Source organism: Rossellomorea marisflavi (assembly GCF_009806575.1).
Classification (GTDB): Bacteria; Bacillota; Bacilli; order Bacillales; family Bacillaceae_B; genus Rossellomorea; species Rossellomorea marisflavi_A.
Window position 1 is genome coordinate 1,487,672 of the sequence record NZ_CP047095.1, and the last position, 55,970, is coordinate 1,543,641.

The 55,970-nt window shown below is 48.4% G+C and carries 59 protein-coding genes, 1 pseudogene and 1 riboswitch (2 of these 61 running past the window's edge); of the genes and pseudogenes, 42 read left to right on the forward strand and 18 right to left on the reverse strand.

Annotation, left to right across the window (positions count from 1 at the left end; all coding sequences use genetic code 11):
* The 5 genes from D5E69_RS07855 to D5E69_RS07875 all read left to right on the forward strand — a co-directional run.
* A protein-coding gene (locus D5E69_RS07855) for a bifunctional GNAT family N-acetyltransferase/carbon-nitrogen hydrolase family protein (RefSeq protein WP_048004458.1) crosses the window boundary here: on the forward strand, positions 1–221 show its end. Its footprint begins 1,321 nt before the window's first position; only the last 221 of its 1,542 coding nucleotides appear in the window; its start codon lies off the left edge, out of view; the stop codon is at positions 219–221.
* Between the two features lie 245 nt (positions 222–466).
* Positions 467–2,218: a phospho-sugar mutase gene (locus D5E69_RS07860; protein WP_159129522.1), complete on the forward strand. Its 1,752-nt coding sequence runs from the start codon at positions 467–469 to the stop codon at positions 2,216–2,218.
* A gap of 119 nt (positions 2,219–2,337) precedes the next feature.
* Positions 2,338–3,447, forward strand: coding sequence for a GAF domain-containing sensor histidine kinase (locus tag D5E69_RS07865; protein WP_048004456.1), 1,110 nt, complete (start codon positions 2,338–2,340; stop codon positions 3,445–3,447).
* A 13-nt stretch (positions 3,448–3,460) separates the two neighbouring features.
* Positions 3,461–4,102: a response regulator gene (locus tag D5E69_RS07870; protein WP_159129523.1), complete on the forward strand. Its 642-nt coding sequence runs from the start codon at positions 3,461–3,463 to the stop codon at positions 4,100–4,102.
* Between the two features lie 2 nt (positions 4,103–4,104).
* Positions 4,105–4,647, forward strand: a complete 543-nt coding sequence (locus D5E69_RS07875; protein ID WP_048012908.1) for an NADPH-dependent FMN reductase — start codon at positions 4,105–4,107, stop codon at positions 4,645–4,647.
* Positions 4,648–4,699: 52 nt separating this feature from the next.
* Here the strand turns inward: D5E69_RS07875 and D5E69_RS07880 are convergent, their stop codons facing one another.
* Positions 4,700–4,954: a YhdB family protein gene (locus D5E69_RS07880; protein ID WP_048004453.1), complete on the reverse strand. Its 255-nt coding sequence runs from the start codon at positions 4,952–4,954 to the stop codon at positions 4,700–4,702.
* Between the two features lie 166 nt (positions 4,955–5,120).
* Between D5E69_RS07880 and D5E69_RS07885 the strand changes: the two genes are divergently transcribed.
* The 5 genes from D5E69_RS07885 to D5E69_RS07905 all read left to right on the forward strand — a co-directional run bounded on the left by D5E69_RS07885 (position 5,121) and on the right by D5E69_RS07905 (position 9,085).
* Positions 5,121–5,420, forward strand: a complete 300-nt coding sequence (locus D5E69_RS07885) for a DUF3889 domain-containing protein (RefSeq protein ID WP_048004452.1) — start codon at positions 5,121–5,123, stop codon at positions 5,418–5,420.
* A 183-nt stretch (positions 5,421–5,603) separates the two neighbouring features.
* Positions 5,604–6,782: an MFS transporter gene (locus D5E69_RS07890; protein WP_048004451.1), complete on the forward strand. Its 1,179-nt coding sequence runs from the start codon at positions 5,604–5,606 to the stop codon at positions 6,780–6,782.
* A 128-nt stretch (positions 6,783–6,910) separates the two neighbouring features.
* Positions 6,911–8,323, forward strand: coding sequence for a SpoVR family protein (locus D5E69_RS07895; protein ID WP_048012910.1), 1,413 nt, complete (start codon positions 6,911–6,913; stop codon positions 8,321–8,323).
* Positions 8,324–8,428: 105 nt separating this feature from the next.
* Positions 8,429–8,773 carry a hypothetical protein gene (locus D5E69_RS07900; RefSeq protein WP_048004449.1) on the forward strand — a complete coding sequence of 115 codons (345 nt, stop codon included), beginning with the start codon at positions 8,429–8,431 and terminating at the stop codon, positions 8,771–8,773.
* A gap of 129 nt (positions 8,774–8,902) precedes the next feature.
* Positions 8,903–9,085: a Fur-regulated basic protein FbpA gene (locus D5E69_RS07905; protein WP_048004448.1), complete on the forward strand. Its 183-nt coding sequence runs from the start codon at positions 8,903–8,905 to the stop codon at positions 9,083–9,085.
* Positions 9,086–9,424: 339 nt separating this feature from the next.
* Here the strand turns inward: D5E69_RS07905 and D5E69_RS07910 are convergent, their stop codons facing one another.
* Positions 9,425–10,327: an aldo/keto reductase gene (locus D5E69_RS07910; RefSeq protein ID WP_159129524.1), complete on the reverse strand. Its 903-nt coding sequence runs from the start codon at positions 10,325–10,327 to the stop codon at positions 9,425–9,427.
* A 92-nt stretch (positions 10,328–10,419) separates the two neighbouring features.
* Here D5E69_RS07910 and D5E69_RS07915 point away from each other — a divergent pair, with 92 nt between their 5' ends.
* From D5E69_RS07915 to splB, 8 genes are all read left to right on the forward strand, one after another.
* A complete protein-coding gene (locus D5E69_RS07915; protein WP_048004446.1) occupies positions 10,420–11,271 on the forward strand; it encodes a phosphotransferase enzyme family protein in 852 nt (283 codons plus the stop codon).
* Between the two features lie 52 nt (positions 11,272–11,323).
* Positions 11,324–11,433: riboswitch (TPP riboswitch) on the forward strand.
* 81 nt (positions 11,434–11,514) lie between these two features.
* Positions 11,515–12,492, forward strand: coding sequence for an ABC transporter substrate-binding protein (locus D5E69_RS07920; protein ID WP_159129525.1), 978 nt, complete (start codon positions 11,515–11,517; stop codon positions 12,490–12,492).
* A 6-nt stretch (positions 12,493–12,498) separates the two neighbouring features.
* Positions 12,499–12,792, forward strand: a complete 294-nt coding sequence (locus D5E69_RS07925; RefSeq protein WP_048004444.1) for a thiamine-binding protein — start codon at positions 12,499–12,501, stop codon at positions 12,790–12,792.
* Positions 12,789–13,550 carry an ABC transporter permease gene (locus D5E69_RS07930; RefSeq protein WP_048004443.1) on the forward strand — a complete coding sequence of 254 codons (762 nt, stop codon included), beginning with the start codon at positions 12,789–12,791 and terminating at the stop codon, positions 13,548–13,550. Before D5E69_RS07925 ends, D5E69_RS07930 begins: the two co-directional genes overlap by 4 nt.
* Positions 13,547–14,293 (forward strand): ABC transporter ATP-binding protein, encoded by a 747-nt coding sequence (locus D5E69_RS07935; RefSeq protein WP_159129526.1) that lies wholly within the window; start codon positions 13,547–13,549, stop codon positions 14,291–14,293. Before D5E69_RS07930 ends, D5E69_RS07935 begins: the two co-directional genes overlap by 4 nt.
* The gene (locus tag D5E69_RS07940; RefSeq protein ID WP_048004441.1) at positions 14,277–15,056 is read left to right on the forward strand and encodes a TatD family hydrolase; all 780 of its coding nucleotides are present in this window, start codon (positions 14,277–14,279) and stop codon (positions 15,054–15,056) included. The genes D5E69_RS07935 and D5E69_RS07940 overlap by 17 nt, the downstream gene beginning before the upstream one ends.
* A 96-nt stretch (positions 15,057–15,152) precedes the next feature.
* Complete coding sequence (locus D5E69_RS07945) at positions 15,153–15,398, forward strand: transcriptional regulator SplA domain-containing protein (RefSeq protein WP_048004440.1); 246 nt, start codon at positions 15,153–15,155, stop codon at positions 15,396–15,398.
* A gap of 9 nt (positions 15,399–15,407) precedes the next feature.
* Positions 15,408–16,436, forward strand: coding sequence for a spore photoproduct lyase (splB, locus tag D5E69_RS07950; protein ID WP_048004439.1), 1,029 nt, complete (start codon positions 15,408–15,410; stop codon positions 16,434–16,436).
* A gap of 28 nt (positions 16,437–16,464) precedes the next feature.
* Here the strand turns inward: splB and D5E69_RS07955 are convergent, their stop codons facing one another.
* Entirely contained in the window at positions 16,465–16,902 is a 438-nt protein-coding gene (locus D5E69_RS07955) for an arsenate reductase/protein-tyrosine-phosphatase family protein (RefSeq protein ID WP_048004438.1), read from the reverse strand.
* 274 nt (positions 16,903–17,176) lie between these two features.
* Between D5E69_RS07955 and D5E69_RS07960 the strand changes: the two genes are divergently transcribed.
* Together D5E69_RS07960 and putP are read left to right on the forward strand one after the other, a co-directional pair.
* A complete protein-coding gene (locus D5E69_RS07960) occupies positions 17,177–18,430 on the forward strand; it encodes a dicarboxylate/amino acid:cation symporter (protein ID WP_048004437.1) in 1,254 nt (417 codons plus the stop codon).
* A gap of 539 nt (positions 18,431–18,969) precedes the next feature.
* Entirely contained in the window at positions 18,970–20,439 is a 1,470-nt protein-coding gene (gene putP / locus D5E69_RS07965; protein ID WP_048004436.1) for a sodium/proline symporter PutP, read from the forward strand.
* A gap of 41 nt (positions 20,440–20,480) precedes the next feature.
* Here putP and D5E69_RS07970 read toward each other — a convergent pair whose 3' ends face one another.
* Positions 20,481–21,875: a cryptochrome/photolyase family protein gene (locus D5E69_RS07970; RefSeq protein ID WP_159129527.1), complete on the reverse strand. Its 1,395-nt coding sequence runs from the start codon at positions 21,873–21,875 to the stop codon at positions 20,481–20,483.
* A 130-nt stretch (positions 21,876–22,005) separates the two neighbouring features.
* On the reverse strand, positions 22,006–22,530 hold the full coding sequence (locus tag D5E69_RS07975) for a universal stress protein (RefSeq protein WP_159129528.1): 525 nt from the start codon (positions 22,528–22,530) through the stop codon (positions 22,006–22,008).
* A 710-nt stretch (positions 22,531–23,240) separates the two neighbouring features.
* On the opposite strand from D5E69_RS07975, the gene D5E69_RS07980 reads away from it, so the two are divergent.
* Positions 23,241–24,998 (forward strand): ABC transporter ATP-binding protein, encoded by a 1,758-nt coding sequence (locus D5E69_RS07980; RefSeq protein WP_048004433.1) that lies wholly within the window; start codon positions 23,241–23,243, stop codon positions 24,996–24,998.
* Positions 24,995–27,012, forward strand: a pseudogene (locus D5E69_RS07985) (ABC transporter ATP-binding protein). The gene D5E69_RS07980 and the pseudogene D5E69_RS07985 overlap by 4 nt, the downstream one beginning before the upstream one ends.
* Before the next feature lie 42 nt (positions 27,013–27,054).
* Here the strand turns inward: D5E69_RS07985 and D5E69_RS07990 are convergent.
* Positions 27,055–27,648 (reverse strand): NAD(P)-dependent oxidoreductase, encoded by a 594-nt coding sequence (locus tag D5E69_RS07990; RefSeq protein ID WP_048004431.1) that lies wholly within the window; start codon positions 27,646–27,648, stop codon positions 27,055–27,057.
* 171 nt (positions 27,649–27,819) lie between these two features.
* Between D5E69_RS07990 and D5E69_RS07995 the strand changes: the two genes are divergently transcribed.
* The 4 genes from D5E69_RS07995 to fumC all read left to right on the forward strand — a co-directional run bounded on the left by D5E69_RS07995 (position 27,820) and on the right by fumC (position 31,595).
* Positions 27,820–28,626, forward strand: coding sequence for an amino acid ABC transporter substrate-binding protein (locus tag D5E69_RS07995; RefSeq protein ID WP_048004430.1), 807 nt, complete (start codon positions 27,820–27,822; stop codon positions 28,624–28,626).
* Entirely contained in the window at positions 28,607–29,305 is a 699-nt protein-coding gene (locus D5E69_RS08000; RefSeq protein WP_048004429.1) for an amino acid ABC transporter permease, read from the forward strand. The genes D5E69_RS07995 and D5E69_RS08000 overlap by 20 nt, the downstream gene beginning before the upstream one ends.
* 23 nt (positions 29,306–29,328) lie before the next feature.
* Positions 29,329–30,063, forward strand: a complete 735-nt coding sequence (locus D5E69_RS08005; protein ID WP_048012920.1) for an amino acid ABC transporter ATP-binding protein — start codon at positions 29,329–29,331, stop codon at positions 30,061–30,063.
* 158 nt (positions 30,064–30,221) lie between these two features.
* Positions 30,222–31,595 (forward strand): class II fumarate hydratase, encoded by a 1,374-nt coding sequence (gene fumC, locus D5E69_RS08010; protein WP_063191421.1) that lies wholly within the window; start codon positions 30,222–30,224, stop codon positions 31,593–31,595.
* Positions 31,596–31,628: 33 nt separating this feature from the next.
* Here the strand turns inward: fumC and D5E69_RS08015 are convergent, their stop codons facing one another.
* Complete coding sequence (locus tag D5E69_RS08015) at positions 31,629–31,838, reverse strand: alpha/beta-type small acid-soluble spore protein (protein WP_142130215.1); 210 nt, start codon at positions 31,836–31,838, stop codon at positions 31,629–31,631.
* 340 nt (positions 31,839–32,178) lie between these two features.
* Here D5E69_RS08015 and D5E69_RS08020 point away from each other — a divergent pair, with 340 nt between their 5' ends.
* A complete protein-coding gene (locus D5E69_RS08020) occupies positions 32,179–32,358 on the forward strand; it encodes a hypothetical protein (protein WP_148794782.1) in 180 nt (59 codons plus the stop codon).
* A 48-nt stretch (positions 32,359–32,406) separates the two neighbouring features.
* Here the strand turns inward: D5E69_RS08020 and D5E69_RS08025 are convergent, their stop codons facing one another.
* Both D5E69_RS08025 and D5E69_RS08030 read right to left on the reverse strand, forming a co-directional pair.
* A complete protein-coding gene (locus tag D5E69_RS08025) occupies positions 32,407–33,504 on the reverse strand; it encodes an ABC transporter ATP-binding protein (protein WP_048004556.1) in 1,098 nt (365 codons plus the stop codon).
* Between the two features lie 93 nt (positions 33,505–33,597).
* On the reverse strand, positions 33,598–34,515 hold the full coding sequence (locus D5E69_RS08030; protein WP_048012923.1) for a PucR family transcriptional regulator: 918 nt from the start codon (positions 34,513–34,515) through the stop codon (positions 33,598–33,600).
* Positions 34,516–34,651: 136 nt separating this feature from the next.
* Here D5E69_RS08030 and D5E69_RS08035 point away from each other — a divergent pair, with 136 nt between their 5' ends.
* Positions 34,652–34,912, forward strand: coding sequence for a metal-sensitive transcriptional regulator (locus D5E69_RS08035; protein WP_048004425.1), 261 nt, complete (start codon positions 34,652–34,654; stop codon positions 34,910–34,912).
* A gap of 40 nt (positions 34,913–34,952) precedes the next feature.
* Here D5E69_RS08035 and D5E69_RS08040 read toward each other — a convergent pair whose 3' ends face one another.
* Both D5E69_RS08040 and D5E69_RS08045 read right to left on the reverse strand, forming a co-directional pair.
* On the reverse strand, positions 34,953–35,135 hold the full coding sequence (locus D5E69_RS08040) for a hypothetical protein (protein WP_048004424.1): 183 nt from the start codon (positions 35,133–35,135) through the stop codon (positions 34,953–34,955).
* 49 nt (positions 35,136–35,184) lie between these two features.
* Positions 35,185–35,379, reverse strand: coding sequence for a DUF5342 family protein (locus tag D5E69_RS08045; RefSeq protein ID WP_048012924.1), 195 nt, complete (start codon positions 35,377–35,379; stop codon positions 35,185–35,187).
* 207 nt (positions 35,380–35,586) lie between these two features.
* Between D5E69_RS08045 and D5E69_RS08050 the strand changes: the two genes are divergently transcribed.
* A complete protein-coding gene (locus D5E69_RS08050; RefSeq protein WP_048004422.1) occupies positions 35,587–35,985 on the forward strand; it encodes a ferritin-like domain-containing protein in 399 nt (132 codons plus the stop codon).
* Here D5E69_RS08050 and D5E69_RS08055 read toward each other — a convergent pair.
* The 4 genes from D5E69_RS08055 to D5E69_RS08070 are packed head-to-tail and all read right to left on the reverse strand — an operon-like array spanning position 35,970 to position 40,802.
* Entirely contained in the window at positions 35,970–37,163 is a 1,194-nt protein-coding gene (locus D5E69_RS08055; protein WP_159129529.1) for a YheC/YheD family protein, read from the reverse strand. The two genes, D5E69_RS08050 and D5E69_RS08055, sit on opposite strands and share 16 nt — an antisense overlap.
* On the reverse strand, positions 37,160–38,515 hold the full coding sequence (locus D5E69_RS08060) for a YheC/YheD family endospore coat-associated protein (protein WP_048004420.1): 1,356 nt from the start codon (positions 38,513–38,515) through the stop codon (positions 37,160–37,162). Before D5E69_RS08060 ends, D5E69_RS08055 begins: the two co-directional genes overlap by 4 nt.
* On the reverse strand, positions 38,515–39,588 hold the full coding sequence (locus tag D5E69_RS08065) for a YheC/YheD family endospore coat-associated protein (protein ID WP_048004419.1): 1,074 nt from the start codon (positions 39,586–39,588) through the stop codon (positions 38,515–38,517). Before D5E69_RS08065 ends, D5E69_RS08060 begins: the two co-directional genes overlap by 1 nt.
* Positions 39,585–40,802, reverse strand: a complete 1,218-nt coding sequence (locus D5E69_RS08070) for a YheC/YheD family endospore coat-associated protein (protein ID WP_159129530.1) — start codon at positions 40,800–40,802, stop codon at positions 39,585–39,587. The genes D5E69_RS08065 and D5E69_RS08070 overlap by 4 nt, the downstream gene beginning before the upstream one ends.
* Before the next feature lie 213 nt (positions 40,803–41,015).
* Between D5E69_RS08070 and D5E69_RS08075 the strand changes: the two genes are divergently transcribed.
* From D5E69_RS08075 to D5E69_RS08100, 6 genes are all read left to right on the forward strand, one after another.
* Complete coding sequence (locus D5E69_RS08075; RefSeq protein WP_048004555.1) at positions 41,016–42,152, forward strand: DUF445 domain-containing protein; 1,137 nt, start codon at positions 41,016–41,018, stop codon at positions 42,150–42,152.
* Positions 42,153–42,242: 90 nt separating this feature from the next.
* Positions 42,243–42,596 (forward strand): YlbF/YmcA family competence regulator, encoded by a 354-nt coding sequence (locus D5E69_RS08080; RefSeq protein WP_048004417.1) that lies wholly within the window; start codon positions 42,243–42,245, stop codon positions 42,594–42,596.
* Between the two features lie 144 nt (positions 42,597–42,740).
* Positions 42,741–43,613, forward strand: a complete 873-nt coding sequence (locus D5E69_RS08085; RefSeq protein WP_249931580.1) for a Cof-type HAD-IIB family hydrolase — start codon at positions 42,741–42,743, stop codon at positions 43,611–43,613.
* 119 nt (positions 43,614–43,732) lie between these two features.
* The gene (locus D5E69_RS08090) at positions 43,733–45,220 is read left to right on the forward strand and encodes a coproporphyrinogen III oxidase (RefSeq protein ID WP_048004415.1); all 1,488 of its coding nucleotides are present in this window, start codon (positions 43,733–43,735) and stop codon (positions 45,218–45,220) included.
* A 404-nt stretch (positions 45,221–45,624) separates the two neighbouring features.
* A complete protein-coding gene (locus tag D5E69_RS08095; protein ID WP_048012928.1) occupies positions 45,625–47,241 on the forward strand; it encodes a long-chain fatty acid--CoA ligase in 1,617 nt (538 codons plus the stop codon).
* Positions 47,242–47,243: 2 nt separating this feature from the next.
* Positions 47,244–48,038 carry an enoyl-CoA hydratase gene (locus tag D5E69_RS08100; protein ID WP_048004413.1) on the forward strand — a complete coding sequence of 265 codons (795 nt, stop codon included), beginning with the start codon at positions 47,244–47,246 and terminating at the stop codon, positions 48,036–48,038.
* A gap of 35 nt (positions 48,039–48,073) precedes the next feature.
* Here D5E69_RS08100 and D5E69_RS08105 read toward each other — a convergent pair whose 3' ends face one another.
* Complete coding sequence (locus D5E69_RS08105; RefSeq protein ID WP_048004412.1) at positions 48,074–48,259, reverse strand: YhzD family protein; 186 nt, start codon at positions 48,257–48,259, stop codon at positions 48,074–48,076.
* A gap of 167 nt (positions 48,260–48,426) precedes the next feature.
* On the opposite strand from D5E69_RS08105, the gene D5E69_RS08110 reads away from it, so the two are divergent.
* The 4 genes from D5E69_RS08110 (at position 48,427) to D5E69_RS08125 (ending at position 53,852) form a co-directional block, all read left to right on the forward strand.
* The gene (locus D5E69_RS08110; protein WP_148794788.1) at positions 48,427–49,626 is read left to right on the forward strand and encodes a metallophosphoesterase family protein; all 1,200 of its coding nucleotides are present in this window, start codon (positions 48,427–48,429) and stop codon (positions 49,624–49,626) included.
* Between the two features lie 4 nt (positions 49,627–49,630).
* Positions 49,631–52,576, forward strand: coding sequence for an ATP-binding protein (locus D5E69_RS08115; protein ID WP_159129531.1), 2,946 nt, complete (start codon positions 49,631–49,633; stop codon positions 52,574–52,576).
* A gap of 42 nt (positions 52,577–52,618) precedes the next feature.
* Positions 52,619–53,560, forward strand: a complete 942-nt coding sequence (gene yhaM / locus D5E69_RS08120) for a 3'-5' exoribonuclease YhaM (RefSeq protein ID WP_048004409.1) — start codon at positions 52,619–52,621, stop codon at positions 53,558–53,560.
* A gap of 115 nt (positions 53,561–53,675) precedes the next feature.
* Complete coding sequence (locus D5E69_RS08125) at positions 53,676–53,852, forward strand: sporulation YhaL family protein (RefSeq protein ID WP_082139209.1); 177 nt, start codon at positions 53,676–53,678, stop codon at positions 53,850–53,852.
* 57 nt (positions 53,853–53,909) lie between these two features.
* On the opposite strand, the gene D5E69_RS08130 is transcribed toward D5E69_RS08125, so the two are convergent.
* On the reverse strand, positions 53,910–54,854 hold the full coding sequence (locus D5E69_RS08130) for a peptidylprolyl isomerase (protein ID WP_048012932.1): 945 nt from the start codon (positions 54,852–54,854) through the stop codon (positions 53,910–53,912).
* Positions 54,855–55,039: 185 nt separating this feature from the next.
* On the opposite strand from D5E69_RS08130, the gene D5E69_RS08135 reads away from it, so the two are divergent.
* The 3 genes from D5E69_RS08135 to D5E69_RS08145 all read left to right on the forward strand — a co-directional run bounded on the left by D5E69_RS08135 (position 55,040) and on the right by D5E69_RS08145 (position 55,504).
* Positions 55,040–55,126: a YjcZ family sporulation protein gene (locus tag D5E69_RS08135; protein ID WP_048004408.1), complete on the forward strand. Its 87-nt coding sequence runs from the start codon at positions 55,040–55,042 to the stop codon at positions 55,124–55,126.
* An 81-nt stretch (positions 55,127–55,207) separates the two neighbouring features.
* On the forward strand, positions 55,208–55,291 hold the full coding sequence (locus D5E69_RS08140) for a YjcZ family sporulation protein (RefSeq protein ID WP_032089274.1): 84 nt from the start codon (positions 55,208–55,210) through the stop codon (positions 55,289–55,291).
* A gap of 120 nt (positions 55,292–55,411) precedes the next feature.
* Positions 55,412–55,504, forward strand: a complete 93-nt coding sequence (locus D5E69_RS08145) for a YjcZ family sporulation protein (RefSeq protein WP_082139208.1) — start codon at positions 55,412–55,414, stop codon at positions 55,502–55,504.
* Between the two features lie 463 nt (positions 55,505–55,967).
* Here D5E69_RS08145 and D5E69_RS08150 read toward each other — a convergent pair whose 3' ends face one another.
* Positions 55,968–55,970, reverse strand: the end of a protein-coding gene (locus D5E69_RS08150) for a hypothetical protein (protein ID WP_048004407.1). Its footprint extends 186 nt past the window's final position; only the last 3 of its 189 coding nucleotides appear in the window; the start codon falls outside the window, past its right edge — the gene reads right to left on this strand; it ends in the stop codon at positions 55,968–55,970.

The window sequence follows — 55,970 nt, forward strand, 5'->3', positions numbered from 1 at the left end:
CGGAAAACATGGACATCCAATACGCCCAGTCCGGCATCTTCGCTCCATCCGATTTTGAATTTGCCCGTGACGGGATCGTAGGGGAAACCAACCCGAACATCGAGATGGTCATGATCGGGGATGTGGACCTTGAAGTCCTTCGCCGCCAGCGTCAATCAGGGACGGTCCGTCAGCTGAAAGACCGGCGTCATGATGTGTACGGCATCTCCTACAAAAAATGAATGATCAAGACCCTGCCCTGAAACCGGCAGGGTCTTTTCCGTAGTGTGGGACGCAAACACAGCGAGAGGTAAAAGACCTGTTAGCCATCCTGTTTCCGCTTTTTGTATTTTTGAAAATTATCCCACTGAACCGGGTCAAAAGTATGCTACTATAGAAAAGCAAACCCTGCTCCTCCAATGAAGGAGGATTTACGGGTGTTGGGCTAGAATAATACAAACACAGAGCCTATTAGGAGGGGATTCAGATGAGTTGGAAAGCAGCATGGGAAAAGTGGAGTGGATTCTCTGGACTAGATGAAGAGATGGGGAATGCCCTTCTTTCGATCAATGATGATGAGAAAGCCCTCGAAGACGCATTCTATAAAGACCTTGAGTTCGGTACTGGTGGCATGCGAGGAGAAATCGGACCTGGAACGAACCGGATGAATGTATATACCGTCAGGAAGGCATCTGAAGGATTGGCCCGTTACATAGAAGATCAAGGGGAGGAAGCGAAGCGGCGGGGCGTGGTGATCGCGTATGATTCACGGCATAAGTCACCTGAATTCGCCATGGAGTCTGCCAAGACCTTGGCGACTCACGGTATCCAGACCTATGTGTTCGATGAATTGGCTCCGACACCGGAGTTATCTTTTGCCCTCAGGACGCTCAATGCTTTCTCGGGAATTGTCGTCACGGCGAGTCATAACCCCCCTGAATATAATGGATACAAAGTATATGGTGAGGACGGGGCACAGCTTCCGCCCCATGAAGCAGATGAAGTGATAAGAAGGGTCAATGAAGTAGAGGATGAGCTGGTGATCAAGGTGCTTCCTGAAGAGGAATTGAAGCAAAAAGGCCTGATCAAGATGATCGGGAAAGAAATTGATCAATCCTATCTCGAGCATCTTCTCACGATTTCGGAAAAACCACAGATCGCTGCGGAAGTCGATTTAAAGATCGTCTTTACACCCCTTCATGGAACAGGTCTGAAAATGGCAGAACGCGGCCTTGAGGCTCTTGGCTACAAGCATGTCCATATCGTCAGTGAGCAGGCTATTCCGGATCCGGAATTCACAACGGTTGCTTCGCCCAATCCGGAAGAAAGGAAAGCGTTCGGATATGCCATCCGTCAAGGGAAGGAAATCGATGCTGATATCCTGATCGCCACCGATCCGGATGCAGATCGCCTGGGAGTTGCAGTGAAAGGCGGAAGCGGGGAGTATATCCTCCTTACGGGTAATCAGACAGGCGCGATCCTGATGGACTATATATTGGCAAGGAAGCAGGAGAAGAATCAGCTCCCGGCGAACGGACGGGTATTCAAGACGATCGTCACGTCGGAACTTGGGCGTAAAGTAGCCGAGCACTATGGCGCTTCTGTCGAGGATGTGTTGACAGGGTTCAAGTTCATCGGAGAAAAGATCAAAGCATACGAACAATCGGGCGAACATACCTTCTTGTTCGGTTATGAAGAAAGCTACGGGTATTTGATCGGTGATTTTGCCCGTGATAAAGATGCCATCCAGGCCGTCCTCATGGCAGCGGAAGCAGCGGCCTACTATAAGGGGCAGGGGAAAACACTCCAGGATGTACTGAATGAACTGTATGAGCGTCACGGTTATTATCAGGAGGGACTGCAAAGCATGACCCTCAAAGGGAAAGAGGGAGCCGAACAGATCCAGGGCATCCTGAAGGATTTCCGATCTGATCCCCTTAAAGAAATTGCCGGAAGAAAGGTGGTCACCGCTGAAGATTATGCAAGCGGTGAGCGGACCAATCTGCTGACAGGCGAAAAAGAAACCATCGATCTTCCTTCTTCGAATGTGTTGAAATATTTCCTTGATAATGGGTCTTGGGTATGTCTCCGTCCATCGGGAACCGAACCGAAAATCAAGTTCTATTTCAGCGTGGTCGGTGCCACCAAGCAGGAGAGCGATGAATTGCTGCACGTCATCCAGGAAGACTTCATGGTGAAAGTCGAAGGGAAGATGCAAGCGAAAGCAGGGAAGGCTTAATGCCTTCCTTCTTTTTTTGTGGAAAGTCAGACAAAAGTCGTAGCGGGTCTTGAGACCTTAAGCGAATGCCGATTGGCCGGAAGGAGTTATACTAGAGAGGAGAAGAAAGGGCGAATACGATGAACGAAGGATCAAACATCGAACTTTTAAAGGAAATTGCCGAATTATTGAATACCGAGACCGAAATGGAATCCATGATGAGCGAAGCATTGAATAAGCTGATCAATGGGACGGTCTTCACGAGCGGCTGGATCTTTTTCATTGATCATACAGGGAAACATGAAATGGTCTCTCATCAGAACCTTCCAGCATCCTTGACAGAACGCGGATGTGAGCGGATGAAAGAAGGCGGGTGCTGGTGTGTCAACCGATTTATCAAAGGGAAGCTTACCAAGGCGACGAATATCATTGAATGCCTGCGAATTGAAAAAGCAATCGAAGAAGATCCGAATGCGACAAACGATATCCTCTATCATGCAACGGTTCCCCTTCAGTCCGGGCAGGAATCGTTTGGCTTATTGAATATGGCAGCACCGTATAAGACCCATTACTCCCAGGAGGAGCTTGCTCTTTTGGAATCTGTCGCTTTTCAGATCGGCTCTGCCATCAAGCGGATCACCTTGACGAAAAAGGAGCAGGAACTTGCCCTGATCGGGGAAAGGAACCGATTGGCCAGGGACCTCCATGATTCCGTCAATCAGCTGCTCTTTTCCCTCACATTGACGGCAAGGGGCGGTTCGGCTATGACGGGTGACCAGGATGTCAAGGATACGTTCCAGACGATCCAGGGCATGGCGCAGGAAGCTCTGTCAGAAATGAGGGCCCTGATCTGGCAATTGAAGCCTCACGGACTTGAGAACGGACTCGTCCAAGCAGTCAGGGGCTATGCGGATATGCTCGGGCTGAAGCTTGATGCGGAGATAAAGGGACTGGCATGTTTGGATTCAAAATATGAAGAAGCGCTCTGGAGGGTAAGCCAGGAGGCTCTGAATAATTGCAAGAAGCATGCAGGTGTCCAGTCAGTGCGATACCGGTTGACGAGGAGGAGTGACCTTGTCGAGCTGATCATTGAGGATGATGGCTATGGCTTCCACTACGATCCCTCCAATTCCCTCCCTTCCGTGGGTCTCCAGGGAATGAAGGAGCGGATCAAGGCAGTAGGAGGAAGCCTCACCATCGATTCGGCACTCGGAAAGGGCACGGTCCTCTCCGTGAAGATACCATGTTAGGAGGTAGAAGGGATTGATCAAAATATTGATTGTCGATGACCACCACGTTGTCAGGAGGGGGCTTGCCTTCTTCTTGAAGACCCAGAAAGATATGGACATCATCGGCGAAGCGAAAAACGGGAAAGAAGCGGTCGAAATGGCTGCAGCCCTCGTTCCGGATATCATCCTCATGGATCTTATGATGCCGGAGATGGATGGAATCGAAGCCACAAGAAAAATCAAAGCGGTCAACCCGGGAATCCAGATCATGATGCTCACGAGCTTCTCGGATCAAGACCAGGTTGTTCCTGCCATCGAAGCAGGGGCGGGAGGATATCAGCTCAAGGATATTGAGCCTGATGAGCTGGTGAAAAGCATCAGGAAGCTCCTGTCCGGGGAGAATTCCCTTCACCCGAAGGCGACGAATCATCTTCTGACCAGAATCACCAAAAAAGAACCACCCAATAAGATTCATGAGCTCACGAGAAGGGAATCTGAGGTGCTCAAGGAATTGACCAAAGGAAAGAGCAATAAAGATATCGCCTCGAGCCTTTTTATCACAGAGAAGACGGTGAAGACCCATATCTCCAATATCTTTTCTAAACTTGAGGTGACAGACAGGACGCAGGCAGCCCTCTACGCTGTTAAAAATCAGCTTGCATGGAAGGATGAATGAGCATGAATATCACAGTCATCAACGGAACGCCGAGAAAGCAAGGGAGGACAGGCATCGTAGCCCGTTACTTGTCCAAACAGTACGGATGCAGCCTGATCGACCTTAGCGACGGGAGCATCCCTCTATACACAGGGGAACGGGAGCAATCCGAACTGGAAGCGGTCCGGTCGTTGAAACAGAAGGTACAGGACGCAGATGCTGTCATACTTTGTTCCCCCGAGTATCACAGTGGAATGAGCGGTGCGTTGAAAAACGCCATGGACTTCATGGGCAGCGACCAATTTGCCCATAAGCCCGTGGCCATCATCGCGTGCTCGGGAGGAGGGAAAGGCGGCATCAACTGCCTGACGAATCTCCGGACCGTGAGCCGAGGTGTGTATGCCAACGTCATCCCAAGGCAGCTGGTTCTTGATCCTCACTGTTTTGACCGGGAAAAGGATACGCTTTTACCTGATCCTGAAGCATTGGTCGAAGGCATGATGAAGGAACTGATGGTTTACGCAGAAGCGCATGCATCCATACGCGGGAAGCTTGTCCAGCCCTGAAAATTTGAAAAACCGACCTGTAGTGTCAGGTCGGCCGGTGGAATTCTCTTGTTTACATTTTGACAGCATCGACTTCCAGTGGTTGCTCTTCACTGTAGGTGATGTTGGCATGTTCGATATAGCGTAAAAGCGTATATAGGCTGCGTTCCACAACCGTATAATCGTGCGAAAAGTGATAGGCATGCAGGAAATGTTCGATCCTCTTTGAGAGAAGGTCGTCCTTCGTCCTCACCATCAAGATCAGCAGGTTATCCCATTCTGACCGATGAGTGTAGTATAGCGCCTTGTCGTAGTCCACTTTATCCACTCTGGTTCCCTCCTTCTGAAGGGGTACTGTTAGTGTATGGAGACATACGGGGGAACTTCCTCAGCAAAACTTGGCACTGTGGATTCTTCTGCTTCTCCTTATTTTGGGTGAATAAAGTCCCCTTCCTACCCTCATTCTAAAGGGAAAAGAACAAGAGGTGAGATACATGAAGAAGCCCCTTCTCATCATTTGCCTGCTGTCCATCCTGTTTCCATGCTTAGCCAATGCAACAGAAGTGGACTATAAAAAATTCGGCCGGATCGCTTCCGTCGTCGTCAAAGAAGACTATCCAGGACAGGCCGTCAAGGATTATCACTACCTGGGCCGAAAGCAACTGACGAGCGAAAAGGTATCCGATACATTCGAGTTCACCGTACAGGAGAATAACAGGGATAAAAGGGTATTGATCATCGTCGTACATGACCTGGCGAATGAGAAAACGCTGAACATCACGGTCCATGAATGAAATGCCTCCCTTTGGGGAGGTTTTTTTACGACTTACTATAGTGAATCAGGAAAAAAAAACCTGCATGGAGAATGGGATGTCTGGTATAATGGATGTTATCAATGAAAAGAAGGGAGATTGGCAATCCGATGTGAGTACAGCTTTTTTTCTAGCCTGAAAATTGAATAATGGGAGGAAAAAAAGATGCATTCCATCGCATTTCGACATCTCTGGTTCGGTCAGGCGTTGGCCAATCTTGGCGACGTCTTATATATTGTGGGACTGATTTCGGCTGTTTATGCCATGACGGGGTCGGCCGTTTATATGACTGCAGTTCCACTGATCATCACCTTTTCCCGCTTCGTGAGTTCCGTGGCGGCACCGCTCCTTATGAACAGGGCCACGCTCAGGACACTTCTTGCCTGGTCGCAGGCAGGGAAGACAGCATTGTTGTTCACTGTTCTGTTTGCCCTGCAGAGTTCTTCCGTTTGGCCGCTGCTCTTGCTGGGGGCGGGAATCGCTTTTCTGGACGGATGGGCGCTCCCGGCGCGTAATGCCTTCGTCCCCTATCTCGTCAAAAGGGAAGAACTGATGGGGGCAAACGGTTTCTTATCGACCGTCGATCAGATCATCCAGTTTTCCAGCTGGGCCCTTGGAGGAGTATTGCTCTCCCTTATCGGGGTTGATTATCTCTTTGTCACCGTATTCATTCTGTTCCTTGTCAGTACGGTCTACATGTTCCGGCTTCCGGCAGCCCTGAAGCCCAATCTCGAAGAACGGAAATCATGGTGGGCGCAGCTTGGTGAAGGATGGGTGCTGGTGAAAGAGAAAAAAGGACTGGTACCGGTATTTTGCGTGTATGCCCTTGAGTCCATCGCGGCCACAGTGTGGATCGCCGCTGTTCTTTACCTGTATGTGGATCGCCAGCTTGGTAAGGGAGAAGAATGGTGGGGATTCATCAACAGCGCCTTCTTTATCGGCCTGCTTCTTGCATCCGTCGTCATCTTCCGCTATCACGGGATGTTCAGCAGAAAGCGGGCGTCCGTTTTGCCCCTGACCATCATCATGACATCGGTCATCACCCTTTTCTTTGCTTGGAATGAACTGGCGATTTGGGCCCTCGTCCTTTCTCTGTTGTTCGGTTTATTCGATCAGCTGAAGACGATCATACTCCAGACGTATCTTCAGGAGAGCGCGCCACCCGATGAACTGGGCAAAATCTATGCAGCACAGGGAACGATGACGACCCTGCTGTTCGGTCTCTCTTCCGCAGGTGCAGGTCTGCTGGTGGAGAGCTGGTCGATTCCAGTTGTCTTCACCTTCTCGGGCATCCTTCTCGCTCTTTCAATCATTCCGATGATGGTATTCTTGAAGAATGAATAAGCTTCAACCACGTGTCGTACCGGCACGTGGTTTTTTCGTATGTCAGAAGTCAATTGCTCCCGGTTCCTTTCATCAAATGGCCGACCTTATCATACAGTTAGATAAGAGTGATATTAAGGGGGATGGCGATGAATTTAGAGGAACAGCGACAGTTGCAGCATGCAATCGCTGAAATTACCGAGATTGCTTCAGGATTTGGATTGGACTTTTACCCAATGAGATACGAAATTTGTCCTGCCGACATCATTTATACATTCGGTGCTTACGGGATGCCGACCCGTTTCTCCCATTGGAGCTTCGGCAAGCAGTTCCATAAGATGAAGCTTCAGTATGATCTGGGACTGAGCAAGATTTATGAGCTTGTCATCAATTCGGATCCATGCTATGCCTTCCTGCTCGATTCAAATTCATTGATACAAAATAAATTGATCGTCGCTCATGTCCTGGCACACTGTGATTTCTTCAAGAACAATGTGAGATTCCAAAACACGAAGCGGGATATGGTCGAGAGCATGTCGGCGACGGCAGAGCGGGTGAGGCAGTATGAAATCGAACACGGGAAGCAGGAGGTTGAGAACTTCCTTGATGCAGTCCTTGCAGTCGATGAACATATCGATCCTTCCCTCATGAGGCCCAAACTTTCGTGGACAATGGATGATGTGGAGTGGGTGGAGGAAGAAACGTCGCCAGTCACTCCGTACGATGATCTCTGGTCCCTGGATGAAAAGCCGAAAAAGGTCCAAAAGAAGAAGGTGAAGAAGAAGTTCCCCCCTCAACCTGAAAAGGATATCCTGCTCTTCATCGAACAGTACAGCCGTGAGCTGACCGATTGGCAACGGGATATCCTGACGATGATGAGGGAGGAAATGCTCTATTTCTGGCCTCAGCTCGAAACGAAAATCATGAATGAAGGCTGGGCGTCCTATTGGCATCAGCGCATCATCAGGGAAATGGACCTCACATCGGGTGAATCCATTGAGTTTGCGAAGTTGAATGCAGGGGTCGTCCAGCCGTCACGGACGCAGATCAACCCTTATTACCTAGGATTGAAGATCTTTGAAGATATCGAGGACCGCTATAATCATCCGACAGAAGAGATGAAGAAGCGGGGCGTGAAGGAAAACTCGGGAAGGGAAAAAATGTTCGAGGTGAGAGAAATTGAATCCGACATTTCTTTCCTGAGGAATTACCTTACGAAAGACCTCGTGACAAGGGAAGATATGTATCTATTCCAGAAGCAGGGGAAGGACTACAAGATCGTTGACAAAGAGTGGACCCATGTAAGGGATCAGCTTGTGGGCATGAGGGTGAACGGAGGATTCCCGTACATCACGGTCGATGACGGGGACTACATGAAGAGTGGTGAACTGTACCTTAAGCACTGGTTTGAAGATGTGGAGCTCGACATTAAATATTTGGAGAAAGTGCTGCCGTATCTTCATCAGCTATGGGGGAGACCGGTCCATATGGAGACCCGGGTGGAAGGAAGGAATATGCAGTTCACCTATGATGGTCGGAGTGTTCAAAGAAAATATTTGTAATCTACGGGGGCCGGAGAGCCCCTTTTTTCATGTTTCAGGTACAGCTCGGGAATCTTGTTCTAAAATCAGGCCCCCCTTTATAAAATGAAGCAAGGAGGCGATTGTATGGCTGAAGTCGAAGTATTCATTGGAGATCTGGAAGATCCTGCTTTTCAGTATGAGGGCGGTGATTGGAATCATAATTATCCGAAGAGGATCAGTCCGTTCCTTCCTGATGGATCCGATCTGTTCTACAGGATCCTGGATGGCATCTACAAGAAAGAGTTGGTGGGGAGACAGACGGATTGGGGAAGCCACACGTGCCTGCTCTATCCTCATGAAATGATCCAGGTGCTGTCGGGTCATTACGCGGATAAGAGAACCGGGGAAGATGTCGAAAAACTGTTCAGGATGATCCTGGATCTTGATCCAGGTATTCAATACGGCCTTGTGGCCTGTGAAATGGGATAGGATGGCCCCTTTTTTTTCACTGGGAAATCAACCTCGCATTAGGAGTGAAAGAAGAAGGGAACCTGCCCATATTGCATGGTTTAAAACCTCCCGTAATTGGGGTATACACCTCAATTGGAGGGGTTGAAAATGTTACACCAAGAAAATGAACTGAGTACAACCGTAAATTCAAAAAAAGACTTCTACATTCAACAGCTCTTACGAATCGGAGTATATAAATATAAAGATCAACAGCTGTATGAATTACCAATGGGAGAGCTTCAGGAAGTGTATCTCGACTTCTATGTAGCTCCTGATAATAAGAGAAAATAAAAATGACGATCTGTAGAGATCGTCATTTTTATTTTGGGTTGAAGCCTATGCTTGTCGCCTCAGAACGACCCGCCTCCGCTTTTCTTTCATGTCTAGCTCCGGCGGGTTGAGGCTCGAGGTCATAAGTCAAACCGTCCAAAAAGGCAAAGGGCGCCTTTCCGAACGGTTCGCCTTATGCTTGTCGCCTCAGAACGACCCGCCTCCGCTTTTCTTTCATGTCTAGCTCCGGCGGGTTGAGGCTCGAGGTCATAAGTCAAACCGTCCAAAAAGGCAAAGGGCGCCTTTCCGAACGGTTCGTCTTATGCTTGTCGGGTCAGAACACCCCCGCCTCCGCTTTTCTTAAGGGACTTCGTGTCCCATTGAGGCGTGGAGGATTTCGAACCATTGGTCGTGGTTGAGGGTGATGTTCAGTGAGTTGATGGCTGATTGAATTCGTTCTTTTTTGCCCGATCCGACAATCGGCATGATGCGTGCAGGGTGTGTGAGGAGCCAGGCGTACAGGATTTCGTCGATTCCGTTGGCACCAGTTTCGCCTTGTACTTTTTCAAGTGCAGCGCGCAGGCGGTCTGCTTTTTCATCGCCTTGTTTGAAGATGGCTCCTCCGGCAAGTGGTGACCAGGCCATTGGTGGCACCTTCTTCTCCTGACAAAGGTTCAGCGTGCCGTCTTCGATGTTTTCAAGCTCGTAAGCAGATAGTTCGATCTGGTTGGTCACAAGCGGGAAAGGAAGATGTGCCTGAAGCATGGACCATTGGTGATGTTTGAAATTCGAGACACCGAAATGTTTAACCTTACCGGCGTCTTTCAACTGAGTGAAGGCGTCTGCAACTTGTTCAGGGTCCATGAATGGATCGGGACGGTGAATCAGCAGGACGTCGATATAATCTGTTGACAGGTTCTTCAGTGACTGATCCACAGATTCAAGGATATGGGACTTCGATGTATTGTAATGGTGGGTACGGTGCTGCGGTCGTTGTTCGGAAGGAATGACGATTCCGCATTTAGTGACGATCTCCATCTGGTCCCGCAAAGAAGGCTTCAGTGAAAGAGCCTCTCCGAATAGCTCTTCACATTTGTACGAGCCATATAAATCTGCGTGATCAAATGTTGTAATGCCTTGTTCCAGGTCATGCTGGATCAGTGAGAGGGTTTCTTCTTTTGTATAATCCCAGTCTGCAAGCCTCCAAAAACCGTGGACGATTCTTGAGAAACTGAGGTCTTCAGTGATTTTTATTCTTTCCATGGAGCATTCCTCATTTCATGCAATTGGTATGTATGGTTGTTTGTGCAGTCATACTAATGAATATCTTACTACACAGATGGGTGGAACACGAAATGCTAGACCTCATTTCCGCATTTTTTTCTGAGGAAGATGCAGAACGGTTCAAGGTGAAAAGGGTAGGTGAATGCGTATGGGTGGTGGACGGTCCAGGGGGCACTTTTTATCTGAAAAGGAGGATGGAGATGGACTTGGAAGAGAAGATCACCACATATCTTCATCGCTGTTCCATCATGGCGGAGTTGCCTCACCCAACACGACAAGGAGGATTCATTACCTGGTCGGGTGAATGCGGGTACGCCCTATACGCATGCATTCCAGGAATCCGCCCTGGATGGGATGCTTCGAACATGTCTGCTATCGGGACCTATTTGGCCAATCTTCATGCGGTCTTCATGCACTTTCCGTCCGAGAGAGTCAAAACATGGGACATCTCCCTTCATACGATGGAGTGGATCCAGCAATGCAGCCATTCTACAGCCATCGACTGGGCACGGTCCCTTATGATTCCATTTTGCAGTCAGGATCTTGAGGGAGGAAAGCAGCTTGTGCATGGTGATGTTCATCCCGGGAATCTCCTTATCGATAAAGAAGGGGATGTTGGCATCATCGACTTTCACCGGCTGCGTGTCGCCCACCGAATGGCGGACGCAGCCTATTTCTGCACCCACCTCATCATTCACAATGGCATATCCCTGCCATTGATCACTGCATTCTTAAAAGGTTACGGTGCTGAATCCCCTTTTAAGGAAGGGGAGGTTGCACAATTCATGCATCATCTTACCATGTTCATCATTCAATATGCCTTTTACCTTGGGCAGGCAGACGATCCCTTCGCTTCATTATCCCAGCTCACAGCGGTATCCGAAGCGGTTCACGATCTGATGTCCCCTCCAAGAAATACTTGAAAACCTTTTGATACTATGGCAAAGTTAGGAATGAAGATAACGCCCGATATCGTGATTATTGTAGGGGGACCGGTGTGGCCGGTTGAGAGTGCATCCGTCAGATGCTGACCCTTTGAACCTGAACTGGCTCATACCAGCGTAGGAAACAGATCGTAGACAGAATTCTTGTTTAATGATGCGTCCTAGGCAAATGAGCCTCGGGCGTTTTTTTCTGTACATATTTAGTGAAGGGGCGTATGCATCTTGAGAAAATGGATCATGGTCGTAAGTGCAATCCTCCTGCTGACTGCATGCAGTTCAGGCGGAACTGAAAAAGAAAAACTCAAAAAGGTATCGGTCGTCCTTGATTGGACCCCGAATACAAACCATACCGGTTTGTATGTGGCAAAAGAAAAAGGATATTTTGAAAAGCAAGGACTCGATGTTGACATCATCATGCCAGGTGAAGCAGGTGCGGACCAATTGGTAGCATCGGGAAAGGCGGATTTCGGTGTGGGGTATCAGGAAGGTGTCACACAGGCAAGGGTTCAGAATGTACCGATCGTCTCGATTGCGGCCATCATACAGCATAATACATCGGGCTTTGCAGCACCGAAAGACAAAGGGATCACCAAGCCTGAAGACTTCGAAGGCAAGACATACGGTGGATGGGGTTCTCCCGTAGAGGAAGCGGTCATGAGCTCGATCATGAAACAGGAAGGGGCCGACGTGAAGAAGGTCAACTTCGTGAATATGGGGGATACTGACTTCTTTACGGCTGTGAAAAGGGATATCGACTTTGCCTGGATCTTTTATGGCTGGACGGGGATTGAAGCCGAACTCCGTGGGGAAGAACTTGATATGATGTACGTCAAGGATTACTCGGATAAGCTTGACTACTACACCCCTGTCCTCACGACGAACGAATCACATATAGAGGATGATCCTGACACGGTCAAGGCATTCCTGAAGGCAGCAACGGAAGGATATGAGTACAGCATCGAACATCCGGATGAAGCAGGCAAGATCCTCCTAAAAGAAGCACCCGACCTTGATGAAGAGCTCGTCATGAAAAGCCAGGAATGGCTTGCACCGAAATACAAAGACGATGCGGAGAGATGGGGAGAGCAGAAAGCGGAAGTATGGAAGAATTACGCTGATTGGATGTTCGATAATGGACTTCTCGATAAGAAACTTGATAGTCAAAAAGCCTACACAAATGAATTTTTACCTGGAGAGTGAGCATAAATGGCAAATGCATTGGTCAGTATTCAAATCATCCCGAAAACGAAGAATGGTGAAGATGTCATCCCTTATGTCGACGAAGCGATCGCAGTCATAGAAGAATCGGGAGTGCATTATGAAGTGAATCCGTTGGAAACGACAATGGAAGGTGAACTCAGCGAGTTGTTCAAGATCGTGGAGCGCATGAATGAGAAGATGATCGCAAGGGGAAGCGTGAATGTCATCTCTCAGATCAAGGTTCTCTATCAGCCTCAAGGCATCGAAATGACGGATCTTACCGGTAAATACCGTTCATGATGAACGGAATCAGGAAGGGATGGCGGCCGGTTTCGGCCCTCATCCTTTTATTCATCTTCTGGCAGGTGGCGGTGAAGGTGTTCACCATCCCCCAATGGTTGCTGCCATCCCCTATGAAGGTTATTTCCGAGGGCATGGCTTCATGGGACTCCTTCCGTATCCATCTTACTTCTACAGTCGGGCTCTCCGTTTCCGGCTTCTTGATCGGATGTGCTGCGGGTCTCGCTGTGGCTGTCACACTGCATCTTCTTCCAGGGGTGAGGGAAGCGGTCTATCCGCTGATGATCTTATCGCAAAATGTGCCCATCATCGTACTCGCCCCACTTTTGGTCATATGGTTCGGTTTTGGCCTGCTGCCTAAGTTCCTGGTAATCACGCTTGTGTGCTTCTTTCCGATAGCAGTCTCCACCATGGACGGGTTCAGGCAGACTGGACGCCATTATATTCACTATATGAAAATGGCTGGGGCCACCAAGGGGCAGATCTTCAGGAAGGTGGAGTGGCCCCATGCCCTTCCATCCATCTTCTCAGGTCTGAAGATTGCGGCCACATACAGCGTCATGGGAGCTGTCATTTCTGAGTGGCTTGGGTCTCAGAAGGGAATCGGTGTCTATATGACGCTTGCATCCTCGGCATTCAGGACCGATCGTGTATTCGTGGCGATCTTCGCCATCATGATCTTGAGCTTGTTGTTTTTCACGGTCATCGTCCTCCTGGAGCGATGGTGTGTGAAAGGGAAGAAGGAGGAATTGAAATGAGTCAGCTACACATCAAGTCTTTATCGAAGCAATTCGATCATCACCCTGTCCTTCGGGATCTATCCCTTCAGGTTGAAGAAGGGGAGTTCGTGTCCATCCTTGGCCCTTCAGGCAGCGGGAAAACTACACTCTTTCATTTGATTGGCGGGATGATGGAACCTGAAGAAGGCTTCATCATTCTCAACGGGGAGAATATCAACGGTAAGACCGGGTTCATCAGCTACATGCCGCAGGATCATGCGTTATTACCGTGGAGAACGGTTCTCGGAAATGTGATCCTGGGTCAGGAAATTCACGGGAGGAAAGACGAGGAACAGGCTAGAAAGTGGATCGGGCGTGCAGGACTTTCAGGTTATGAGGGGGCGTATCCCGATGAGCTCTCCGGTGGGATGAAGCAAAGGGTCGCTTTCATCAGGGCCTTGATGAGTCCGCAATCCCTGCTGTGCCTTGATGAGCCGTTCTCCAGTCTCGATGAGTTCACAAGGCTCGACATGCAAAAATGGCTCATGGATATCTGGGAAGAGGATAAGAGATCAGTTCTCTTCATCACCCATAACATAGACGAGGCACTTTTCCTGTCTGATCGCATCATTGTGTTATCGGGGAAGCCTTCGAGCGTTCAGAAAGAATTCAGGGTGCCCTATGCGCGTCCAAGGGACGAAGGGATCATTTTAAGCGCGGAATTTCTTGAGCACAAAAAAGAAATCTTCAGGGAGTTGACGAAGCATGTTCAGCATGATTGATGCCCATATCCATTGGGATGGGTATTCTCCCGGGCAACGTTCTGTAATCCTTGATTCCCTCGATCGCCATGGGGTTAAGGCGATGATTGCTGTGGGGATGGACTTGAAGTCGAGCAGGGAAACATTGGACCTGTCCTTGATCGATGGGCGGGTGAAGGCGGCAGCCGGGTTCCACCCGGAACAGGAGCTTCCTTCTACGGAAGAAATCGAGGAGATCTTCACCTTCCTAGATCAGCATGCGGAATCACTGGTTGCCGTGGGGGAGGTGGGTCTCCCTTATTACAAAATGCAGGGTGATGCGACCCTTGAAATGAAACCCTATGAAGAATTGCTGGAGAGGTTCATTGTGAAGGCGAAGTCCCTTGATAAGCCTGTCGTCCTCCATTGCATTTACGAGCATGCCAGTGTAGCATGTAATCTGTTGGAGCGTCATTCGGTGGAGAAGGCGCATTTTCACTGGTTCAAAGGGGACGAAGCGATTCTTGAGAGGGTGCTGTCCAATGGATATAAATTGTCGGTCACTCCGGATGTGATGTATGAAGATGAGATTCAAAAGATCGTGCAAAAAGCCGCGCTTGATGCCATCATGGTTGAAACCGACGGCCCCTGGCCGTTTGAAGGGCCATTTAAAGGGCAGATGACCCACCCCAGTATGATGAGAAAAACCATTGAATGCATCGCCTCAATCAAAAAGCTGGATGAAACCGAGACTGCCGAGAGGATCTTTACCGAAACAAAGCAATTTTACAGGCTCTCCATCTAAATGGAGAGTTTTTTTTGGTATAAGCAGGTATTTCCAACATATTTGATCCCGCGTAGGAAAAAATGAAAAGGAATACGTAGGAAATGGGTGAACCCAATGGAAATCAACAATCAAAATGCTATCTATCAGGCGGGTGATATCGTCTATGTCATCTACCGCAACCCCCACACTCAAAGCGTGGCGAATGTCCAGGCTGCAGCTGTGGTCAATGACCCGGAACATCCGGAAGAACTTGCTCTGTTCATGTACGAAACTTATTATCCATTGACGAATGAGGTCGCTGTTTACGCTTCAGAAGCAGATGCTGAAGCAGCATATACACAATCATTCGGTCAGATGTAGGAGGACGAAATGCTGAAACCATTCATGCCCCAATTGGTCTACTTTGAACCAGGGGCCCTGGAGTATCCCCTGGGGAAACAGCTAAAAGAAAAGTTTGAGAAACTGGACGTGGAAATCCGCTACACCACTTCCCACAATCAGGTGCGGAATCTGCCGGGAGAAAACCACTTCCAAAAATATAGGATTGCAAAATCGACCCTGGTAGTCGGTGTCAGGAAAACCTTGAAATTCGACACTTCAAAACCTTCCGCAGAATATGCAATTCCATTCGCCACAGGGTGTATGGGGCATTGCCATTATTGCTATCTTCAAACAACGATGGGAAGCAAACCATATATAAGGACCTATGTGAACGTGGATGAGATTTTTGACGCAGCCGATCAGTATATCAAGGAGCGTGCGCCTGAATTCACACGATTCGAGGCGGCCTGTACGTCGGATATTGTGGGGATTGACCATATCACGCATACGCTGAAACGCGCAATCGAACACTTTGGGGAATCAGAACATGGAAAGCTCCGGTTCGTGACGAAATTCCACCATGTCGATCACCTTCTCGATGCGAAGCATAATGGAAAGACACGCTTCAGGTTCAGCATCAATGCCGATTACGTCATCAAGAATTTTGAACCTGGTACATCGCGATTGGATCAACGGATCGAGGCTGCTGCGAAAGTGGCGGAAGCAGGGTACCCACTCGGCTTCATAGTAGCACCCATCTATCTTCACGAAGGATGGGAAGAAGGGTACAAAACCATGTTTGAACACCTTGAAGCCACTTTGCCCGCATCCGCCAAAAAAGATCTCACGTTCGAATTCATCCAGCATCGGTTCACGAAACCTGCAAAACGGGTGATCGAGAAGAATTATCCTATGACAAAACTTGAACTCAATGAAGAAGAACGACGCTATAAGTGGGGGAAATACGGGATAGGGAAATACATTTATCAGAAAGATGAAGAGCAGGATATCAAAGATCATCTATACAGCTATATGGAGAAAGCGTTCCCTGATGCTAAACTTGAATATTTCACATAAAAAATGACCGCCATGATCGTCATGGCGGTCAATTCATCCTGATGGAGGGAAGCAGGGATTCAAGGTCCCTGACCTTCATCGCGATTTCGTCACAAATTTCCTGGAAAAATACCCATTCCTCCAAATCGGAGGTAGAACGTTTCTGCGGGTTGGGAAGATTCCAATGGATGACTTTTTCTTTCCATTCTTCGGGTACCTTGATGGCGTCGTCCAATTCTTCGTCGTAGATCGTGACAATAAGGGATGCACCGGCGAGTTCGTCAATTTGAATGGGATCCCTTCTAAGGGTGTCTATATCAATGCTATATTCCTTCATGGCAAGGGTACTAAGGCTTTTTTTACGGTTTTTCCTTGTTAATCCAGCACTTTTAAAGGCCCAGCCGGACATGTCAAGCCTTCCAGCCCAACCTTCAGCGATGGAGCTTCGATCCTGGCCAGGTGAAAGAAAGTAAACGGTATTTTTCATTCTATCAAGTTCCTTTCTCGAATCATCATGCTGTTACTTATTATCTACCCCGATATGCTCGTTTTAATCATGGTATGTATTAGTATTTATTGTGAATTCGTTTCAGCATCCACTTCCGGTCGGGTTTCATACCTGTTTCCTCCTGATTCTAGTAAATTAGTAGAGTTTCTTCCATCGAGTAAGAAAATCCTAGATTAAAAAAACGGTTTCATATAAAATTGTATAGGGTAAAGATTACGAATTATCTTTATATATTTTTTTAGGGAGGTACCATATGAAACTGAACCTGACAACAAAGATTATCTTGGCCCTGATTTTGGGTGCCATAGTAGGGTTGCTACTCAATCTATTCGCTAAGGACTGGTTCGATGTCCTTGACCCATATCTATTGACCCCGCTGGGACAAATCTTCCTAAACTTAATCAGCATGCTTGTCGTACCCATCGTTTTCCTATCCATCGTCCTTGGGACAGCAGGATTGGGAGATCCGAAGAAGCTTGGAAGGATCGGAGTCAAGACTGTATCATTCTTCTTGATCACTACGTGCATCGCGATTGTGATCGGTCTTCTCATGGCCTACGCGATCGACCCGGGAATGGTCGAGGGCATCGATAAATCACAGGCGGAGGGGTATAAGACAGAAGAGGCTCCACCTGTAGGAGAAACCTTGTTGAATATCATTCCGAAGAACCCGATTGCTTCAATGAGCGAAGGCAATATGCTCCAGATCATTGCATTCGCCATTTTCGTAGGACTCGGTCTGACCGCACTTGGTGATAAGACGAAAGGGATATTAAAGCTCTTTGAACAAGGTAATGATTTGATGATGTATCTCGTGGGCATTGTCATGAAGTTTGCACCTTATGGAACATTCGGCTTGCTTGCTTCAGCCATCGGAAGCCAAGGGCTAAGCGCCCTTAAAGCTATGTGGCTGTACTTCCTAGTCGTGCTTCTCGCCCTCATCGTACACGGTGTGGTGACCTATGGTTCAGCGGTGGGCTTCCTCGCAAAGAAGAATCCGCTATGGTTCTTCAAGAACTTCAGCCCGGCCATGAGTGTGGCTTTCGGGACATCCAGCAGTAATGCCACGTTGCCCGTTTCCATGGAAGTAGCTCAAGAGAAGTTGAAGGTATCCAAAACAGTCAGTTCTTTTGTACAGCCATTAGGCGCCACGATTAATATGGACGGGACCGCCATCATGCAGGGGGTGGCGACAGTGTTCATCGCACAGGTCTATGGAATCGACCTTTCCATGGAGCAGTTGGTCACCGTTGTCCTCACCGCTGTTCTTGCAAGTATCGGTACGGCAGGGGTGCCTGGCGTCGGGCTCATCATGCTTGCCATGGTGTTAAACAGCGTCAACTTGCCGGTAGAAGGGATTGGGTTGATCCTGGGGATTGACCGACTCCTTGACATGGCGAGGACCGCAATCAACATTTCTGGTGATGCTGCATGTGCCTTATACGTTTCAGAGTCTGAAAAGAAGCGCACCATCAAAGAACAGCGCGGCGAATCTGTCAGATCATAATAGGTACCAGTCAAAAAAATCCGGACCATGTCCGGATTTTTTTGTTTTTTAGGGAAATACAGAAAAAGGGTTTAACTCCATTTAAAATAGGTTAAGGAAAAAGTACTATGACCAAGGGAGGCAGTCATGCTCTTTTTTGAATAAAAAACCTCGAGAACCCTCCTTCTATCACCCCTCATTTCGTCATGATTTGAAATAAATTTAAATAATTCGACATGAATATTTATCGGATAAACAAAAAAAACCCTTTCGTTTTACGCGTTTTTTACGCATAATTATACAAAAAATGAATTGCGTATGCTCAATTAAATTTTCATTATTCCAGAAATGTGTTAAGATTTATCTTGTGTCTCAGAAAGAGGAGATTATTGCAGAGGAGATTTAAAATTGCATACGTGATTCAAAATTTTGAATAAGGAGGAAGCGTGATGGCAGACAGCTTAACAATGGCAACCTGGCTTTGGCTCTTAATTCCGATGCCTCTATTGATTATTTTTTCAATTATCACTTTATTAACCGAAAAGACAAAGGAGTAGATTATGGACATTAATATCGAAACATTGACAGCGATCATCATTTACCTTGTAGGGATGCTGATCATCGGGTATTTAGCAGCAAAATTAACTAGTGATCTATCAGATTATGTTTTAGGTGGAAGACGCTTGACCGCAGGAGTGGCAGCACTCAGCGCAGGTTCATCCGATATGAGCGGGTGGCTCATGCTCGGACTGCCGGGAGCGGTTTATGCTTCCGGGATGGGGTCGATCTGGCTGGCGATCGGGCTTGCAATCGGTGCATACCTTAACTGGCAGTTCATTGCTAAGCCATTCAGAGTGTATACGGAAGTAGCGAAAGATTCTATCACAGTCCCGGATTACTTCGAAAATCGATTCCGCGATCACAGCAAAGTACTTCGAGTTTTTTCTGCAATAATCATCCTCATTTTCTTTACATTCTACACATCTTCAAGTCTGGTAGGTGGAGCCATTCTCCTGGAGCAATCCTTCGGGATGAATTATCAGCTGGCCCTTTGGGTCGGAGCGGGTGTCATCCTCTCTTACACGTTCTTTGGAGGATTCCTGGCCGCAAGCTGGACGGATTTCATCCAGGGAATCCTGATGTTCCTTGCTCTCATCATCATTCCGATCGTAGCCATCATCGAGCTTGGCGGGTGGAGTGAAACGGTCAGCAAGGTTGGAAGCATCGATCCATCCCATCTCAACGTCTATACGGGAGCAACCTTTGCATCCGTCGTATCGCTCCTTGCATGGGGGCTCGGATATTTCGGTCAGCCTCATATCATCGTTCGATTCATGGGGATCAAATCGACCAGGGAGATACCTAAGGCAAGATTGATCGGGATGACGTGGATGGTTGTTTCCCTCTTCGGGGCAATCTTTATTGGATTTACCGGCTTTGCGTATTTTGCAGATAATCCATTGGGTAATCCGGAAACAGTGTTCATCTCGTTTTCACAAATCTTGTTCAACCCTTGGGTTGCCGGTTTCTTACTCGCAGCGATTCTCTCAGCAATCATGAGCACGGTAGATTCTCAGTTGCTGGTATCTTCAAGTGCGCTTGCACAGGATTTTTATAAAGCCATCTTTAGGAAAGAGGCAAGCAAGAAGGAAGAGATGCTTGTTGGAAGAATTTCTGTCTTGGTCATCGCCGTCATCGCGATTTTCCTTGGTTATAATCCCAACAGTTCTGTATTACAACTTGTCAGCTATGCATGGGCAGGATTCGGGGCGGCATTCGGTCCTCTGATCATCTTCAGTCTCTTCTGGAAACGAATGACGCGTAATGGAGCCCTTGCAGGAATGTTAGTCGGTGCTGTAACGGTCATCCTGTGGGCAATACCCGAAGACGGTTTCTTAGGGATCTATGAGCTTCTGCCAGGTTTCATTTTCTCCTCATTGGCCATTATCATCGTCAGTTTGACAGGAAAAGGACCGGACAAAGAAGTCATAGAGGAATTCGAGCTTGTACAAACAAAATTGAAACAATAGGTTCAATAAGAGGAGACCTGTCGAATGACAGGTCTCCTTTGCTATTTCTTTATTTCGTCAAAACGGGACAGTGCACGCTCTCTGGCAGCTTTATGGTCGACGATCGGCTCGGGGTAGTCTTTCCCGAGGGTGATCCCCGCCTTTTCCAATGTGGAAGCGGGGGCCTTGGAAGGCTCTTGGATGTACTTGTCCGGCAGCTCGCTGATTTCAGGGACCCACATCCGGATATAGTCACCATTGCCATCAAATTTCTCTACTTGCAGAGTGGGGTTGAAAACCCTGAAATAAGGGGAGGAGTCCAGTCCAGATCCAGCTACCCACTGCCAGCCCATGGAATTGTTTGCAAGATCCGCATCGATCAACGTATCCATGAACCATTCGGCTCCTCTTTGCCAAGGAATCAGAAGATGCTTGGTCAGGAAGGAGGCTGCCACCATACGTACCCGGTTATGCATAAAACCGGTTGCCCATAATTCCCTCATCCCGGCATCAATGATGGGATACCCGGTGACTCCCTTTGTCCACCGCTCAAACGCTTCCTGGTCCGACTCCCATCTGAACGATTCGAAACGGGAGTCGAGCGGTGTCGATGTGGAGTCAGGGAAATGGAGGAGGACGGAATAAGAGAATTCCCTCCAGACCAGCTGCCTGATGAACGGCTCGGGTGATCCGGTATTTTTCAGAAGTGAATGATAGATACTACGGGCCGAGATCACACCGAGGGATAGATATGGGGAAAGGGTGGAATGGGAGCCGTTCGCAGGATAATCACGACGATCGGTATACGTCGGAAGCCTCTTCTGCGTAAATGACCGGAATCTCTTGATCGCAGCCTTTTCCCCCGGATCCCAGATGGATTCCATGACATGATACCACTTCAGCTCAGGGAGGAGACCCAATTCTTCCAGCGTAGAACCTGCGTCGAGGTCCGGTGCGTTCAATTCCTTCACTTTCGGTAGCGGCTTTGGAATGCTGTTCGTTCGGAACGATTTATAGAATGATGTGAACACTTTATAAGGGGTGTCATCTTCCTTTTTGACCGTCCAGGGAGGGAGCATCAAGGTTCCTTCAAATGTTTTCACTTCGATTCCTTCAGCATCGAGCTTCTTGGCAAGCTCGAGATCCCGTTCATAGATGCCTGGCTCATACACCCTGTTCCAGTACACGGCATCGGCTTTACACTCTTTTATCCACTGGAACATTGTCTTTTCCATATCCCCTTTGTCATACCACAGACGTCCGCCTATCGCTGAAAGGGCCGATTCGAGGGCTTGCAGATTACGATGGAGCCACCACTGCTTCGCCCCACCGAATGGACGATCGTTATCAAGGATATAGAGGGGGAGGACGGTTCCAGCGGAGGAGGCTTCATGGAGTGCGGGATGGTCATGAAGCCTCAGGTCATCCCTGAAGAGGACGATGATGCGTTTGTTCATATATCAAAACCTCCTGTTGAATCTCAGGGGATCCATTTTTCATTCAGTATAGTGAAGAATTCATGTGTAGACAAAGAACAATGCGCTATAACAAAAAGGGAATGGGCCGAAGCCCATTCCCTGAATTAGCCTATTTCACGACCAGCACATTGGTTTCGCAGTTCTTAACAACCTTTTCACTGACGCTCCCCAGCATGAGCTTCTTCATTCCGCTTTTGCCACTCCTGCCCATTATGACAAGGTCCACTTCGTTCTCGGCTGCATACTCGCAAATCCGCTTCTCTTCTGAACCGGCGAGGTGGATATATTCCGCTTCGATTTTGTGGGGATCAAGTTTTTCCTGTACGTGCTTCAGTACCGGATGGATTTCTCCTATTTCTTGTATCGATTGTCTTTCCTCGGCACCATCATACACGTGGGGATCCCGCTGCAGGGCGGTATCTCCTACGATCTGCTGATCCACGCCAGGGGAAGTGGCCGCCATGGCATGTGGAGGAGTGAAGTGATCAACTGCCTGATTTGGCATCTTCTCATCGGTTACATATAAGATGGTCATTTTTGTGTCGAGTGATTGATTTTTAAGCTTCAATGCTTCATCAAGCGCTTTCCTGCTTCCGTCTGTGTCGTCATATGCCACTAAGATATGTTGGTACATCGATAATCACCTCTAGTAATGGAATAGTACCCTTTACCCTTTTCAGAATATTTTAATCCTTTGGGTCAGGCAAAAAAAGAAGCAGGGTGAGTTTCACCTGCTTCTTCCTGAGACTTATAGAAGGCTGATGATCCAGCCGATTACGACGATTGCCCCGATGACCATTAAGATAGTACGTACCATGGATGTTCACCTCTTCATATGTGTTTTTATCCTATCGCTTACCGTTAAGATACCCCAACGTGTACAAATGAAACATAAAGGATACATCAAATAAGAACAAAAATAATATTGACATTATTCTGAAAATGGAGTAGTTTATAGTAAGGTTTGAAAATGAAGAGTATCTGTCTGTAAAGACTGAACTGAGAAGGGAGTGGCAGTGATGAAGAAGTATCCGATCGATTTCGTTAAGAACATGAGTAAGCGATCTTCATCACATATCTGCTGATCCCGTTTCCATAATACGAGAGAGGGCACAGGTGATGGTCGATCACCTGTGCTTTTTTGTCCCCGGATGGACGACTGAAAGGCGCATCGCCTTTTGTCGTCCATCTTTTTGTTGTTTTCAGGGTGAACCCTGTGACATAGATTCACATTTTAAAAAGGAGGAGATTGTAATGATTCATGATCACCAACCGGTAGTCCCATCCCTGGCGGAGACCGAAGGAGGCTAGATAGGGATTAAAAGCAAGAATGGAGGCAGGAGCATGTTCATCATTTTTAAGAAATTATCATGGTTTTTCAAAGAAAACTGGAAGAGATATACCGTCGCCATCATTTTATTAACCATTGTCGGTGTTTTGGATGTGATCCCGCCTAAGCTGGTGGGCGATGTCATCGATGAAATCCAGGTCGGTACACTCACGAGGGAAGCAATCGTGCATTATTTGTTGCTGTTGACAGGCACCACGGTTGTTTCGTATGGCATGACCTATATTTGGATGTATCAGCTCTTCGGAGGAGCGTTCCTTGTTGAACGGAAGCTCCGATCCCGTTTTGTCGGTCACCTTATGAAGATGACGCCCACTTTCTTCGAAAAGAATCGTACAGGTGATCTCATGGCCAGGGCAACGAACGATCTGCAGGCCATTTCGGTGACAGCGGGCTTCGGTGTGTTGACGCTTATCGATTCGAGCATCTTCATGTTGACGATCCTTTTTACGATGGGCTTCCTCGTCAGCTGGAAGCTAACACTGGCTGCAATCGTACCCCTTCCCCTGATGGCCCTGCTTATGAAAATCTACGGGGCAAGGATCCATACGCGCTTCACGGAAGCACAGGATGCTTTCGGGGAGCTGAATGATAAAGTCCTTGAGTCGGTCTCAGGAGTGCGGGTCATCAGGGCATATGTGCAGGAGAGGGTGGATGAGAAGCGATTCTCCGATATGACAGAGGATGTGTACAGCAAGAACATTGCCGTAGCGAGAATCGATTCATTGTTCGATCCCACCATCAAGGTGCTGGTGGGCTTGAGTTATCTGATCGGCCTTGGGTATGGCGCATATCTTGTATTCCATCAATCCATCACCCTAGGTCAGCTTGTCTCATTCAATGTCTACCTCGGAATGTTGATCTGGCCGATGTTTGCCATCGGTGAGCTCATCAATATTATGCAACGTGGGAACGCTTCACTTGATCGCGTCCAGGAAACCCTTGCTTATGAGCAGGATGTGAAAGATGGAGATGTCGAAGAAGCGATCTCTGAGCCGGATGGGATCGGATTCCATCAACTTTCTTTCCGCTATCCATCTTCTGAAGGGATGAATCTTAAGAGGGTGGATGTACGGGTGCCCAAAGGGGCCACTCTCGGACTCGTTGGGAAAACGGGGAGTGGAAAGACGACGTTTATCAAACAGATTTTAAGGGAGTATCCGGTTGGGGAAGGAGTCCTGGAGATCGGGGGCCATCCGATCCAACACCTGCCGATGGACCGTGTAAGGGAATGGATCGGGTATGTCCCTCAGGATCATATCCTCTTCTCCAAGACGGTGAAGGAAAACATCCTTTATGGGAAAGAAGGAGCAACAGATGAAGAACTTGAAAGAGCGATGATCCAGGCAGATTTCATGAAGGATCTCAGCACCCTGCCACAAGGACTCGAAACGATTGTGGGTGAGAAGGGTGTGGCGCTCTCGGGAGGACAGAAACAAAGGATTTCTATCGCCCGGGCCCTGATCAAAGACCCCGACATCCTCCTTCTTGATGATGCTCTGTCGGCGGTGGATGCCAAGACGGAAGCGACCATCATACAGAACCTCAGGAATGAACGGGCCGGGAAGACGACCATTCTGGCAACCCACCGCATTTCAGCCGTTGAGGAAGCAGATTGGATCTTGGTGTTGGAAGGAGGGAAGGTCATCGAAGAGGGTACGCACTCGGACCTTCTCAGCACAAAAGGATGGTATAGACAGCAATATGATCGTCAGCAGGCTGCAGATCCTGCACGGAAGGAGGTGGGGGCATGAGCGTAGGGAGACGATTGGTTCAGTATGCCTTACTATATAAAAGCATGATCATTGCGGCCCTTCTCATGCTCACTGTTTCAGTAGGAGCAGAGCTGGCAGGTCCTTTCATCGCCAAGAAGATGATCGATGACCACATACTTGGAATCGAAGACCGGTGGGTGGAGACCGGCAAGCAGGAAAATGCCGTAGCATATAAGGGAAAGTGGTATATCCGTGAAGAATATCGGTCAGATGGAGCAAGCGGAGGGAATGAGGTAAGGGTCTTCCAGGTGGGGAGGTCTTTCTACTTCATCCCTGGAGATGTCCCCAGTGATGGGGAACGATCCATTAAGGAAGGAAAGCTTTCCATCCGTAAAAATGGAGAAACGTCCACATATGATGCCGAAAAATTATCCGGTTCCGAGCTGTTGGCATTCTATGAGCCGGAAATACCAAGGATCATCAAACTAATTGCCTTTTACTTCGGATTGCTGCTTTTCGCTTCATTTTTCCAATATGGGCAGCACTTCTACCTTCAGAAAGCGGCAAACCGGGTCATTCAGAAGATGAGGAATGACGTTTTCAACCATATTCAGCGTTTGCCCATCCAGTACTTCGATAATCTGCCTGCCGGGAAGGTCGTGGCACGGATCACCAACGATACGGAAGCGATCCGGAACCTGTATGTGACGGTTCTGTCGACCTTTTTCACCAGTGCCATTTATATTGTCGGGATTTATATCGCCCTTTTCATTCTGGATCCATCGCTCGCTGCGATGTGTCTTATCCTCATACCTCTCCTTGTCTTGTGGACTTACCTTTATAGAAGGTACGCCTCTTCCTATAATAAGGTGATCAGGAGCAAGGTGAGTGAGATCAATGCCATCATCAATGAATCGATTCAGGGTATGCCCATCATCCAGGCGTTCCGGAGGGAAAAGAAAACAAAAGAAGAATTCGAAGAACTGAATGAGATGCACTATCTTTATCAAAACAAGCTCCTCAGTTTGAATTCCCTTACGTCCCACAATCTTTCTGGTGTGCTGCGCAACATTGTATTCGTCGCTTTCATTTGGCATTTCGGCGGCGGGTCGCTCGAAGTGGGCTCGGTGATTTCCCTTGGTGTCCTCTATGCGTTTGTCGATTATATCAATCGGCTTTTCCAGCCTATCACAGGGATTGTCAATCAGCTGTCCAACCTGGAGCAGGCACTGGTGGCAGGGGAGCGGGTCTTCAAGCTCCTCGAAGAGCAAGGGACGGACGTTGAAGATGAACGGGTGGAGCGCTACCGGGGGATGTGAGCTTCGAGCATGTGTCATTCGGGTACAAGAAGGATGAATATGTGCTGAAGGATATCCACTTCTCAGCAACACGCGGAGAGACAGTGGCCCTTGTCGGACATACGGGCTCCGGCAAGAGCTCCATCATGAATCTGCTATTCAGGTTCTACGATGTAGACGAAGGGTGTATCACGATCGATGGAAAGGATATCCGGGAGCTGCCGATTCAAGCAGTCCGGGAGCATATGGGGATCGTCCTTCAGGATCCATACCTTTTTACAGGGACCATCGCATCCAATGTCAGTCTTGGCCAAGAAGAGATATCACGTGAAAAGGTAGAGGCGTCACTCAAAGCCGTCGGAGCTGAAAAAGCATTCGCGGGGCTTCCGAAAGGATATGATGAGCCGGTGATCGAAAAGGGGAGCACCCTGTCCTCGGGTCAGAGGCAGCTCATCTCATTCGCGCGGGCCCTTGCCTTCGACCCTGCCATCCTGATTCTCGATGAAGCGACATCCAGTATCGATACCGAGACGGAATCAATCATTCAGGAAGCGATGGAAGTAGTGAAGAAAGGGAGAACCACATTCATCATTGCCCACCGGCTTTCTACTATAAAAAATGCAGATCAGATCCTGGTACTAGATCGCGGGTCCATTGCCGAAATGGGGAATCATGAGCAGTTGATGGAGCGGAAGGGTAAGTATTATCATATGTACCACCTTCAAACCGGCGCAGCCGGGGAGGAGGCTGGATAAGATAAAAAGGCATCTGGAATCCATCCAGGTGCCTTTTGGTCGTCAATAGCAGATCCCGACGCGCTTCCGTATATGGAGGCTTTCATCCAAGACTTTCAGGATGTAGTCTGCCGTGTCGTGTGTCGAGATGCTCCTGCCACCTTCTGGCAGGACCTGTTCTGACGTCCGGAAGACGCCGGTGCGCTCACCGTCGGGAAGGTACGTAGGGCAGACGATCGTCCATTCCATTTCAGAAGCTTTGAGCATGAGGTAAGCGGATAGGTGGTCCTCCGCAGCCGTCGTGCTCCTCCGCTTGGATTCATCAGATTGAAAGCGATAGAGCCCATTGGAATGTGAGGCATCCAGGATGCCTGCCGTTCCACATGTGATGATACGCTTGATGCCGTGTCTCCGCATCCCGTTCAGGATGAGGGGCATGCTTCTTGACAACACATCCGCCTTATCGGTGTTGAGCGTGCTGATGACCGCATCGCATCCCTCCAGTACGGAATCAATATCCTTTTGGTTCAAAACGTTTCCTGTGATCTCCAACCCGTTTCCCGTGGATGATCGTACAAGGAGCTTTGCTCGTTGCCCGAGCTGATCGGCAACGATGCTTCCGACTCTTCCGGTCGCTCCGAATAGTGCAGTAATCATTCCATCTCCTCCTGATCCTTCAATGTAAATATTGTTACATGATAAACCATGCCGCGTCCAATACTAAGAAGGGACGAATGCCTGAAACATTTCCGTTGACTTTTCTGTCAGAGCGTTTTATGATGACATTCGTACAGAAGTAAATCCGATAAGATTAGTGGGGGTTATCACATGAAAAAATGGAGAATTTCCATTGCCTTGATTGCCATGCTCAGCCTTGTGCTGACAGCGTGTTCAAGCGGTGGTTCGAACAGCGGTTCAGACGAAGAAGCGCTTTATAACAAAGTGAAGGAAGATGGGAAGATCCTCATCGGGACAGAGGGTACATATCCGCCGTTCACCTTCCATGATGATTCAGGCAAGCTGACAGGCTTCGACGTCGAACTGGCACGTGAAGTGGCAAAACGCCTTGGTGTAAAAGCAGAATTCCAGGAAACACAATGGGATGCCATGTTTGAAGGTCTCAACAGTAAACGTTTCGATATGATTGCGAACCAAGTGGGAGTCCGGGAAGATCGTCAGAAGAAATACGATTTCTCCACTCCGTACATCGAATCAAGTGCTGTAGTGGTTGCCAAAAAAGATAACAAAAACGTAAAGTCATTTGAAGATATTAAAGGGTTGAAATCGGCTCAGTCCCTTACAAGCAACTATCGTGACATTGCCGAGAAAAACGGTGCCGAGATCCAAGGTGTCGAAGGTCTTTCCCAATCCATCGAGTTGATCGAGCAGGGCCGGGTGGACGTAACAGTGAATGACAAAATCTCAGTTCTTGACTACTTGAATAAGAAGAAAGGCGCCAATGTGAAAATTGTTGCTGAAGCGGCAGAAGCAAGCGAAAGTGCCTTCATGTTCCGCAAAGGCGACGACAAATTGGTGAAAGAAGTAAATAAAGCGTTAGAGGATATGAAAGAAGACGGAACATACAAGAAAATCTCTGAGAAATGGTTCGGAGAAGATGTATCTCCTAAGCACTAGCATCTATCAAGATCCTCAGGCAATGATTGATATACTGCAAAGCTCCCTGCTTCCTTTGATCAAGGGAGCTTTGTATTATTCCATCCCTCTGACGCTCATATCATTTGCCGTGGGTATGATCCTGGCCATCTTGACTGCATTAGCGAGACTTTCAAAGTACAAAGTGCTCCAAATCATCGCAAGGATCTATGTATCTGCGATCCGGGGTACGCCTCTATTGGTGCAATTATTCATTATATTCTACGGGCTGCCGAACCTTGGAATCAGATTCCCTGCTTTCCTTGCTGCGGTCATCGCCTTTTCCCTGAATAAAGGGGCTTACTCATCGGAAATCATCCGTGCTGCCATCCAGTCGATTCCGAAGGGACAATGGGAAGCCGGGTCGTCCATCGGCATGACCTATGGTCAGACGTTGTGGCGCATCATTCTTCCACAGGCAGCGAGGGTTTCAATCCCGCCGCTAGCCAATTCATTCATTTCCCTTGTGAAAGATACATCCCTTGCATCATTGATCCTCGTGACCGAGATGTTCAGGATCGCACAGCAGATTGCAGCCACGAACTATGAGTTCCTGCTGATTTATATGGAAGCGGCACTCCTATACTGGGTCATGTGCTTCATCCTGTCCATCATACAGGGCCGCATAGAGAATAGACTCGATCGATATATCGCGAAATAATTGTTAGATAAAGGAGATTTATCATGATTTCCATTAAAGGATTAACCAAACGATTCGATGATCTCGAGGTGCTGAAGGGCATGAGCGCCGAGATTAACAAGGGTGAAGTGGTCGTCCTGGTTGGCCCATCAGGGTCAGGGAAGACAACATTCCTACGCTGCCTCAATGCCCTTGAGATTCCGAACGAAGGAGTCGTCTCCATCGGGGAGACCACCATCGACTTCAAAGGTCGCGTGGCTAAAAACGAACTCCTTGAAATGAGAAGAAGGACCGGTATGGTCTTTCAAAGCTACAATCTTTTCCCTCATAAAACCGCCTTGGAAAACGTAATGGAAGGTCCGGTGGTCGTTCAGGGGAAAAGCCGTGAAGAAGCAAGAGCACAGGCTGTGAAGCTGCTTGAGAAGGTGGGCTTGGGGGATAAGGTCGACTTCTATCCTTACCAACTTTCTGGAGGTCAACAGCAGAGGGTCGGGATTGCAAGGGCCCTTGCGATTGAACCCGAGGTCATGCTTTTCGATGAACCGACATCGGCCCTCGATCCGGAGCTCGTAGCCGACGTTCTTGCTGTCATGAAGGAGCTTGCTGAAGAAGGGATGACCATGGTGGTCGTCACGCATGAAATGCGTTTTGCTAAAGATGTGGCTGACCGGGTCATCTTCATGGACGGTGGGCATATCCTTGAAGAAGGTCCTCCGGAGCAGGTACTCGACAATCCGAAGAACGAACGGACACGACAGTTCTTAAATTTGATACACTGACAATCATCCGCCTTCCCGCCGATATGGACCGGGAGGCGGATTTTTTTTTGCATTTTTTATGACGGTCGGAATGAATTTTTATCATCCTTGCACTAAATAGGTTAGTTCGATGAATTTAGTGGAAATATGAAGGTATGACCAGAGAAGGAGGAATCATGATGGACTACCGGATCGAGAAGGATACAATCGGGGAAATGAAGGTGCCTGCTGATAAATACTGGGGGGCTCAAACCCAACGGAGCAAGGAGAACTTCCCTATCGGGGGAGAGAAGATGCCCCTTGAGGTTACATACGCATTCGCCCATCTGAAAAAAGCTGCTGCGAGGGCGAATCAGGCATTGGGGAAGCTATCGGCCACGAAGGCTGATGCCATTGCACGGGCATGCGAAGACATCCTTTCAGGGGATCTTGATGATCACTTCCCCCTTGTGGTTTGGCAGACGGGAAGCGGTACCCAGTCGAATATGAATGTCAATGAAGTGGTGGCATACAGGGCGAATGAAACCCTGGCAGGAGAAGAAAGGGTGCATCCCAATGATGATGTCAACATGTCTCAAAGTTCCAATGATACGTTCCCGACAGCCATGCATGTTGCTGCATTAAAGGAACTGGATAAACACCTCCTGCCATCCCTGGATGAATTGATTGCAATTCTTAGGGGAAAAGAAGAGAGGTTCCAGGATATCATCAAGATCGGGCGGACCCATCTCCAGGACGCGACTCCCCTGACCCTGGGACAGGAGATCAGCGGCTGGAGGGCCATGATGGAGAAATCCAGAGGGATGATTGTGGAGTCATCGCGTCATCTATTGCCCCTCGCAATAGGGGGGACCGCAGTTGGAACCGGCATCAATGCAGATCCGACATTCGGAAGCCGGGTCGCACAGGAACTTGAATCCCAAACAGGGTATGCCTTTCAGTCGTCGGATAATAAATTCCATGCCCTCACATCCCATGATGAGCTCGTCTTCGTGCACGGAGCATTGAAGGCACTCGCTGCAGATCTCATGAAAGTGGCCAATGATGTGCGGTGGCTTTCAAGCGGTCCGAGGAGCGGAATCGGGGAATTGACCATCCCTGCGAATGAACCGGGGAGTTCCATCATGCCTGGCAAGGTGAATCCGACTCAAAGTGAAGCCGTCACCATGGTGGCAACACAGGTATTCGGAAATGATGCGGCCATCGGCTTTGCCGCAAGTCAGGGAAACTTTGAGTTGAATGTATTCAAGCCGGTCATCATCTATAATGCACTGCAGTCCATCCGTCTATTGGGAGATGGGATCCGCTCGTTCAATGATCGGTGTGTCAAAGGGTTGGAGGCAAATCTTGATGTGATTGAAGGGTTCGTATCCCGTTCCCTGATGCTTGTGACCGCGCTCAACCCCCATATCGGATATGAGAAGGCGGCAGAGATCGCCAAAAAGGCCCACCAGGAAGGATGGACCTTGAAAGAATCGGCTCTTGAGAGCGGATATGTGACGGAAGAGCAGTATGATGAATGGATCAATCCTGAAGATATGGTGAACAAATAAAAAAACCCCCCGGAAAATCCGGGGGGCTGTGCATTATTTGTAGCTTCCGCCAAGTTGTTGTTCAGCCATTTGAACAAGGCGTTTCGTGATTTCTCCACCTACAGAACCGTTAGCGCGTGCAGTAGTGTCTGCTCCTAATTGTACGCCGAATTCTGAAGCGATTTCGTACTTCATTTGGTCGATTGCTTGCTGAGCTCCAGGAGCAACCAGTTGGTTAGATGAGTTGTTACGAGATTGTGCCATGTTGTTCATCTCCTTAAAGTATAAGAATTTTATTGGCTGGGTCAGCTGGGTTTGCACCAGCTCGCATTCCATGAGCGACCATCTTGTATGGTTTAACCCAATGAAGTAATTCATCCCGTTACTTGTATTATGGTTCAATCTGCATTTTCTATACGAAAAATATAAAAAGAAATCTTTTCCTTTTAAACTCCCTTTAATTTCTCCTCATAAAAGCATGCTTTTGTTTGAAGGCTAACAGTATACGAAGATTGAAAGTATGGTGAACCACATGAAAGCTTGTGCTTTATGTAATGGAATTGTCTCCTATAAGGGAATGTGTGCAAAATGCGGTGATACAACGGTGGATCAAGGCAGATATCATGACTACTATGATGAATACAGCCCTTATATGGACATTCATGAGATCCAGCTTGCTGACGGGATTCCGAACAGCAGCTGTACGGACACATGCCTGCATCTTTTCACTTGCAAAAGGTGCGGGGAAGAGGAAGGAAGAAGTATTGATATGGTGGAGTTTTGACCATTGAAAAAGGAGTCCCTGATAAAGGGGACTCCTTTTGTTTTGTCATTATCGAATGCGTTCTTCAGATTCTGCATCGAAGAAATGGGCTTTATTCATATCGAGTGCCAGGGTGATCGTTTCTCCAGCCTGGATATCGGTGCGTGAATCCACACGTGCAACAAAATCCTGTCCTTCAAGCTGGGAATAGAGCATCGTTTCGGCACCGGTCAGCTCCGATACTTCAATCTTGACTGAAATCTTTGCACCCTCTGCAGTATCGAGGAAAAGGGGCTCATCATGGATATCTTCAGGACGGACACCCAGGGTGATGGCCTTTCCTACTTGACCCTGTTCCCGGAGGACTTTCATTTTTCCTTCTGGTACGAGGACCTTTGTTTTGCCGCAAACGAAGTAGTTTTCTTCTAATGTCCCTTGGAAGAAGTTCATGGCCGGGGAGCCGATGAAGCCGCCTACGAATACGTTCTCCGGCTTGTCATACACTTCTTTAGGTGAACCGACCTGCTGGATGACCCCATCTTTCATGACAACGATCCGTGTCGCCATGGTCATGGCCTCTGTCTGATCATGCGTTACATAAATGGTAGTCGTTTGGAGACGCTGATGGAGCTTGGCGATTTCTGCACGCATCTGCACACGCAGTTTGGCATCAAGATTGGATAGCGGTTCATCCATGAGGAAGACCTTGGCATCACGGACGATGGCGCGACCCAATGCGACACGCTGACGCTGACCACCGGACAATGCCTTCGGCTTACGGTCGAGGAGGGCCTCGAGGCCGAGGATCTTGGCAGCTTCCTGGACGCGCCTGTCAATTTCTTTCTTGTCGAACTTCCTAAGTTTAAGGCCGAACGCCATATTATCATACACGCTCATATGAGGGTAGAGCGCATAGTTCTGGAATACCATGGCAATATCGCGATCCTTTGGTGCAACGTCATTCACCCGTTTCCCGTCAATGGAGAAATCTCCTTGAGAAATCTCCTCCAGACCTGCAATCATGCGCAGGGTCGTCGACTTTCCGCAGCCTGATGGTCCGACGAAAACGATGAACTCCTTATCCTTGATATGTAGATTGAAGTCTGTGACAGCGGTCACCTTTTTATCATAAATTTTATAGATATTGTCGAGTTTCAATTCAGCCATATTCAATCTCCCCTTTTCTTTGTAATCGTTTTCAACTTTATAATCATTGTAGAGGAATTGAAAAAGGACCGATATGGTCAATGTGCACAAAATTCACTCTTCTTCCTTGTTCACCTTGTCATGAAGATGGTCCAGACAGGCAAGATAGGCCAGGATGGCGCCCTGAAAGCTGCGTATATCGATACCTGTCTTATCAATAAAACGTTCGATCCGGTACTGAACTGAATTGCGGTGCATGAAGAGCTGCTTTGCAGTTTGACTTACATTGGCCTGATTTTCCAGAAAGACCTTGATGATCTGAGTCCAGTCGGGATCCTCTTCCAGTATGGTGATCACATGCCCGAGAAGATGTGTTTTCCACTCCGACGGAAGGCAGTGAAGCAGGAAAGATGGCAGGAGTGATTCAACCGAATGAATGGTGGAATGACTGAGGGATCCAGGCATGGAAAACAGCTTCCGTTCGAAGGAAAACGCTTCAGGAAGGTGTGGACCTAGCTTATGGAACTGCCCCGTGAAGAATAAGGTCGAAACGAAAAAATCCGACTCAATGACATGGGAAATCGTGAAGAGCTGCTCATGATCCAGCACTTCATTGCTTTTTCGTTCAATGAACAGACCCGTCCCGTCACTGAACAAGACAGACTGGACGTCTTCAGGGAGCAGGTGCTGAAACGCTTCCTTCATCATGGAGTGCTCGATCTCGCCGTTCATGGAAAATTGGATGATGCGGTATTCATCCTGAGCGATTTGAGGTTGGTGCCCCCCTTCATAGAGGAAGGAAAACCATTCCCGGGCTTCGAATGAGCCGTTCAGAATGGTAATGGGGGAACCGACTTCTATGAACAGACATTTCAGGAGCTCCACTTCTTCTTCTGTGAGTTTATTTCGATCGATTCCGATGAAGGTGTCTTCCTCTTCATTTGTGAACCAGGCCTTCCCGAGGTCGAGGGTACCCGGTCGGGAGGACCTGACAGAAGCTTCTGGATACTTTTTGAGCAGGGATGTCAGCATGGGGTATGTACCGTCCTTTATTCAGTATATTCCCATTGTACTGAATAAAGATGACGATGCAAAGAGTCGTGAATTGCAAATATTGTTTGATTGGAATACTATTGTAAGAGGAATTTATCGTGATGAGGTGTGCACAATGGAATATACAAAAGAAGTCACAAATCGAATGAAGCGCTTGGAAGGACAAGTACGTGGTGTATTGAAGATGATGGATGAAGGAAAGGATTGCAAAGAAGTCGTCACCCAGCTTTCCGCCGTCAGGACTGCCGTAGACCGTACGATCGGACTTGTCGTCGCGAAGAATCTTGAAGCATGCATCAAGGATTCAGAAGAGAAAGGCATGAACACTGAAGAGGCCATTCAGGAGGCAGTCAATCTTTTGGTGCGAAGCCGCTGATCATAATGAAAGCTGCCGATAAGATACCGGCAGCTTTTCTTTATGGTCTCGGAGGTTCTTCATGGCTGGGCATATCGATTGCTTCTTCAATGTTTGCAATCTGATCGCGCAGGTGAACAGATCCTCCGGACATCCCCTCATTGATAAAGCGGTCCACATCTACGAATGCTTTATCGCGTCCTTCATTGGTGCTATCCGGAAGAAATTCGTATTTTTTATCCATTTGATCGCCTCCTATGGATAGTGTTCAAAAAACGACTGCGAATTATGCATCATTCATAGACATGGAAAAGCATGAGATCGTGGATCTGTTTGGCACTTTTTTCATCCAGAGCAGGCTTGCAGTCGATTCGGCCGTCTTTATGGTAGATCCCTTCATGCTTGACACCGCCGTAGAAAAATGAAATATACCAGCCCGGTAACCCTTTGTTTTCATACATGCTCCTGTATTGAAAATGTTGAATCATGCAGTATCACTCCTTATGGATATTGTAAACGGTTTCTGTTATGAGCGAAAGAGCGAATTGAAAACACGTACAGTAAACACCCAATCAGGGAAAAGGGAGCATGTCCCTACCATTTAAAGCACATTTAATGTCTTGAGGTTTACCCGACTCATAAATACCTCTGTGTCTTAATACACTTTATGGAATGGACAAAGGAGGTACGGAGGTATGAATGAATTTCTCCGGGATATACAAAAAGCCATAAGCGACGAATGGACAGCCTATCATTTCTATAAAGAATTGCAGAGTCGGACCAACAATCCATTATTTGTAGAGTTCATCAGCTCAGCCCGGCAAGATGAGAAAAAGCATTATGATCTATTCCAGTATCTGCATTACCTGCTCACAGGAGAATATTACGAACATAAAAAAGAAAAGGTCGAGTTCACAACCTTTAAAGAAGGAATCCTTCGTGCGCTGAAAGACGAGCTTGCCTGTGCCTCTTATTATCGGGATCTCCTGATGGATATACCGAACCAGCAGGCGTATAAACCGCTGTTTATAGCCATGACTGATGAGACGGCACATTCCACCCGTTTTCAAACGATCTATCAGTCCCTGCGCTGAGGACGGGAGGAGGCAAGGGAGAAAAATGTATCCACAAGCTTTTTGCGCCGGGTGGTCTCAATCTCTGATTCATCGAATATCATCGGCTTGGAGTTAATCTCGAATAAAACGAAGCCCTCTTCTTTTCTTGGAGCGATATCGACAGAAAACTCCCCTATGAACCCCAGTGAATCAGTGAGGGTTTCCCCGCAGATCTTCATGATGGAAGAGAGTATTTGCTTTGTATCCCCCTGGGCAACATCCTCCAGGGAAATGATCGTTCCGCCTGATGGGACGTGGGTGGTCACTTCCTGTCGTTGTGACATCCGTACTCCGATCCCCGTCACATTGAATTCATCCCCCGAGGTGAGGACAAGCACTCTGTAATCATATCGGTGTCCGTTCAAAGATCGGCATTGAATGGCTTCCTGGACGATCCAGTCTTTCTCTTGGAACCATTCGGGGTAAGCGTGTGCCAACCGCTCTGCAGAGGAGAAGTGCTCCATTTTTTTGATGCTGCGGCAACTTACTCTTCCGTCATCATGCACTTCGACCTTACGGATGCCTTTTCCCTTGGAGGAAAGGGAATGTTTAATATAGATCTGTTTATGTTGCATCAAAAATGTCTTCAGATGGGTGGGATCCTGGATCTGTTCGGTGACAGGGAGATGCGGCCGTAATTCCTCTCTCTCCCGTAATAGCCGGTAAATGTCCCACTTATTGAAAAAATGCGGGTTGAAGAAGGGGATCTTGTGATTTTGACACCACGAGGTCAAGCGACGAAACGCTTCATTCTGTTCGCCTGCCGGGGTGGGGATCCTGTTGTAAATGACGTTTGGAAGGGGAAAGTGGCAGGTCACCCACCTGGAAAGAGTATCACTATAGACGATGCCTGCAACCGTGTTGCCCTCGATATCAACGGGTGAAAAAACAAAACAGATGCCGCCTGCATCCTGGATCATTCCCTGAAGGGCCCTAAAGAGTTCGAAGTTTCCCCGGTAACGATTCGCCCGGTCCTTATCCGCCAGGATGCCAATCAGTGGGATGATACCACCTGTGGGAGCGCTTATGGGAAAGGGGTAGGTATCTTCGGATTTTTCAGGTTGCAGAAGAAAGGAATCAAGACCGAACGCATACGTGGATATACTCCTTTCATCGTGGCCGAAGATTCTTCTCCTCCGATCATACAGGATTCTCATGGCACCAATTCCTCAATCGTTTTGCGAGTGAGAAATACTCCAAATGAGAGGGCGAGCTTGCGTGTTAGGATATCTTCAGCTTTAAGGGACGGATGGGTGAAGATTGAGCGGCCTGGTTTTGAATTGGCTTCAAACATCCAGATCTTCCCGCTCTCGTCGGCTCCGAGGTCGAATCCGATTTCTCCGACATATCCCTCCATATTCGCCTCGATGGAATGCGACAGCAGTATTGCCGCTTCCTTGAGACGGGCCTCCATCACATGCCTGTCATCTTCCGAAAAGAGCTCGCTCAGTACCTTCACTTCGCCGCCTGCTTTTGCATGGGTGGTCACACTTCCTGAACCTGCGACTTTGGCAGCGATGGCTGATACGTGCCACCGGCCTTCTTCATCTTTATTCGTGTGGACCCTGAAGTCAAGTGGGCGATGGTCGTCTTCAATCAGATCGATTCCCTGCTGGATGATGAAGGTATCGAATTTGCGGCCTTTAAGTACGGACTGTACAAGGGATTCCAGGCTTTTAAACCTTAGGAGGCGGACCTTCTGATCGCCGTCCTTGAATCTGCAATAATATCCATCCTTCCCCCGGTCATACGTGATTTTATGAATCCCGTTCCCAAGGCTTCCATTGGCGGGCTTTACGTACACATGCCGATATGTTGCAAGCATCCGCTCAAGATCACTGATGGATTGGAACTGATGGGTTTCCGGGAGGAAGATGGCGGCTTCTTCATCTCCTGCCAATCGCTCGAACAGATCAAGCTTGTTGAAAAAACCTGGGTTATACCAGGGAATGCCGTACTCTCCCTGAAGCCGTTCCTTAAGTGAAAGGATGGAGCGTTTTTTTTCGCTCCTGCGATTCGGGAGGCGGTCATAGATGACGGTAGGAAACGGGATGAAGTGACGCTCCCACTGATCACCAAAGTGAAAAAGACCATGAATGAGTCCATCCTCCCAATGGATGTCTTGCTCCCCGAACACAAACGGGATGACTCCGAGCGTCCCCTGTACGGCAAGTAAACGTTGGAACATCCGCGAGCGTTCGCCGACGGGATTCATCTTGAACTGAGTGAATCCGGACGTGAATATGCCGATCAATGCTCCAAGGTAAAGCTCCTCCTCCACTTGGTGAAGGTGGAGGCTGCCCACTCCGCGAGGAAGGTGAAGGCCATCGGAAAGAGAGGAGCTGATGCCGATTACATTTCTTCCATTGGGGTGTGTCCTGCACTCCGCTTCGACCTTGCGTGTTCCGAGCGTGATGATTCCCGGCAATGGACCCTTACTGAAGGAAGCTGGAAGGTAGAGGAGGGGACGTTCATCTTCAAAAACTTCAACTGCAAAAGGTTTCAACATCAGTGATCACTCCTCGTAGGTGCAGACTGTGATGATAGATTCATGCAGTGGTCCAGGGGGATACGGCATATGCCGGGGGAATCGATCCCTCCTGCCTGCAAGAGTTTATGTCCCGGCTTTGAATTGATATCGAGAAGCCAAATGGAATGATCGGTACCGATTGTAATGTCGATGCCCAGTTCAAGCAGCGGGGAAAACCGGCTTTCCAGTTCCAACGGAAGAATCGACAGAATTTCTTTCAGCTCCTCTTCTATCACTGCCCAGGGAGCCCCGGGATGCGTGGCTTTCCACTCGTCATAGGGAATATACATGGCTCCGGACGATACGTTGGTCAGGATGCCATCTTGGTTGCCGTACCTGAAGGCGCGGTGATGCTCCTTCCAATTCCCTTTTGTATCTTTCGCCATGTGGATCCGAAGGTCATATGGACGGTCTTGAACTGTATTGTCCAAGCGCCTTTGGATAAGAAAGGTATGCTTCTTCATTAAACGAAGGGCGAACCGCTTAAATTCATCACGGTTGTGGAATGTATGGGAAAGGATCCCATCCTTTTTCGTCGTCCTGACGATAATCGAAGGCCCGTTTGTACGAAGATGATAGATACCGAATCCATGTGCACCGTCCACAGGCTTGATGATGGCTTCTTCTTCACGATTCAGGAAAGAGGTAAGGTCCTCTACTTTCTTTAGAAGACGGGTACCTGGGAGATAAGGTGCCAGAGGCCCTTTTAGAAGCTCTTCATAAAGTACCCATTTGTTTGGCAAACCGTAGCCGAGGAATGTAACATGGGGCTGCTGCTTCAACCATTGAACCACAGCCTTTGCCTGCTGCTGCTTTCCTGCCTGGTAGTAGGTGCGGTCATATAAGTAGTCCGGGATCCGAAAGGCATCTTCCTTCCATGTCCCGGATTCCCGGCAGTACGTATAGCCTTCAATTCCTTCTGTAAAAGGAGAGAGGTCCTCCGGGGAAAACAAGTGCAGGTGAATCGGATACGACAGGGACTCCTTGCCGAGCCCTGAATAAAATGGATTCGCGGGATCGGGGTTCAACGTCAGGATGCCAAGATGATTCATTTTTCTTCCTCCTCCTCTTTCCATACGGAAACGCTATGATGATACAACCCACGGACCGATGGTCTGACGGACTCAGAATGCTGGCTGGTGAGTTTACTTGGTTTGGAGTTCACTTCTATGATCCATGGTTTACCATCGGCATCGATCCCGAGATCAATGCCGAACTCGGAAAATCGGCCTTCGAGCACCTCGGAAAGATAGACAGCTGCACTCAGGCTGAGGGCCTTCATATTCTCATGAATGCCTTTAGAAACAGGCAGAATCTTGTTAAGGATGGTACGTGGTTTCGCCGTTTGTCCCCCACGATCGACATTTGAGACGAATTCGCCATCTCCGGCAATCCGTGCCACCGATGAGAGGACCGTCCACTCCTGACCGATGCGGTGACACAGGATCCGAAAGTCCAGGGGCCGGCCTTCATACAGACAGAAAGGAATCGTCTCCTGGATGAGGTAGGTGGAATCCCTGCACCATGCACGCACTTTCTTCTCCAGTGACCGGTAGTCCCTGAAGGTCTGGTGATCGTTTCCCGGAAATGAATTCTGTTGCACTTCCCACCGATCACCGGAGGTCGCCCTGATGATGTTCCTTCCTTTGCTGCCATGGATGTCCTTGATGAACACATCTCCAAATGATGAGAGCATCCCTTCCAGATGTTCGAGACCGCTGGCAGAGACGGGGATGTGTTCCTTTAGGAGCGGATGATTTTTCAGAGCTTGATCCACTTCGGACTTTGAGAGGAAACGGGTATTGAAAACAGTGGCCCCCGCTTCTTCCAAAGAAGTGACAGCGTGCTTGAAATGGTCTGTCGTCTCCAGTTTCCTGGAGGGAATGCGATTGTATAGGACGCCTGGGGAAGGAACGGAACCAGCCTCCCATCTACCTTCTGAAAAGAGGAGTCCGGTCCCCTCCCTTTGGAGGAAAGAAGAAACAGGAAGCAAATAAAGCAAGCCTCCATTTTGATGGAAGAATTGGTGGCACTCATGGGCATAGTCACCGAGGGATCCTGGCGTCTTGTTGATGAGGATCGCCGTAATGGGGCCAATACAGATCTCGGCACGTAGCCGATCGACGTGGATATGAAAGTCCCGATCATGTAATGCCTGCAGCCAGGGCAAGAAAGTCGTCAGAATCAGGTCATCCGTCGGGGAGAGGAGGCACTCAACCCTTGCGGAAGTAGCACCAACCGACAGGGTGACACCCCCTTTGAGCATCCAGTCCTCCAAAAGGATGTCAGGGATGTATATATGAGGTTCCTTACTTTTTTCGCATGCAATGTGGCATTTCATCCATATCACCCATTCCTCGTTTGCATAACACGTCAAAATACCCCTATAATGACTTATTGGGCTATTGCTGATATAGCATACTATGTAGGCAGTCATAAAAGGTTCAAATGAACAGGAAAAGGCAGGTGCATGTATGAGATGAATGCGTTCATCCTCATTCTTTTCATGGTGGCAGTAGGGGCCCTGATTGGCGGAGTTACGAACCATCTGGCCATCAAGATGCTCTTCAGACCGTATCGGGCTTATTATATCGGGAAATTCCGTATTCCTTTTACTCCAGGTCTCATTCCCCGGAGAAGGGATGAACTGGCTGTATCAATGGGGAAAACCGTGGTGGATCATCTTCTCACACCGGATAGTCTACAAAAAAAGCTTCTCAATCCGGCTTTTAAGGGAGAAACGGTCAAGTGGTTGAAAGCTGAACTCACCCCGATCTTCCAATCGGAGACACCCATTGAAGAATGGCTTGAAGAATTGAATATTCCCGTGAACACGATGATGATCCATGATTACCTTGATAAATGGATTGAAACGAAAGTGATCGAAACCAGACTAAGCTATGCAAACCGTTCCTTAGGGGAGACCATCCCCTTTGATTGGAAGGAGAAAGCAGAAGAGAAGATTCCTGAGATCGTGACGATGATCGCAGGAAAGGCCGAAGACTATTTTACGAGTCCAGAAGGAAAAGCAAAGGTCAAGGTGATGATCGATGACTTCCTGAAAGAAAGGGGAATGCTCGGGAATATGCTCGGGATGTTCCTTGGGAATACGTCGGTTGCAGATAAAGTGCAGCCTGAGATCGTGAAGTTCATCAAGCATCCGGGAACACAGGAAATCCTCTTGAATCTGATAAGAAGTGAATGGGAGAAGCTCCAGGAAAAAACCGTCGGTGAATTGACCGGAAGCTTCTCGGACGAGGCGCTGGTCTCATCGGTTCAAAGCTATGCAAAAAGGACCCTGAAGATAGGTGAGTTCTTTGCTCGCCCCCTTGGAAGCGTCCTGTCTCGTCATGAAGAGACATTTTTCAATAAGCTCCTTCCAGCATGGGTGGATCGTGGCACCGATCTTCTCGGACGCAAGCTCCCAGGGGTGATGGAGAAGATGAATCTTCAGGAGATTGTCCAGGAACAGGTGTCATCCTTCTCTGTGGGAAGGCTTGAGGAACTGGTCCTAGGCATTTCCAAGCGCGAGTTCAAGATGATCACGTACCTCGGTGCCCTGTTGGGTGGGATCATCGGGATCATCCAGGGGATCTTTGCTCTTATGATCGGTTGAGTAAAGAAAGGGTCATTCCTAGTATTCGGACACATAGTTTGTTATAGTGGGGATGAAGAAATACAGACAGATATTTTAGGAGGCTAAACCTTGGCTATCAACTTATATGATCAAGCAAACGAACTGGAGCGCGCACTCCGTCAAAGTGACGAGTTCCAACAGCTGAAAAACATGTATGATGAAGTGAACAATGACGAATCTGCCAGCAAGATGTTCGAGAACTTCCGCAACATCCAGATGCAGCTTCAACAAAAACAAATGAGCGGTGAAGAAATTACTCAGGAAGAAGTCGAGCAGGCTCAAAAGGCCGCCCAGCTTGTACAGCAACACGACAAAATCTCCAAACTCATGGAAGCAGAGCAGCGCATGAGCATGGTGATCACGGATTTGAATAAAGTCATCATGAAACCATTGGAAGAACTATACGGTTCCGTACAGCAATAACATACATGAGATCCCGACGGCAGACCCGGCGGGATTTTTCTGTGAGTGGATGCAAATTTCTGGCCTCCTTGACCTCCTTGTCATAATTGTCTATTCCTTTTCATAAATGTAAAGAAAGCAGTAGACAACACTTAGGAGGACATCATGATGATCTATAGAATGCTTGCCCTGAATATCGACGGTACAATCGTGAATCGAAGCGGAAAGATTGCGAAGGAAACGAAGGAGGCAATTGAATACGTTCAACATAAAGGGGTTCCTGTCACACTCGTGACGAGCAGGAGCTTCAACTCTGCGAAGAAAGTGGCAAAATCTCTGAATCTAACTGGCCCCATCATCACTCATGGGGGTGCCTATATCGCCTCCGAACTCGAAAAGCCACTCTATGTCAAAAAGATATCCGAAACCATCACCTATGAAATCGCCCATTTCCTTGAAGGATTCCCCTGTCAGATCCAGATGGCCCACGAAAGGCAGTCCATCATCGGGAAAACCAATTCCCCGTCCAAGGAGCTTGCCCGCTTATCGTGGCAGCGGGAATCCCGTCTTCTCTACAGTAAACAATATGTCGACTCCATCAGTGAGCATCTCACAGCAAATCCGATGACCGTACCGAAAATTTCCGTGATCCTGGAGCGGAAGGAAGATGTGTGGGATATCATCGCAGCACTCACAGCCATGTACGATGAGGTAGATGCCATCCCGACTTCTGAAAACAGTCTGGACATCGTTCCGAAAGGCGTGTCAAAACTTCGCGGTCTCATGTATCTGACGGAACGCTATGCGTTGAAGAAGGAGCAGGTCGTCATGGTCGGGGCGGGAGTTGACGATATGGATGCCATGAGGTGCTGCGGTCTAGGTGTGGCCATGGGAGGGGCACCTGCAGAAGTGAGGAAGGCAGCGGACTGGGTGACGAGGAGCCAGCATGAAAAGGGGATCCCGTACTTCATCAGTGAAGTGTTCAGGAAACAGCATCCAATCCCTTTCCTTAAGAAGATGAACATCATTAAATCTTGATTGCCAAGGCCGGTTCCGATAGGGATCGGTCTTTTTCGTACCGTCATGGACATTGACCATTCCCATCCCGTTCTTGTACACTTATAAATGCTTATCCAATTGTGAAAGGTGATTACAACGTGAATGTGTTAATTAGAGGCATAGAAGACGAACGATTTGAACGACCTCTTCGCTTGATTGCCAATTTATTCTTTGAAGAAACCAAGATCCATTTTGGCGAGTGCGATAATGCCGATCTGGAAATCCATATACATGTATCCGACACCGAGTCAATCCAGGCCCGTGCGGAAATCAAATCAGAACAGTCTCAGAAAGCGTTTTATGAAAAAGACTGGTTACCGTATGAAACGGAGAAGGAGCGATTCAGACAGCTGAAGACCGCCGTTTCCCATGTGTACCTGAACGTCCTGCAGGAGCTGACGGGCATTCAACAGAAATGGGGGATCCTGACGGGAATCAGACCGACGAAATTGATTCACAAACAGAACATGCTCGGACTTCAGGCAGAAGAGATCCACCATAAGCTCAAAGAGGAGTATTTGATCACCGATGAAAAGATCGATCTCATGCAAAACATCGTGGATCGCCAGCTGTCCGTCGTGCCCGACCTGTACGATGTGAGGGATGAAGTAAGCATCTACATCGGGATTCCATTTTGTCCGACGAAATGCGCCTACTGTACTTTCCCTGCCTACGCCATCCAGGGCAAGCAGGGCAGGGTGGATTCGTTCCTCGCCGGCCTGCATTATGAAATCCGGGAAATGGGACGGTGGATGAAGGAAAAGGGCGTGAAAATTACGACCATTTACTTTGGAGGCGGCACTCCGACTTCGATCACAGCGGAAGAGATGGATGCCTTGTATGAAGAAATGTACGACTCCTTCCCGGATGTGGACAAGGTGAGGGAAGTGACGGTGGAAGCAGGAAGACCCGATACCATCACGCCTGATAAATTGAAGGTATTGAACAAATGGAATATCGACCGGATCTCCATCAACCCTCAATCCTACACGCAGGAAACGCTGAAGGCGATCGGAAGGCATCATACGGTGGAAGAGACGATCGATAAGTTCCATCTTGCCAGGGAAATGGGCATGAATAATATCAATATGGATCTCATCATCGGACTTCCGGGCGAAGAACTTCCTGAACTGCAGCATTCCCTTGATGAAACCGAGAAGCTGATGCCGGAATCCTTGACGGTCCACACCCTTTCATTCAAACGTGCATCAGAAATGACGAAGAATAAGGATAAATATAAGGTGGCCGATCGTCACGAGATCGGACGGATGATGAATCTTGCAGAGGAGTGGACTTCTGCTCACGGATACGAGCCCTATTACCTGTACCGCCAGAAGAACATCCTTGGAAATCTTGAGAACGTCGGTTATGCCCTGCCGGGTCAGGATAGTATCTATAACATCATGATCATGGAAGAAGTGCAGACCATCATCGGGATCGGCTGCGGGGCAGCAAGTAAATTCATCGACCCTGAAACGGGGAAGATCACCCACTTTGCCAATCCGAAGGAACCGAATGCGTATAATCTGACATTCAAAGAGTACACAGACAAAAAAATCGACATCCTCGATGGATTGTTTTCTTGAGAGGCTGTGACGAAAGTGAGTTAGTCATAGTAAAACCCGAATTCATTTGCCTACGATCAGGCAAAATGGTTCGGGTTTTAATTTGTTTCATGGCCATCATTGTTTCCAGCGGTTGCTTGGAGTGCAAGACGAACGCTCCAGCGGGAAGAGTAGCTTATCACGGAAAGCGAACATCATGAGCGGTATAAAGAACCGATACTGAACGGGTTCGGCTACCTTTTCAGTTTTATCCCACCCTCTTTGATTTTTAGATGATTGTCGAAATCATGGGAGAGAAAGAGGATTCGGAATAAGAAAATCGAATAAGTAAGGAGGATGGTTTTGTAAGCGATTACTTCGTCGTGACAATCGTGCCTGCGCTTCACCTGTACCAGTCCATATAAAGACAAAGGGGAGATACGTTTATGATGCAGACGCCTTTACTTCTAACAGCGATGATGGAACGAGCAGAAAAGTTTTACCCTGAAAAGCACATCGTTTCAAGGACCGAATCCGGCATTCACCGCTTCACCTATAAAGAATGGGGAAAAAGGACGAGGAGACTCGGGAGCGTCCTGAAGGACCTCGGGGTCGAGGAAGGGGATAAGGTTGGGACCCTTGCGTGGAATCACCACCGTCACCTTGAAGCCTACTTCGCAATCCCATGCATCGGCGCAGTCCTTCATACCATCAATATCAGGCTGTCCCCTCAGCATATCGTGTATATCATCAATCATGCAAAAGACAGGGTGCTCCTCGTGGATCCCGATCTTCTACCACTGGTGGAAAAGATCAGGGATCAGATTCCCCATGTCGAGTCCATCATCGTCATGACGGACGGTGGAATGCCTGAATCGCCCATTGAAGGCCTGCATCATTATGAAGAGCTGCTGGAGAAAGGTGATCCGACCTTTTCCTTCAGACATGATCTCGACGAAAATGCCCCTGCCGGGATGTGCTATACTTCTGCGACAACAGGGAATCCGAAAGGGGTCGTATACTCCCATCGGGGCATCGTCCTCCATGCCATGGCCCTTGGGCTTGCCGATACAACCGGTCTCATGGAGAGGGATGTGGCCCTCCCTGTCGTACCGATGTTCCATGTGAACGCTTGGGGTCTCCCGTTCGCATCCGTCTGGTTCGGTACGACACAGGTACTGCCGGGACCTTACTTCACCCCTGGATTGCTCGCTCAACTGATGGAAAAGGAGAAGGTGACCGTGGCTGCCGGAGTACCGACCATTTGGCTTGGGCTCTTAAGGGAACTTGAAGAGAATACCTATGATTTATCTTCGGTCCGGTATCTCCTTTGCGGCGGATCTGCAGCCCCGAGGGGGATGATCAAAGCATTTGAAGAGAAGCACGGGATTCCTTTCATGCATGCCTACGGAATGACGGAAACAAGTCCCCTTGCCGTCGTGGCATCAATGAAGAGTCAGCACGACGTGTTATCAGACGAAGAAAGGTTTGACGTCAAAGCCAAACAAGGCATCCTTGTTCCGGGTCTTGAAATGAAGGTCATCGGGAAGGACGGGGAAGTGGAGTGGAATGGCAGGGAAATGGGCGAGCTTGCCTTAAGGGGACCATGGATTGCGTCAGAGTACTACCAGGATGACCGGACAGAGGATGCTTTCCGTGACGGCTGGCTCCACACCGGTGATGTGGTGACGATTGATGAGGAAGGGTATATCAAGATCGTGGATCGGACGAAGGACCTGATCAAGTCAGGAGGAGAGTGGATCTCATCTGTTGACCTGGAAAATGCCCTGATGTCCCACGAAGACGTCTTTGAAGCTGCAGTTGTTGCAGTGCCTCACGAGGAATGGCAGGAACGTCCTGTCGCATGTGTCGTTCTGAAAGATGCCGAGAAACGGGCGGTCACAGAGGACGAAATCATCGACTTCCTGCGTCCGCAGTTTGCGAAGTGGTGGTTGCCAGACAAGGTGATCTTCATGAAGGAGATTCCGAAGACATCGGTCGGTAAATTCCTGAAGATGGCCCTGAGAGATGAAATACACAATAAAATAAGCCAGGAGGACTAATCATGAGCGTACAAAAACAGGATGAATTAGTGAAGGTTCGAATAGAAGGGAAAGTGGCGAGGGTCGTATTGAATCGGCCGGAATCGTTGAATGCCCTCGACCTTGGCCTGATGAACGGGCTGTTGTCTGCACTTAAGGAGATCAGGAGGGACCCCGATTTGGCGATTGTCGTATTGACCGGGGAAGGAAAAGGCTTTTCATCTGGAGGAGACATCAAATCCATGCTGTCCTTGGGGAATGAGGGGGATTTCTCCGAGGTGATGGATGTGATCAATGAGCTTGCAATGACCCTCTACACGCTTCCTAAGATTGTCGTGGCAGGTATCCACGGTGCAGCCGCGGGCCTCGGGTTCAGCTTGGCGCTGACGGCCGATTATATCCTTTGCGAGGAAGACAGCAAGCTTGCCATGAATTTCATCGGGATCGGACTCATCCCCGATGGCGGCAGCCACTTCCTCCTTCAAGAGAGGCTCGGCACCCATAAAGCGAAAAGGATGATCTGGAATGGAAAAGTGATGCTCGGTCAAGAGGCCCTCATGAAAGGACTGGTAGACGAAGCACTTCCTTCAGGAAAACTGGCAGAAGGACTGGAACGATATATCGAACAGTGTCTTCAATCTCCTGTAAAGGCCCTACTGAAAACAAAAGAAATCTATACCGAGTTGAATAAAGATAGGCTTCAGGAAGCATTGCTCAAAGAAAAAGATGGTCAATGGCTTATGAGACAGACATCAGATCACCAAGAAGGAATCAAGGCATTCATCGAAAAGAGAAGGCCGTCATTCAAAGGGGAATAACGGAAAAGAGGGTGCCGCATGGCGCCCTCTTTTGTTTATACGTGGAATAATAGAAGCTTTCCCAGTGGGGAAGTGAAACGATGGGTGTGATCAAGATACCCCTTCTCTGCCAACATACTTTCCCCAACCTTCTTCGCTTCCTCGTCCGATGCAGCCTGAACACTCTCATCCAGAAGCTTTGACCCGTTCTTCTCGAATACCGTAAGCTTATACGTTTTCATCTCTCTACCCCTTTGCATCATGATCACTTTTTATTTTTTCATATTTTTCAAATAATGAAAAGTGGAATATTCCTATTCCTATAAATAATTCACAGATGAAATGATAGCGGCCGTTGGGGTATAATGGGTAGTATTAGAACATATATTCGTAATTTTGGAGGGGAACCATGAAGAAAATCCGGTTTCTGCACGCTGCCGATCTGCATCTGGACAGTCCGTTCAAAGGGCTGAAGAACTTGCCTGCAGCACGGTTCAAGAACATACAGGGAAGCACTTTTGCTTCTTTTGAAAGACTGATTGACGAAGCCCTTAAAAGGGAGGTCGACTTCGTGCTCATCAGCGGGGATCTCTTTGATGAAGAGGATCGAAGTATCCGGGCGCAGGCAAGGCTTGTGCAACAGTTCGATCGTCTGGAAGGGAAAGGGATCCCCGTTTTCATCATCCATGGGAATCATGATCACCTTGGGGGATTCAGGGTTCAGCTGGATATGCCACCCCATGTACATATCTTCTCAGATAAGCCCGAGTGGAAACACCTAAGGACGAAGGAGGGTGCCGATGTCTCCATTGCCGGGTTCAGCTATGGAAGCCGGCATATCCATGAGAGGATGATCCCCCATTACCCAACGGCAGAGGGCGACGGGTATAGGATCGCTCTGCTACATGGAAGTGAAGGGAGCATCGAAGCGGACCATGAACCCTATGCCCCCTTCACCATCAAGGAACTGGTCGGGAAGGGATATCATTACTGGGCGCTGGGTCATATACACAAGCGGCAGATCCTCCATAAGGACCCTTACATTGTATATCCGGGGAATATACAGGGAAGGCACAGGAAAGAAACCGGCCCTAAAGGCTGTTACGAAGTCGAGATGGAAGGGGACCGTACCGAGCTGACCTTCATACCCGTACAGGAAGTCGAATGGGTGCAAAAATCCGTATCACTCGATGGGGTCACCCGTTTTGGCGAACTGTACAATCGGATCAGGGAGGCTGTGGATTCGTGCGGGGAAGCCATGATTGAACTCCGTTTGGAAGGAAAGGGCAGCATGGGGGAAGAGGAATGGAGGAGGATCCAGAACGGTGAAGTTTTGGACACGATTCAATCGGCAATGGAAGATGAGCAGGGGATCAAGTGGGTGCATCGTGTGTCCTTTGAAGAAGAGAAACTAATTCTTGACGAGCACGATCCATTCAGCAAAGTCATGTTTGAAATGCTTGATGAGCTGGAGCAGGGGGACTGGTCATCATCCCTTTCAGAGCTGATGGACCATCCGCTGATCTATAAGCATGGTCTTCAGGTGGATCAAGAGGTCTTTCACGATGTCAGAAAGCTCCTCGGCACCCCGATCAAGGAAGGAAGGTGAGCGCATGAAAGTGACGGGAATCCATATCTATGCATATGGGAAACTGATAAATCGCCGCTATACCATGAAAGAATTGCAAGTGATCTTTGGAGAGAACGAGGCGGGTAAATCGACGATCATGTCGTTCATCCATAGCGTCCTCTTCGGCTTTCCCACCAAGCAGCAGTCACTCCCACGGTATGAACCGAAAACCTCCTCGGAATATGGAGGCTTTCTCCTGGTGAGCACTCCTTCCGAAGGGGAGATCCGGATTGAAAGGAAGAGGGGTGGGCCTGCCGCAGGAACCGTTACCCTTCAATATGAAGATGGAAGAGTAGAAGGGGAGGAAGGTCTTCACCGGTTACTCGGTACCATTGACCGAAGAACCTACGGAAACATTTTTTCTTTTGACCTCGAGGGTCTTCAGGGGATCCACCGATTGAAAAAGGAAGACCTTAACCGCTTCTTATTCTCTGCAGGATCCACCGGGACGGATTCCCTCATGCAGATGGAGCAGGCCTGGAAGAAAGAACAGGAACAGCTTTTTAAACGATCCGGGCGCAAACCTGTGATCAACGCCCTCTTCGCTGAACTCACGTCACTCGAAAAAAAACTGAAGGAAGCGAAAGGGCGCAATGACCGCTATGCCCCCCTCCACGTGGAAAAAGAAGAAGCCGGCACAAGGATTGAACAACTTGATCAAAAGCTGAAGGTACTGCAGGAAAGAAAACATGCCCTTGTGCAGATCCGGGAAAACTGGGATGCCCTCAGCGAAAGAGTGTACACATCGGAGAGGCTCGAGCAAATTGATGACTTCCCATTCCCTGAAAAGGGTCTCCACCGCCTAGATGAGTGCAAGCGGGAGATCAGGAAGGTGGAAGCCCAGATTGAAACCCTGCAGCACAAGAGGGATATCTTCCTGGAAAGGCTGGAAGGAGACCTGATCGTCGGTGAGGGAGAAAGAAGCTTCCTGGAAGAGAAGGTGGCATCACAGACGAGTTTCCAAAAATGGATCCATGATCTTGAGGATCACCGAAGGGAAGTCGCGGCGATTGAAAGCGGGATCCGCGAAATCAGGAGGGAGCTCTCCTTGAGTATGGAAGTCGAGGAGGCTGCTTCCATCAACATCAGCTTCTCGATGAATGAGAGAATCAATGATGCAATCGAAGAAAAGACGGAGATCCTCCATGAACGGGAGCATAATCGGAAGAAAAGGGCGGAGGCACAAGCGATCAGAGAACGGATTGAGCGTGATTGCGACGCCGCAGAGAGTCGATTGATGGAGGAGGAGGCCTTTCAGGATCTCCAGCGGAAAATGAAGAAAGGGCTGTCCGAGGGGCAGAGAACTTGGCTCAGGGACCGATTGGGAGAAGAGGAGAGGATGCTGGCGGGCGATCGGAAGGCATATGTGGGACAGAAAAAGATCACGTTTTCCCTTCTTTTCATCGGACTGATTCTGACGCTATGGGGGATGTGGTCGGGAAGCTGGATCATGTTCCTTGCCTTGCTGCCGGGCTTCATGAGCATGTTTTCCCTGAAGCAGTCCAGATCGCGCATCATTGCACGCGAAAAAAGGCTTCAGTCCATGGAACGACCCGAGGGAGAGGCATCTTCCGACTCGCAACGACTCTATGATGAACAGCTTGAGTACCGCAGTCAATGGAAGCAGCTCATACTGAAGCTTGAAGAGACGGAAGGTTCGCTTGCAGGCATCATGGAAGAAGAACGGTACCTGGAAGACAGGCTGAAGAAAGTCGATGACGGGCTTGCAGCTATCGTTTCGGAGCTTCGACTCCCTGTTGACTTTCAATGGAAATGGCTAAGGGAAGCTTATACAAGGCTGAAGGAACTTGTGACCCTCCATGACCGGATGACGATCCTCCATGACGAAATCCGAGGGGCTGAATCCAGAATAGAAGCTTATACAGGGGAATGCAGAGAGTGGTTCAACCGTCACGGAATCGAAGCTGTACCATTGGAAGAGATCCACGGGAAGATGAAGGAGCTCTTGAAGCAGATGGACAAAGAAGAGCTGAAGAGGAATCACGCCAAAGAAGAGATTGCCCAGATCCGGATGGATATGCAAAGCCTCGAAATCGAACGGAGCAAACTGGAAGAAGAAGTGCGGGATCTTTTCTCATATGCGGGAACTGAGACGGAGGAAGCCTACAGGAGGACCGGTCAGCTTGCCGAAGAAAAACGGGAACTGTTGCAGGCCTACAGATTTATGGAAAAACGATTCCAACCTGATATCCTGTCCGCTTTTACGGAATTCGCATCAAAAGACGTCGTCGAAAAAGAAATCCTGCTCGTTTCCAATGAGATCGACGAATGTTCCCGCAGCATTTCTACCCTGCAGGAGAAGGCAGCGACACTTGCATATGAACTTCAAGTTCTAGAGGAAGGAACCGAGTATTCCGTCCTCTTGCAACAGTTCGAAGGGAAAAAGGCCGAAATCCTAGAGAAGATCCAGAGATGGTCGGCTGTCACCTTGGCGAGGACGGCATTGGAAAATACGATGGAGCATTACCAGCAGACGAAGATGCCGAGGCTGATCGGGGAGGCAGAGCAATACTTCCTTAAGCTCACGAATGGACGATATAGGAAGATCCATGTGACCGATGAGGAAATGATTACGGTTGCCAGGGAAGACGGCCAGGTGTTTCAGGCCGTGGAACTCAGTCAGGGAACGAAGGAGCAACTGTATATCGCCATCCGTTTCGCGCTGATATCTTCCCTGAAAGAAATCTATGATCTTCCCGTCATCATCGATGATGCAGCAGTGAACTTTGACGAAGGCAGAACCACTGCATTCATTGAAGCGCTGGTCAAGCTGTCAAAGAACCATCAAGTACTGTATTTTACCTGTCATCAGGCAGTAGTGGAAACATTCGAGACGGCAGAAGTCATAAAATTGGATGAGCAGACAATTGAGGTGGGTCTCGACGAGTCAAGGCGGGTGCCACTGTGATATACTTGAAACAGTAGACTGAAAGAGAACGGGGGAACAACTATGTCTGGAATTACGACCTATGCAGTCGGTGAAACCATCGATTTGCATTTATTGATCAAACAGATGACAAAAGGCACAACAAATACAGGAAAGCCCTTCCTGACCATCATTCTGCAGGATAAGAGCGGAGATATCGAAGCGAAGCTGTGGGATGCCTCTGAACAGGATGAAAAAGCCTATCAGCCTGAGACGATTGTAAAGGTAGTCGGGGATATCCACAACTATCGAGGGAAGAACCAGCTGAAAATCAAACAGATTCGCCCGGTGTCACCGGGAGATGGTTTTTCCATTGCTGATTTCCTTGAGACTGCCCCGGTAAGCATTGATGAAATGAGCAGCAAGATCACCCAATACATCTTTGAAATGCGCAATCCGAATATTCAGCGGATCACCCGCCATCTCATCAAAAAATATCAGAAGGACTTCCTTGAATATCCTGCGGCAACGAAGAATCACCATGAGTTCGTATCAGGTCTTGCCTATCATGTGGTCTCCATGCTTGATCTGTCAAAAGCCATCGCAGGGTTATACCCGACGCTTGATTCCGACCTGTTATATGCAGGTGTGATCCTTCACGATCTTGGTAAGGTGATTGAACTGTCCGGCCCGACTTCAACCACCTACACAATCGAGGGGAACCTGATCGGGCATATCTCCATCATGGTGAATGAAATCGGCAAAGCGGCCGATGAGCTGGGCATAGAAGGAGAAGAGGTCATGATCCTTCAACATATGGTCCTCAGCCACCATGGTAAGGCAGAATGGGGCAGCCCGAAACCTCCATTGATCCGTGAAGCAGAAATCCTTCACTATATCGATAACGTGGATGCGAAGATGAACATGCTCGACAGGGTCCTATCAAGGACGAAACCAGGTGAGTATACGGAGAGGGTCTTTGCCCTAGACAACCGATCCTTCTATAAACCAACATTCCATGAATGAACATGAAGCCCGGTCCTGCGACCGGGCTTTTTGCTGTCTGAAAAATTTATCGTCATAAGCAGGCAATCCTCTTCATATGGTGAAGTAAGGACAAACCTATAAGGAGATGAAGCAGATGACATTACCGATTTGGATGTACTTCATTGTGGCAGGGATCTTCGTCAGTGCGTTCATGACCATCAGGTCGGCCAGGCAGGAAAAGGCCCAGGAGGATGAGTGGATCGCGAAAGAGGGCGAGGTGTACATCACCCGCATGGAAGAGGAAAAAGAGCGGAGGCGCATGTCCTCCTGATATGATATCAAAGAAAAAAGACAGTCGGAGAATCTCCTGACTGTCTTTTTTTGTAGGTTATTCTTTTGTATCGGAATCGGTCGTTCCATTGCCTTCAGGAGCGGCAGCGTCCGGTGCTGGAGTACCGTTCAGTACTTGTTCGAATGCATCTTTAAGATCTTTGTCTTTGATCTTAAGGTCTGCTTTTTCGATTTCGTCCTTCATGGATTCCTGAATTTTAGCCTGATCCACTTTTGAAAGTTTAAGCTCCTGTTCAAGATCTTTTTTCATATCGTTGAACGGTTTCTTTTCTTTTGTATCTGTCACTTCAATGATGTGGTAGCCATAATCTGTTTTCACAGGTTCACTGACCTCACCTTTTTTCAGGGAGTCAAGGGCTTTGGAGAACTCAGGTACAAAGCTTTGACGTCCTGCATTATCAACCCATCCGAGGCTGCCTCCGTTAGCGGCAGAAGCGGTGTCGGTTGAATACTCGCTTGCAAGGTCTTCGAATTTATCACCGTCGGCCAACTTCTTTTTGACTTCCTTCGCGGTCTTTTCGTCTTCCACGAGGATGTGTCTCACTTCGATCGGAGCTTTCCAGTTTTCGTAATATTCCTTGAGTTCTTTGTCAGTGACTTTGACATCTGAAGTAGCGGCCTTCTCTTGAAGGAGCTGAAGCTTCAAATACTCTTTAAAGGATTTCTCATCAAGATTGTACTGTTGAAGGAACATATCGAATTGGTCACCGAGTTGTTCTTTCGCTTCGTCCATTTTTTTGTTGATTTCATCTTTCGATACATCATATTTCTCATCGAGCACTTTTGTATAGACAAGTTCTTGTAGGGCTTGTTCCATTTGTGGGGTGAACTTTTGTTTCGCTGAATCATACAGTTCTTCCTTGGTGATATCCCCGGCTTTGGTTGTTGCAACTACATCTTTATCATCTGCCCCATTACCGCTGCAACCTGCTAGTCCCACGGCACCGGCAACAAGTGATACGGAAAGGATCCACTTCTTCATGGTGATCAACTCCTAAGCTATTTTCAGTCGTGCTTGGCTAAAATCTACAACCCATACTATATCACACTTTTTGGATGAAAAAAAATAATTTCCAAACTATTCTTGAGAAAAATAGGCAGATAACATACCCAATTCCCAGATTCGTTCATATGATATCAGCGAAGAGAGAAAAGGAGGTAATGATCATGAGCTGTGGATACAATTCAGGATTTGCATTGCTTGTTGTATTGTTCATCTTATTAATCATCGTTGGTGCCGCGTTTATTTGCTAATAAGAAATATGACAATAGCCTAAAACCATTAGACGTCTACTTGAATATAATGCATTAGCGCTTCAAAGGAGGTGGAACGTAATGGGTAACGCATACGGCGGAGGTTTCGCGTTAATTGTTGTACTGTTCATCTTGTTGATCATTGTAGGTGCAGCTTGGCTATAAGATAGCCAAAAATACCAGGAATTGACGGATCAGGATCAAAGAGGGGGCATTACCTGCAGCAAAGTCCCCTTTTTGCCTATCTCATCCGATGCTTCTCATACATGAAAGGAGGAAGCGCATATGTCAGGTGCTTACGGGTATGGCGGAGGTTTCGCTCTAATCGTTGTTCTATTCATCTTGCTTATCATCATCGGTGCAGCATACGTTTGCTAATTAAGTGAATAGGATCGAAATAGCTTGTTAGGCTGCTGTGAGTATTCACGGCAGTTTTTCATTAGAAGGGAAGCACGCAGAAGGAAAGATGATTCCTTCTGCAGGCTTCCGGTTTTCATCTGAAATGAAGTAAACCCCCGAAGAGTCGTTTATGACGATCCGGGGGGTTTGTCTTTTAGTTGGCTTGGTAAAGAAGTTCGCTTCTTTTTTTGTCCAGCTCCAGGGGCTTGACCCTCGAGGTCATAAGCCCAAGACCTCAAAAAGGCCAAGAACTCCTTTCCGAGGTCTTTATCTTATGCTTGTCGGGTCAGGGCAACCCGCCTCCGCTTTTCTTTCTGTCCAGCTCCAGGGGCTTGAGGCTCGAGGTCATAAGCAAAGCCACCCAAAAAGGCCAAGAACGCCTTTCCGGGTGGCTTTGCTTATGCTTGTCGGGTCAGGGCGACCCGCCTCCGCTTTTCTTTGTCTA

What these genes read in the sequence shown, in the direction of transcription:
- D5E69_RS08015 (WP_142130215.1), bottom strand. Translation starts at nt 31,838, where the DNA reads ATGGCACAATCTCGTAACAACTCATCTAACCAACTGGTTGCTCCTGGA.
- D5E69_RS08130 (WP_048012932.1), bottom strand. Translation starts at nt 54,854, where the DNA reads ATGAAGAAGTGGATCCTTTCCGTATCACTTGTTGCCGGTGCCGTGGGA.
- D5E69_RS07890 (WP_048004451.1), top strand. Translation starts at nt 5,604, where the DNA reads ATGCATTCCATCGCATTTCGACATCTCTGGTTCGGTCAGGCGTTGGCC.
- D5E69_RS07895 (WP_048012910.1), top strand. Translation starts at nt 6,911, where the DNA reads ATGAATTTAGAGGAACAGCGACAGTTGCAGCATGCAATCGCTGAAATT.
- D5E69_RS08135 (WP_048004408.1), top strand. Translation starts at nt 55,040, where the DNA reads ATGAGCTGTGGATACAATTCAGGATTTGCATTGCTTGTTGTATTGTTC.
- yhaM (WP_048004409.1), top strand. Translation starts at nt 52,619, where the DNA reads ATGTCTGGAATTACGACCTATGCAGTCGGTGAAACCATCGATTTGCAT.
- D5E69_RS08040 (WP_048004424.1), bottom strand. Translation starts at nt 35,135, where the DNA reads ATGGATAAAAAATACGAATTTCTTCCGGATAGCACCAATGAAGGACGC.
- D5E69_RS08025 (WP_048004556.1), bottom strand. Translation starts at nt 33,504, where the DNA reads ATGGCTGAATTGAAACTCGACAATATCTATAAAATTTATGATAAAAAG.
- D5E69_RS08085 (WP_249931580.1), top strand. Translation starts at nt 42,741, where the DNA reads ATGATGATCTATAGAATGCTTGCCCTGAATATCGACGGTACAATCGTG.
- D5E69_RS08105 (WP_048004412.1), bottom strand. Translation starts at nt 48,259, where the DNA reads ATGAAAACGTATAAGCTTACGGTATTCGAGAAGAACGGGTCAAAGCTT.
- D5E69_RS08145 (WP_082139208.1), top strand. Translation starts at nt 55,412, where the DNA reads ATGTCAGGTGCTTACGGGTATGGCGGAGGTTTCGCTCTAATCGTTGTT.
- D5E69_RS07975 (WP_159129528.1), bottom strand. Translation starts at nt 22,530, where the DNA reads ATGTACCAACATATCTTAGTGGCATATGACGACACAGACGGAAGCAGG.
- D5E69_RS08110 (WP_148794788.1), top strand. Translation starts at nt 48,427, where the DNA reads ATGAAGAAAATCCGGTTTCTGCACGCTGCCGATCTGCATCTGGACAGT.
- D5E69_RS08065 (WP_048004419.1), bottom strand. Translation starts at nt 39,588, where the DNA reads ATGAATCATCTTGGCATCCTGACGTTGAACCCCGATCCCGCGAATCCA.
- D5E69_RS07990 (WP_048004431.1), bottom strand. Translation starts at nt 27,648, where the DNA reads ATGATTACTGCACTATTCGGAGCGACCGGAAGAGTCGGAAGCATCGTT.
- D5E69_RS07980 (WP_048004433.1), top strand. Translation starts at nt 23,241, where the DNA reads ATGTTCATCATTTTTAAGAAATTATCATGGTTTTTCAAAGAAAACTGG.
- D5E69_RS07925 (WP_048004444.1), top strand. Translation starts at nt 12,499, where the DNA reads ATGGCAAATGCATTGGTCAGTATTCAAATCATCCCGAAAACGAAGAAT.
- D5E69_RS07865 (WP_048004456.1), top strand. Translation starts at nt 2,338, where the DNA reads ATGAACGAAGGATCAAACATCGAACTTTTAAAGGAAATTGCCGAATTA.
- D5E69_RS08095 (WP_048012928.1), top strand. Translation starts at nt 45,625, where the DNA reads ATGATGCAGACGCCTTTACTTCTAACAGCGATGATGGAACGAGCAGAA.
- D5E69_RS07960 (WP_048004437.1), top strand. Translation starts at nt 17,177, where the DNA reads ATGAAACTGAACCTGACAACAAAGATTATCTTGGCCCTGATTTTGGGT.
- D5E69_RS08140 (WP_032089274.1), top strand. Translation starts at nt 55,208, where the DNA reads ATGGGTAACGCATACGGCGGAGGTTTCGCGTTAATTGTTGTACTGTTC.
- D5E69_RS07910 (WP_159129524.1), bottom strand. Translation starts at nt 10,327, where the DNA reads ATGGAAAGAATAAAAATCACTGAAGACCTCAGTTTCTCAAGAATCGTC.
- D5E69_RS07940 (WP_048004441.1), top strand. Translation starts at nt 14,277, where the DNA reads ATGTTCAGCATGATTGATGCCCATATCCATTGGGATGGGTATTCTCCC.
- D5E69_RS07915 (WP_048004446.1), top strand. Translation starts at nt 10,420, where the DNA reads ATGCTAGACCTCATTTCCGCATTTTTTTCTGAGGAAGATGCAGAACGG.
- D5E69_RS07995 (WP_048004430.1), top strand. Translation starts at nt 27,820, where the DNA reads ATGAAAAAATGGAGAATTTCCATTGCCTTGATTGCCATGCTCAGCCTT.
- fumC (WP_063191421.1), top strand. Translation starts at nt 30,222, where the DNA reads ATGGACTACCGGATCGAGAAGGATACAATCGGGGAAATGAAGGTGCCT.
- splB (WP_048004439.1), top strand. Translation starts at nt 15,408, where the DNA reads ATGCTGAAACCATTCATGCCCCAATTGGTCTACTTTGAACCAGGGGCC.
- D5E69_RS07905 (WP_048004448.1), top strand. Translation starts at nt 8,903, where the DNA reads ATGTTACACCAAGAAAATGAACTGAGTACAACCGTAAATTCAAAAAAA.
- D5E69_RS08075 (WP_048004555.1), top strand. Translation starts at nt 41,016, where the DNA reads ATGAATGCGTTCATCCTCATTCTTTTCATGGTGGCAGTAGGGGCCCTG.
- D5E69_RS08115 (WP_159129531.1), top strand. Translation starts at nt 49,631, where the DNA reads ATGAAAGTGACGGGAATCCATATCTATGCATATGGGAAACTGATAAAT.
- D5E69_RS08070 (WP_159129530.1), bottom strand. Translation starts at nt 40,802, where the DNA reads ATGCTCAAAGGGGGTGTCACCCTGTCGGTTGGTGCTACTTCCGCAAGG.
- D5E69_RS07930 (WP_048004443.1), top strand. Translation starts at nt 12,789, where the DNA reads ATGATGAACGGAATCAGGAAGGGATGGCGGCCGGTTTCGGCCCTCATC.
- putP (WP_048004436.1), top strand. Translation starts at nt 18,970, where the DNA reads ATGGACATTAATATCGAAACATTGACAGCGATCATCATTTACCTTGTA.
- D5E69_RS08125 (WP_082139209.1), top strand. Translation starts at nt 53,676, where the DNA reads ATGACATTACCGATTTGGATGTACTTCATTGTGGCAGGGATCTTCGTC.
- D5E69_RS08005 (WP_048012920.1), top strand. Translation starts at nt 29,329, where the DNA reads ATGATTTCCATTAAAGGATTAACCAAACGATTCGATGATCTCGAGGTG.
- D5E69_RS08050 (WP_048004422.1), top strand. Translation starts at nt 35,587, where the DNA reads ATGAATGAATTTCTCCGGGATATACAAAAAGCCATAAGCGACGAATGG.
- D5E69_RS07875 (WP_048012908.1), top strand. Translation starts at nt 4,105, where the DNA reads ATGAATATCACAGTCATCAACGGAACGCCGAGAAAGCAAGGGAGGACA.
- D5E69_RS07900 (WP_048004449.1), top strand. Translation starts at nt 8,429, where the DNA reads ATGGCTGAAGTCGAAGTATTCATTGGAGATCTGGAAGATCCTGCTTTT.
- D5E69_RS08035 (WP_048004425.1), top strand. Translation starts at nt 34,652, where the DNA reads ATGGAATATACAAAAGAAGTCACAAATCGAATGAAGCGCTTGGAAGGA.
- D5E69_RS08060 (WP_048004420.1), bottom strand. Translation starts at nt 38,515, where the DNA reads ATGTTGAAACCTTTTGCAGTTGAAGTTTTTGAAGATGAACGTCCCCTC.
- D5E69_RS07970 (WP_159129527.1), bottom strand. Translation starts at nt 21,875, where the DNA reads ATGAACAAACGCATCATCGTCCTCTTCAGGGATGACCTGAGGCTTCAT.
- D5E69_RS07945 (WP_048004440.1), top strand. Translation starts at nt 15,153, where the DNA reads ATGGAAATCAACAATCAAAATGCTATCTATCAGGCGGGTGATATCGTC.
- D5E69_RS07935 (WP_159129526.1), top strand. Translation starts at nt 13,547, where the DNA reads ATGAGTCAGCTACACATCAAGTCTTTATCGAAGCAATTCGATCATCAC.
- D5E69_RS07955 (WP_048004438.1), bottom strand. Translation starts at nt 16,902, where the DNA reads ATGAAAAATACCGTTTACTTTCTTTCACCTGGCCAGGATCGAAGCTCC.
- D5E69_RS07860 (WP_159129522.1), top strand. Translation starts at nt 467, where the DNA reads ATGAGTTGGAAAGCAGCATGGGAAAAGTGGAGTGGATTCTCTGGACTA.
- D5E69_RS08055 (WP_159129529.1), bottom strand. Translation starts at nt 37,163, where the DNA reads ATGAGAATCCTGTATGATCGGAGGAGAAGAATCTTCGGCCACGATGAA.
- D5E69_RS08030 (WP_048012923.1), bottom strand. Translation starts at nt 34,515, where the DNA reads ATGCTGACATCCCTGCTCAAAAAGTATCCAGAAGCTTCTGTCAGGTCC.
- D5E69_RS07885 (WP_048004452.1), top strand. Translation starts at nt 5,121, where the DNA reads ATGAAGAAGCCCCTTCTCATCATTTGCCTGCTGTCCATCCTGTTTCCA.
- D5E69_RS08000 (WP_048004429.1), top strand. Translation starts at nt 28,607, where the DNA reads ATGTATCTCCTAAGCACTAGCATCTATCAAGATCCTCAGGCAATGATT.
- D5E69_RS08100 (WP_048004413.1), top strand. Translation starts at nt 47,244, where the DNA reads ATGAGCGTACAAAAACAGGATGAATTAGTGAAGGTTCGAATAGAAGGG.
- D5E69_RS08045 (WP_048012924.1), bottom strand. Translation starts at nt 35,379, where the DNA reads ATGATTCAACATTTTCAATACAGGAGCATGTATGAAAACAAAGGGTTA.